This window comes from Psychrobacter sp. UBA3962 (assembly GCF_002385225.1).
GTDB lineage: Bacteria > Pseudomonadota > Gammaproteobacteria > Pseudomonadales > Moraxellaceae > Psychrobacter.
On the sequence record NZ_DGDC01000020.1, the window covers coordinates 96,179 to 153,849 of the forward strand.

A 57,671-nucleotide genomic window follows, 5' to 3' on the forward strand; every position below is an offset into this window, starting at 1 on the left:
CAAGCTACGGCTTTTTTTATAAAACCTAGTTCATATAATCTAGTTAGTATAACCTAGTAGTAGCTAGCCTAACTTGTTAACTAAGTGTAAGGGCAAATGTTTCATCGCTTTACCCAGTACCAGCCAAGGTAGGGTAGGCACACAGGCTTCCTCAACGCCTGATTCAATGGCAGCAACCAAAGCATTACTACCGGTTGCTTCATCTACTTCAAAGGGCAGTTTTGGTGCTCCTTCGTTAATCTCTGTACGGATATAGCCAGGATAAATAGTAGTGATCTTAATGGGCAGATTGTCTGCAATCATCTCGGCGCGAATGCCTTCGGCTAGATGAGCCAAACCAGCTTTACTCGCAGCATATACAGTTAGATGCTTTGGCATACCCCGCATGGCTGACATGCTTGAGATAACTACCAAATGCCCAGCGTTTTGTTCTCGGAAGATTTCCATAGCCGCTTCACATTGGGCCAAGGCCGAAATGAAATTAATTTCAGCGGTACGTTGGTTGATATGAAAGCGACCGGTTCCTACACGGCGACCTTCACCGACGCCGGCATTGACGATAATTCGATCAATACAATCGAATTGCTGCTGGAATGCCTTAAACGTAGTGAATACGGCCTCATACTCACTGACATCAAGTTCAGCCAGCTCAACACGAATATCAGGGTTTTCAGCCAGTATTTCATCTTTTAAAGCTTGTAGTCGGTCAGTGCGCCGAGCACAAATGGCTAGGTTGTAGCCAAGCTTAGCAAAGGTGCGAGCCATACCGGCACCGATACCCGAGCTGGCTCCGGTTATTAGGATCGTCTTGCCTTTGCCTGTTTTGCCTTGTACTAGCTTGGTTAAGTCCTGATTTTGTAGTAACGATTTGGTCTCGGCAAGTTTGGTTTGCACCCCATCAAGCAGTTCTTTTTGTAGGTTGTGAAGTCGTGAGTTCTTCATAAGTATCCTTATTAGCTGAAACGACAATTTTAGTAATCCTTATAGTAGTTAATGCCATGACACTAAGCTTTGGCCTTGATGATACAGATGACTATGCTCATTTAATGATAGTAACCTGGGCGTATCGCCTTTTAACACTACCGAGGTCACTCCGGTATTAATCAAGCTGCGATTTATCTGGTAGGCGGTCATACTTGGATTATCATTGCTTTGATTTAGCAAGCCGGCAGTAATGGCGGCTATGACGCCCCCGGAAGTAAAAACTAGGACGTTCTTAGCTTGCTGTTGCTCAGCATGAGCCATTAATTTCTGTAAAGCTTGCTGTGCCCGCAGATTAAACTGTGGCCAACTTTCTAAATAATCCTCATCATGCTGTCCTGAATGCCAGCGAATCATGGCGTCATTAAATAGTTCAGCCAGACGAGCCTTAGGGACAGGGGCCTGAGCCACAGCCTGCATTATGCCAGCTTCTGAGGCAAAGCTAGGATCCAGCTTTATAAACACGTCTTTGTGATTGAACTCATTTAACTCTTCAATAACCGTAGGGTCTGCGGAGATTAAGGTTGAAGACTCTTGAGGGGTGTAAGCGCTCATAAAATGAGTGGCAGAGTCCTGTTGGCGAACCAAGCTGCCGGTGACAATGGCGTCAATCTTACGCTGGGTGTTGGCATAATGCTGCCCTAATAAAGTGGCTTGCTGAGCCCCAAGCGAAGACAATTTGTCATAGTTTTTTTGACCAAAAGAGGCTTGTCCATGCCTAGCAAATAGCAAAGTAGTCATAATGTCCTTTTATAGTGAATGAAGGCAGATTGCAGTAATTATTATTATCGGCCGTTTATCGATTTCGAATTAAAGAAAAATCAATTAGTGTTTTACCAAGCGCTTGGCAATAGAGTGTACTGGCTTGGGCAGTTTACCACTATCAACAGCACGTCCTGCTTCTTGCTGAGCAATGAGCTTGAGAGCCCGAGCATGTAGCGCATGGGTGATAATCCAAAAGTTCTTAAACGCAGGATTATCGGTTTGCTTATTGTAATAACGGTAGTAGATTTGCTGGGCGATACCGGCCAAACGGAACAAACCGAATACTTCGTAAAATGCCCAGTTGTCTGTGGTCATCCCCATTTTAGTGAGATAATAGTCCACGACTTGCTCACGGGTCATCATCCCGTCTAAATGAGTGGGTTGACGGCGGGATTGACGCATGATGAAGTTGTCATCTTTTTGGACCCAGTAAGCAAGGGCACTGCCTAAGTCCATCAAAGGATCGCCTAAGGTGGCCATTTCCCAATCCAGTACTCCAATAACTGAAGTCGGGTTCTCTGGGTCTAACACCACGTTATCAAAGCGCCAGTCATTGTGTATGACACAGGTACGGCTGTCTTTAGGCAAATTGCGTTTTAGCCATTGACGCACCAGATAAAAGCTAGGAACATTTGGTGTCTTGGCTTTTTTATAACGCTTCTCCCAGCCCATGACTTGACGTTGGCAGTAGCCTTCGCCTTTGCCAATAGCGCTTAAGGCTGGGTTTTGTTGATAGTCGACTTGATGCAGCTCAATCAGAGCATCTAACACATTGGTACATAAGTTACGAACTTGCGAGCTATCAAGGGTTAACTGCTTGGGTAAGTTGGCCCGAGGAATAATACCAACCAAACGCTCCATAACATAGAAGTCACAGCCGATTACGGAGTCATCCGTACACAACGCTATCATATTAGGCACGTAAGGGTAGTCGTCTTTTAACGCTTGTTGAATGTTAAATTCGCGAACCATATCATGGGCTGATTTGGCCTTAGTGCCGGCAGGAGGACGACGTAGGATTAAGTCGGTATTATCATAGTGTAAGCAGTAGGTCCAGTTTGAGGCCCCTCCAGAAAACTGAGTGACCTCTGGAGTGCCTTGAACGTCAATGTTTTGCGACTGCAACCACTGGGTGACTGCTTGTGCATCCAAAGCTTCACTCTCTCTGACCTGATTGGGCTGGTCTATCACCGCACTGTTTTCGATAGTGCTAGCCGAGCGGTCTATGGAAGATTGATTAGATTGCTGAGGCGTGCTCATAAAAATCCCTTTTATATAGCCAATATAAGTTGTGATAAAAAAACGATTGGGTAACGGTTATTTTTTTGATTTAGGACGGGTATAACCGTTTCTTTTTAGTTCAAGCTTAGCAATCATGCCTTTATGCACTTCATCCGGTCCATCCGCTAAGCGTAAGCTACGCGCCTGAGCATAAAATGCCGGTAGCACAGTATCTTGACTGACGCCCATGCCTCCATGTATTTGCATGGCCATATCGACCACTTCTTGCAGCACATTTGGGGCAACCACTTTAATCGCTGAGATCTCAGTTAGGGCTTCCATAACACCTTGACTGTCCATTTTGTGAGCGGCATTTAAGGTAAGCAAGCGGGCCTGATCAATTTTAATACGAGCTTCAGCTATACGTTCCAAGTTGCCGCCCAGCATTAATAGCGATTTACCAAAAGCTCTACGGCTCATACCCCGATGAATGGCTAATTCCAGTGCTTTTTCAGCGGCACCAATACAACGCATACAATGGTGAATTCGGCCTGGACCTAGGCGGCCTTGGGCGATCATAAAGCCCATCCCAGGACCTCCGATAATATTACCCACAGGCACACGAACATTGTCAAATACCACTTCACCATGACCGTGAGGAGCATCGTAATCGCCAAATACCTGTAACATACGTTCGATTTTTATGCCTGGGGTATCAATAGGCACCAGAACCATCGAGTGCTGTTGATGACGGCCCAAGTTTTCGTTTGGGGTATGAGCCATGAAGATAATGAAATCAACGTCAGGGTCGCCTAAGCCAGAAGACCACCATTTGCGGCCATTAAGCACAATCTCATCGCCTTCCACAATGGCAGTCGCTTCCATATTGGTGGCATCACTTGAGGCGACACTCGGCTCAGTCATACAAAATACCGAGCGGGTTTTACCGTCTAGTAGGGGCTGTAAAAAACGCTCTTTTTGTTCGGCATTACCAAAGCGCCATAACAGCTCCATATTACCGCTGTCAGGGGCGTTACAGTTGAAAATATTGGGGGCAATAAGGCTACGACCCGTCAGCTCAGCAATAGGGGCGTAATCAGTAACTGATAAGCCTGCCCCCAAAGTATCGTCAGGCAGGAACATATTCCATAGGCCTGCGTCTTTTGCTTTTTGACGTAAGGCATAGTATTGCTCAGGCCACTGCCATTGGGTCCAGTCACCATGATTGTTTGCTTGATGGCTTTGCTGGATAAGTTCAGCTTCGATAGGTTCGATTTCGGTTTCGATGAAGTCTTTGGTGCGCTGGTAAAATTCTTGGCCGCGTTCACTGATGTTGAACATAATAAAATCCTTTTTATTGAAGGGGTTAAATGAAATCCTTGAAATTAACTTTACCACTATTTTAGGGCTGGCTTGTTATTTGCTTCTGACTCAGCAGTATGTATTAGACTATCATTTTCTGCGTTGAATACCAGCTAAATTGAGTTTACTTAGGCATCGGTATCTGAAAATTGTTATCATAATAACCCAAAAAAATTAAACCAATAAGTGTCTTAAGTAAGACGCTTCCAATGATAAAAAATCACTTTCAATAAAAATTAGGCTACTCAAATGAATGCCAATAAAAAACTTAATATAGAGCAACAAGAAATTGTCGCTAAGATGCGTGCTTTAATTACCGAAGTACGCAAACATAACAATGCTTATTATGTTATGGATGCGCCTACCATAAGCGATAATGAGTATGACCAATTACGCTTGAGCCTTATTGAGCTTGAGGAGCGCTATCCGGATTTAACTCAATCAGACAGTCCTACCGCAAGCGTGGGCGATGATCCTTTACCGTCTTTTTCCCAAGTGAAGCACGATATACCTATGCTATCACTAGGCAACGTCTTTAATAAAGACGACTTGACAGAATTTATGCGCCGGGTGAATGACAGACTTAGTGATAAGGATAAAAACCCCAGTTACGAGGTGGAGTTGAAGCTAGATGGTCTAGCGGTTTCCCTGAAATATCACAACGGACATTTTGTGAGGGGCGTCACTCGAGGTGATGGTCAGACCGGAGAGGACATTACCCAAAACGTGAGAACCATCAATAATATTCCGCTGGTATTAGAAGCGGCTTTTGATATTGATGTGCTTGAGGTTCGCGGTGAAGTGCTGATGCCTAAAGCCGGATTTGAGCGTTTGAACCGAGAAGCAAAGCAATCTGAGGGTAAAGTTTTTGCTAACCCGCGTAATGCTGCTGCCGGCAGTTTACGTCAGCTTGATCCTGCGGTGGCGGCCAACCGCCCCTTAGCTTTTTATGCTTACTCAGTAAACCAAGGATTGCCGGAACACATTACTCAGCAATCTGCAGCTTTGGCCTGGCTAAAAGAGATTGGGTTTACCGTTAGTGAAGTAAAAGTAGTTAACAGTGTGGATCAAGTTCAATCTTACTATGAGTCAGTGATTGAAACCCGCAGTAGTTTGCCGTTTGAAATCGATGGCATGGTCATCAAGGTGGATGATTTACAGCTACAAAGTCAGCTAGGTCATCTGTCTCGCGAGCCTCGTTGGGCAACAGCGTATAAGTTTCCCGCAGAAACAGCCATTACCAAACTCAATGCCATTGAGTGGCAAGTGGGTCGTACTGGGCAGATTACCCCCGTTGGTAAGCTGGAACCGGTGCAAGTGGGCGGGGTAACCGTCAGTAATGTCACCTTGCATAATATCGGTGAGATTCAGCGTCTAGATGTGCGGGTTGGAGACACGGTCAGTGTGCACCGAGCTGGTGATGTGATTCCCAAAGTTACTCGGGTCTGGCATGAGCTGCGCCCTGAAGATACTGAGTCAGTTACTTTGCCTGCCAATTGTCCGGTTTGCGACTCTCCGGTGGTATTACCTGAAGGAGAGGCTTTAGCACGTTGTACAGGAGAGCTGTTCTGTCCGGCTCAGCAGCAAGAGGCCCTTATTCACTTTGTGTCGCGCAAAGCAATGGATATTGAGGGGCTAGGCGAGCGCTGGTTGATCAGCTTCTTTGAACATGGCATTGTCAAAACTGTGGCTGATATTTACCATTTGCAGGAGCATAAAGCAGAGCTGGTTAACTTCGAGAAGTTGGGCGAGAAATCAGTTAATAATATGTTGACTGCCATTGAAGAGAGTAAGAACACTACTTTGTCGCGCTTTATATACGCGATAGGCATTAAAGGGGTGGGAGAGACCACAGCGCAGAACTTGGCCCAGCATTTTGGCGATCTGCCTCCTTTGATGGAAGCCAGCATTGAAGACTTAGAGGCTGTGCCAGACATCGGCACCATAACCGCGGAGCTGATTTATAACTTTTTCCGTGCGGAGCACAACGTGGAAGTTATCGAAGCCTTGCAGCAGGCCGGCGTGCATTGGGATAAGGTTGAGCAAGTCGTCTCTGATAATTTGCCTTTAGAGGGTCAAACTTGGGTGATTACCGGTACTCTAGTGGAAAGCGGCATGTCACGCGATGATGCCAAAGCTCGGTTACAGGCTTTGGGGGCTAAAGTCTCAGGAAGCGTATCCGCTAAAACCTCTGCTCTATTGGCGGGTGAAAAAGCCGGATCAAAGCTGACTAAGGCCGAAAGCTTAGGGGTACGTGTGGTATTAGAAGAAGAGTTCTTAGCGCTTATTGAGGCTTAGTTTTTAGCCCCTGTTCTTAGAGGCAGACTTACTACTTTTCTTGAATAAGCTAGCTTGTGTTATTTAGCGAAAAGCCATCATTGACTAGTGATGGCTTTTTTTATGGGAATCGATGACATGACTCGCTAGCTACTTAATATATAATAAAACGTAAAGCTAAAAATGATTTAAAAACTCAATCAAATTAGTGCCACGTTGCCCTAATAAAAGCGGTATCATAATACAGTGCACGACTCATCAATCAAATCTCATGGGGCGTGCTTTTTTATTGAATAATTTAACTTATTAGTCTCGCATTTTATTTCGTGGGTCTAACTTTAAGGAACTTTTATGCAATACGACGTTATTGTGATTGGCTCGGGTATGGTAGGCACCTCAATTGCATGGCACCTACAAAAAAACAACTCCAAAGTTTTAGTAATTGATAAAAAAGCTCCAGGTGAAGAAACCTCGTATGGTAACGCAGGTTTAATTCAAAGAGAGGCGGTATATCCAAAAGCTTTCCCACGTGAAATGGGCGAGATTTTTAGAGTACTGCCGAACACCAGCACTGACATCCGTTATCGTTGGTCTGCTTTGTTTAACTATCAAAGCGCGTTGTATCAGTATTGGACCAACTCAGTGCCCAAGAAATTAACCAAAATTGAAGATGAGTGGGCCACTTTAATTGAGCATTGCACCAGTGAACATGACGTCATGATTCAAGCGTCAGGCGCTGATGATTTAGTGCGTAAAGGTGGCTGGTTTGAGATTTACCGCACCCAGAAAAAATACGATGAAGCCATTAAATTGGCTGAAAGAGCTGCTACTAAAGGGGTTCAGTACAAGCTACTAACCCCTGAAGAGTTAAAAGAATTTGAGCCAAATGTTAATTTTGACCAATTCATCGGTGGTATCCACTGGCAGAACTCTTGGCAGGTAAAAAACCCAAGTCGTTTGGTAAAAACCTATGCCAAAAGCTTCGAGGCTATGCAGGGTGAAATCAAGCAAGGCGCTGTCAAAAACATTGAGCAGATGGAAGACAAAAGCTGGCAAGTAACCGTTGAAACTAGCGAGGGTGAGTTGGCCACTTATAACAGTAGCCATGTGGTGATTGCCGCCGGTCCTTGGTCAACAGAACTGACCGCTCCTTTAGGCTATAACTTCCCACTGTTCCCAATGCGTGGTTACCATCAACATTTCAAAGTTAGTGAAGGCAACCGTATCGGTCATAGCTTGTTTGATGCCGAAAAAGGCTATCTAATGGGCCCGATGGAGCAAGGCATTCGCATTACCACGGGTGCTGAAATGACCACTTTGAATGCTCCAAAGAATTTTGGTCAGCTTGAAGCGGTATTAAAAATTGCCAAAGATGTATTGCCACTAGAAGAAGCGGTTGAATCAGAAGCTTGGTGTGGTTCAAGACCTTGTATGGCCGATATGAAGCCGGTTATTGGTCCTGCACCAAGACATGAAAAGCTGTGGTTTGCTTTTGGTCATGCGCATCAAGGCTTTACCTTAGGCCCAGCCACAGGCCGCTTAGTAGAAGAGATGATCAATAATAAGCCATTATATATTGATGCTACCCCATTTAGTGCTGAGCGTTTTGGTCGTTAATTGTTTTTAACTGTGAACCAAAGCCAGTGAAGTTGATAAAACTTCACTGGTTTCAAAATTCGTAAAAAAGAGACGGAATATGCAAAAATTACATAGCGATCAGCGTATGAGTCAGATTGTCATTCACAATGAGACCATCTATCTAAGTGGTCAAGTAGGCAATGCGGATGAGGATATTTCGGCACAAACCTTAACTACTCTAGAAAAAGTTAAAGCTTTACTAGAAGAAGTAGGGAGTGACAAGTCAAAAATATTGTCCGCCACAGTTTGGCTTAAAGATATGTCTGACTTCGACGCCATGAATGCGGTATGGGAGAAGTGGTTTAGCGACGTTGTTCCTCCCGCTCGTGCTTGTGGAGAGTCTGCCTTAGCCAGTCCTGACTTACTGGTTGAAATAACAATTATTGCAGCAGTTTAAAACTGAGTTTTGGCTCTTATTTGAAGTTACCGCTCACAGTTTAACTAAAAAGAAAATAGAAAAGACAGCATTAATATGCTGTCTTTTTTTATTAAAAAAGATAGAGAGTAGGCAAGTGACTTAATGGGTTAATCACCCAAGATAAATTCATGAGACTCACCTATTTAGTAGCGGGCTGGGTCGATTTTACATCCTCAGCTTTAGGCTGCGGGATAATCTCGATAGGCAGGGTTAAGCCACGCGCAAACTCATGAGCAATGACATAGTCATGCTGGCTGGGTTTGACGTTTGGGGTGGTGTAAACGATTAGCTTTGCCTCACTTTCAGAGAATTTATGGGACAAATAACTGTCACCCAATTGATCCAGTAGTTTCTCTAGGGGCTCATTACTGGCCATACCCACTGTTAAGGTATGCTGGGCTTGCTCTGGAGTAATGTCTGAGAATTTGGCTTGTGACTTTACTGACTCACCGTCTAGCTCAAAAGGATAGTTGAACTCTTCGGGAGCAATGGGTTTTTGACCTGAATCGATACGGCTCCAGTCAATGGACAAGGGCTGGTCGCGAGTAGAGACCATCTCGCCAGTATCTACATTTTCAGTATCAGTAGACACACTGGTCTCTACATCAGATACGGTACTCTGCTCTGAGGTTTCAACGACCTCTGACTGAGTATTGGCGTCACTATCCGCCTGCTCATTACAGCCAGTGAGTAATATTGTAGAAGCGACTGCCATAGGTAAGGCGAAGGCCGGTAATAGATTTTTTAAGGGTTGTTGATAGGACATTTTTTGGGTTTGCACTTTTTGGGTTTGCATAGCAGGTCTCAAAAGTAGAGCTGACGCTGTGAATCAGGTCAGCTCATCATTTTTATAAAAAGGTATAAAAGATTATAAAAGTTTAGCTATTGTAAGTCATTGGCCAATTCGACCAGTTTTATAAACTCAGCTCGGCTATTGGTTTTATCTAAGGCGCTGTTTAGTCCAGGTTTGGCCAATTGTGCCACTTGGTCATAGGTTAGATCATTGACATACTTACTATTAGTCAGCAGTTGCCCATAGCCTGCGACAGCCATTGCAAACTTAGTGTCTGCTGAAGCGTTACTGACTTTATTAGCAATAGGAAAAGTCAGTAACTTTGAAGTCTCTGACTGAGGTGCTTTATAGCGAATTTTTAAAAAGCCAAGCTCGCTGTTATTTTTATTAGTCAACGCTGTTTTTTGATAGCGACTGGCATCGAGCAGTCCTTTTTGGCCTACTGGGGTCACTTCAAATAGTGCCACGACAGACTTACCAGCACCAAGCTCTCCAGCATCCACCTTATCGTTATTAAAGTCTTCTTTGGCCAGTAGTCTATTTTCATAACCAATCAAGCGCCATTCAGAGACCGCAGCTGGGTTAAATTCAAGTTGAATTTTAACGTCTTTGGCCACGGTATTAAAGGTAGAAGACATCTCATCAATCAATACTTTTTTAGCTTCTGATAGCGAGTCAATATAACTGTAGTTGCCATTGCCGTTATCTGCAACTTGCTCCATCATGTGATCATTGTAATTGCCTTGACCAAAACCTAAAGTAGATAAAGAGATGCCTTTATCGCGATTGCTGCGGATAATATCTAGCATATCTTTGACATTAGATACCCCCACATTAAAGTCACCATCAGTAAGCATTAAGATACGGTTAATGCCGTTTTTCTTGAAGTTTTCTTGCGCTTGTTGATAAGCCAGTTTAATAGCCGCTTCGCCATTGGTTGAGCCACTAGCGGATAAGTTATCAATGGCATTGAGAATTTTTTGAGTTTGATTGCCTGGGGTTGCTGGCAGCACAACCCCAGTGTTCCCCGCATAAGTTACTAGAGTAATGGTATCTTGCGCGCGCAGCTCTTTAGCCAGTATTTTAAGGCTAGATTTCGCCAGCTGCAGCTTATCACTGCTATTCATTGAGCCTGAAACATCCACTAAAAACACTAAGTTGGCAGCAGGCTGATTTTGGTTATTGGTCACAACATCATCTGCTTTGATGCCGACTTTGACAATACGATTGCTCGGATGCCAGGGTGAGTTAACCACCTCAGTGCTGACTAAAAATGGGGAGCCACTTTGTTTGGCAGCGTTTTTAAAGTCATAATTAAAATAATTGATTAACTCTTCTACCCTGACGGCGTCGGTCGGGGGTAGACTGCCATTATTTAAAAAGCGGCGGACGTTGGCATAGCTGCCAGTATCGGTATCAATACTTAAGGTGGCAAAAGCTTGCTCATGAGTGGCATGGACAGCATTGCGTTCTATCTCAGCATAGTTTTCAGAGCTAGAAACAGGGGGTCTAATTGAGGGCATTGGAGACGGAGCTTGAATACTGGCTGGCGCTGCCATTTTGCTATAAGCGCTATTGGATTCAACCAAGATTACCGGTGTGACCTCAAGCATCTGAGAGTTTTGAATAACGTCGCTACTGGGCTCATTGGCGTTGGAAATATCTTGCTGTGTGCTACATCCGTTGAGTGCGGACAAAGTTAAGGCAGTCAATGAGGTGAGCAGTAAAGGGCGTTTAAATAATGAAAGTGATGTCATAGTCAATCCTTGTCTATTTTAAGGCAGTAGGGGTCTTCTTTATCAATCTAGAGATTATATTAAGTTTAAGAGGGGGCTCTATAAGGCTTAAAGCTAACAGCTTTAAACTCCCCTCACCCCTAGTAAAAGTAGAGGCAGTTGCAATAAACCCATAAAAAACTCGCTCTGCTTACAATCGTAATATGATTTTAGTTAAATTACGAGATAAACTAACGGCATTAATTAAATAAATACTAAATTTTATATCGCAATTGGTTTACTGTGACGGCTGCTTTAACTGTAGTTTTAACTATGGTTTTATTAGCGGCTATTATTCACATTTTGTGAGACAGTAAGCTAAGTGGCGAATAGCTAAGGAGATTTTATGGCAGGTGGTAGTCTATTACTGTTACTCGATGATATTAGTCTGATTATGGACGATGTAGCAACTATGACCAAAGTCGCCGCCAAAAAGACGGTTGGGGTATTGGGTGATGATCTGGCGCTAAATGCTGAGCAGGTAAGTGGGGTTAAGCCCAGTCGTGAGCTGCCTGTAGTCTGGGCAGTGGCAAAAGGCTCTTTTGTAAATAAACTAATCCTTGTACCCGCCGCACTGTTAATTAGTTTTTTTGCGCCTTGGCTTATTACGCCGTTACTTATGGTCGGAGGCTTGTTTTTATCTTATGAAGGCGCTGAAAAAGTGGTTCATAAGTTTTGGCCGAGACTTTTACCCGATGATGAAGAGCATCAAGCACGAGTAGCGGCAAATGCTGATGAAAGTGTGGACCTAGTAGCCATGGAGAAACAAAAGGTAAAAGGAGCCATCCGTACCGATTTTATCTTATCCGCTGAAATTGTGGTGATTAGTTTAGGGACTATGACTGCCGCAAGTTTGGTAGATAAGAGTTTAGCACTTTCAGTTATCGCAATTGCAGTTACTATTGGTATTTACGGCCTAGTTGGTTTTATTGTTAAAATTGATGACATAGGCCTGCATATGATGCAAAAGCCAGGGGCCAGTAATACTACTCAAAAAATAGGCCGGTTTTTATTATCTGCAGCGCCTAAGTTGATGAAAGTATTAACTATCGTAGGTACGCTAGCGATGTTCTTAGTGGGTGGCGGTATTATCGTTCATGGTGTGAATAGCTTAGAACATGCAGTAGAAGACCTTGCCGACTTAACGGGAGTATTTGAAGGCTTGTCTGCTAACCTTTTAAATGGGGTTATCGGTTTTGCTATTGGTTTGGTGGTATTACTTATTGTGACTCTAATCAAAAAAGCACGTTCTGGTTCGACTGCCCATTAAGCTGACTTTATGACCATTGATTAAATACAAACTTTATTCATAAAACCAAGACGTAAAAAAGGCCACTTATGACAAGTGGCCTTTTTTTATATCTTAAAGTTTACTTATTGGACGCGCTATTGGCTGTCATTGTTATTGCTAGACTTATTGTCTGATTGAGTCTGCTTTTTGGGCTCTTCTTTGGTCTTACGACTACGAGCTTTAGGCACCTTAGGAGAGGTCAGATTTAATAGACCAGTCTGGGGTAGCAGCTGCTCAGAGATGTTTTCAATCATGCTCTTATAAGTCTCGATACTGGTCTTATTCGAAGCACCCGTTGCGTTCTCTTGAGTTTCAGACTTAGTTTCCTGCAACACCTCAGAGCTCTCTTCACTCACCTCATTGGCTTGGGGTTCATTGACCAAAGCTGCAGCAGGTTGCTCTAAGCCCTGAGCGACTTGCTGCTCAGGGGTGCCAGAAGTTAATCTTCGAGCCGCCGATAACAGCTGATCTGAAGGTTGACTCATGGCTTTTAAAAAAGCCGCCTCTGTGTGACCAGACTGAATAATATCTAAGCCTTCTTGTCCTAGCACTTGGTTAATAAAGCCACCCACATTTAGGGTCAGTAGGCTTGCCATTGATGCCTTAGAGGTCGAGCTGTCAGTCTGCTTTACTGCTTCTGCTGCAGTTTTCGCTTCTGTAGTCGACTCGTGGTCTGCTTCGGTAGTAGCAGGCTTAGCCTCAGCTATTGAAGCTTCTTCTGCCTCTACATCAGGAGCGGTATCAGCCTTCGGTGCAGTATAGTCAGGGTGTTGACCGCGGGGGTCATTCGACGCTCTGGCCCCAATAGGGCTTGGCTCAACCTCTGTCTTGCCTTGCTCAACATTATGAGCAGCCACAGCAGAGGTCATCTGAGCAAAGCGCTCTAAATAGCTAGGAGACAATGACTGATAGCCATAGTTTACAAAGCTAAAGGCTTGTGCCGCATTAGCATTGTTTTTCTTAGCTGACTTACGCTTAGCAGCAGGCTTGGAGTGACTCCCTGAGGTTTCTTTGTGTGCATTTAAAGCAGCTAAGAAACAGGTAATAACCCCATCTTTGGCCAAACGCATGCTGGGCTGAGCCAGATGAGTATGAATAAACTGACCAACGGTACCAGTAATGACTGCTGCTGGTGTCGCTTGAGGCTGCTCAGTGTCAGCCACTTCTTCACTTTGCTTCATTAAAGAAGCTTTGATTAAGCGAGGGTCATTGCTGGCTTGACCAAACTTCTGCGCGGCCACATAACGATCCGCAAACAACTCACTTGTGTCGAAGCTTAAGCTACCATTGTCGCTTTCAGGCTCATTTTCTTGAGCGGGTTTCGTTGCGACTGGTTTGGTTTTTGGCTTAGCCGTTTCAACTTTCTCTTTTGCCGGTTCTTCGGCCAATTTTTCAGCTTTAGCAGCCGCGGTATCATCGGCCTGTTTCGCTTCAGCTGCTTTTTCAGTGCCTTCTGACTTAGCAGGCTTTTGCTCTTCAGCTTGGGTCGGCTGCGCTTCAGTCTGCTCAGATTTTTGGTGCTCTGATTCAGCTTTAAGCGCTTTCTCTACATTTTTTTCTGCAGTAGTCGTTTTTGGTTGTGCTTTAGCAGCAGGTTTGTCGTCCGATTTAGCAGAAGCTGTGGCATCTGGTTTATCAGACTTTTCAAACTTGGCTTCATTAGTTTGCTCGGCTTTTGTATCATCCAATGAGATATGAACCACTTCTGGCTTCTTCAGCGTTACTTCCGCTTCGGTCACTCTTAAGTTCACTTCATTAGGATCTACTTGACGCTCACTTTGAGTACGGGCACCGTTCTTATCAGCGCCTTTGTTTTTATCTTCATGCTTAGCGCGCTGATCTTGGCTGCTGCTAGAAGATTTGCTGTGTGGCTGTTTGGTCTCACCACGCTCAATTGGACCTCGTGACTCACGTCTGCTATTAGGCTCACGTTTTGGCAACTCTTTAGCACTTGTGTCATTGGACTGACTTGGGGCAGATGTCTGGGCACCCGATTTTTCTGTCTGCTGAGTCGACTTTTGCTCCTCTTTTTCAGGATGGCGACGACGGCTCTCTGACTTAGCGCGCTTGTCATATTTGTTACGATTTCTATTGTTGCGTGAACGACGACGATCTTTGTCATTATCACTTTCGCTGTCGTTGTCTTCTTGACTTTCTGTCCCAGTCTGCGGCGCAGGTTCTGTTACCACAGCGGCAGATTGTGGAGCCGCCGTAACAGGGGCTGTGCTTACTTGACCAAAAGCGCCACGGCTTTGAGCACCGGTATTGACGATAGCTTCAATGGCTTGAGCGGCATCAGCACTGCTCACAGTGGCTGACATTTGCGCTTGTGGTGTTGGTGCAAACAGGTTAGATAACCAAGCCACAGCAGCAGGTTTGGCCTGTTCTACTTGGGCTTGTTGTTGGCTGGCTGGCGCTTGTGCGGGACTAGCTACTGGCTCAGTTGCAGTAGGCTTGCCGGCTACTTTTTTCGTCTGATCCGCACTAGGTTGGCGGGGCTGGCGAGTAGGCTGCTGCTCTGGACGTTCTGCTTCAGCCGTCTGCCAATCTACTTCATAACCAAGACCACTGGTCTCTTGCTGCTGAGTATCGGTCACACGCTCATAGCTTGCTGGAGCAAAGCCGTGATGGTTAAAGTGTAGATTAAAGTTAGGTGACTCAAGGTGGGCATGAGGCAAAATAGTGATACGGGTACCACTGTCTTGCTCTAAGTATACTAAGCTTTCGCGTTTTTCGTTTAATAAAAATGCAGCAATATCGGTAGGTACTTCGGCTTGTACCTCACCATGACGCTCTTTTAGTGCAGTCTGTTCGATTTGACGCATAATTGACAGAGACAAAGAGCGCAGGTCACGAATCATGCCATTGCCATGACAACGTGGGCAGATATAACCGGTCGATTCTTCTAGAGAAGGACGCAGACGTTGACGGCTCATTTCCATTAAGCCAAAGCGTGAAATTTCGCCAAATTGGACACGGGCACGGTCGTATTTAGTGGCTTCAACCAAGCGTTTTTCCACATCCTTTTGATGTTTGCTATCGTTCATATCAATAAAGTCGATAACAATCAGGCCGCCCATATCACGTAGGCGTAATTGACGCGCAATCTCATCGGCTGCTTCTAAGTTAGTGTGATAAGCAGTTTCTGCAACGTCGGCACCTTTGGTAGATTTGGCCGAGTTAATATCGATAGAGACCAAAGCTTCTGTTTGGTCAATAACAATTGATCCGCCAGAAGGTAGGCGCACTTCACGCTGATAAGCAGTCTCAATTTGGCGCTCAACATTGAAGCTTGAAAACATAGGTTCAAAGTCGGTGTATTTGCGTAGCTTATCAATTTGAGTTGGCATCACTGCTTTTATAAAGGTCTCAGCCTCAATGAAAGCTTCTTCATTATCAATCCAAATCTCAGCGATATCATCGCGTAGGTAGTCGCGCACAGCACGAGTTACCACACCAGCTTCTTGATGCACTAGGCGAGGGGAGGCGTATTTTTTGTTTTGATCTTGGATGGCATTCCAGATGTTAAGCAGATGGTTTAAATCGTGCTGTAAATCTTCCTGAGTCTTGCCGATACCGGCAGTACGTACGATAACGCTCATGCCTTTTGGTAGGTCTAAATTACCCAGCATACGCTTCATGTCTTCGCGTAACTTGCCTGAGATTTGACGTGAGATACCGCCGCCTTTAGGGTTGTTTGGCATCAATACTAAGTAGCGACCGGCCAAAGATACATAAGTCGATAGGGCGGCGCCTTTATTACCGCGCTCTTCTTTTTCGACTTGAACGATAAGCTCATCGCCTTCTTTGATTAGCTTACGGATATTCTCTTCGCGAGGGTTACCTGATAGGTATTCGCTAGCGATTTCACGTACAGGTAAGAAGCCTTGGCGTTTTGAGCCATACTCAACAAAGACTGCTTCTAAAGAAGGTTCTACGCGGGTAACGTGACCTTTATAGATGTTGGCTTTCTTCTGTTCGCGGGTGCGGTTTTCAAGATCGAAGTCATAAAGATGGTTGCCTTTACATAGAGCAACACGAACTTCTTCGTTGTGGGTGGCGTTAATAAGTATGCGTTTCATTGCTGTGTCCTAGTTAGGTCATGACACACAATGGCTGATACTTAGAAGATAAGCTTGAGCATGAAGAGAGCTAAAATATAAGCCTTCTATTTCAATAACGCATTTTTCTGATAAGACAGTAAAACTAACGGTATTTTATGAGTAAGCAGACCAAGGATAAGAGCTTGTAAGCAAACTTTTTTAGAGGTTATTTATATAAACATTAGGCAGGTAGCAGTCAGTTTGAGCCTCTGGCTGTCATTAAGTTGGCAGCTTGTGATGAGCTTTCAAGATATATTAAAGCTAAAGGGCTCTTGAAAGGCACAATCATTACTGGATGTCTGTATTCAGTATTTGCTGCTTTTTCAGCTTCAGTTAACTAGAAACTGTCTTACCACGTTAATGCTTAAGGTTGAAAATAGTCATAATTAAGGCGTTCCGAGCTGAACTATTTAATGCTGATAAGGAGAGGTGTAAGGTCATCCTTATGTCATACTGGTGTGACTTACTAACTTATATTGTCATTAGCAACGGGTCAGTGACCAGAAAGATCGTCTGTCTTAATTATATAAACTTAATCAATTAAATTTAAAAATCCTAAAGTTTTATCTCATTATCAATTTATAGCTCAATTTGACGGGGCGTACTTGGCAAATAACGGCTTTTTCATCATGACAAAAAGCAAAATCTATTAAGTGTTTCATTACAGTTATTTGACCGTCAATTGGCAGAATTTGGTCTTAAATATTCATGCTTATTACCAGCGGGTCTAAGGGGTAGCTTAGAATTGTTCCGAGTAAGTTGTAAGTTTACACGGCCTGACTAGCGGCTACGTTAGAGCACTGGGCTTTTATTAACTAGCAGTGGCTTTTGGCCAAAGCTGTTATATTTCTAAGGTATTAGAGCATTGTGTACATGTTAAATTTACATGGGGTGTGGTGCCAAGTCGGCAAAAGGAAGTTGTAAGCTTCTAAACCACTTACCCAAAATCATTGTTTATAAAAATAACGTTGTGGGCTGACTTTATACTCTTTACAGAATACATGACAAGATGCTCATTGCTATACAGGTAAGCTGTTGCAACTACAGATCAAATAATGGTGTCATCGAGTGAAATTATAAAAGAGCCCTAAAAATAGGCCTTTATTGATAACAATACACGAGACACAAAGTCAACGTGTTAGACTATACCAAATCTTTTGCCAAACACCTAACAAAATATGTCAAAATCAAATCGAAATTACGAGAAAACTGCAGAAAAAATGAACCATAAAAATCCAAAAATAGAGCAAGACCTAGAGGGCCTAATGGCCAGTGTGGGCGTTGAAGCCTCTCAGGTAAAACGTCATTCAACTAAGTCGCGCCCCCAAAGTGCTGATGAAGATATTAAAGACTTTGGTCAAGTTAATCACCTAGAAGTGACCCGTAATCAGCATGGCCAAAGGGTAGATAATTTCCTATTAGCGCGCCTAAAAGGCATGCCACGTGCTCATATTTATAAAATGATTCGCTCCGATGAAGTGCGTATCAATAATAAGCGCTGTAAGCCTTATGACAACCTTGAGCGCGGTGATGTGGTACGCATTGCTCCTGTGAGATTGGCTACCCGTGAAAAACCAGTGATTAGTGAAGGCTTTGCCAAAAGCTTACTTGAGCGTGTGGTCTTTGAAGATGAAGGACTTATTGTGCTTAATAAGCCTTCAGGTATGGCAGTACATGGTGGTAGTGGCATAGACTTTGGGGTTATTGAAGCCATGCGAGATGCTACCAATAAAAAGTACTTAGAGTTGGTGCACCGTATTGATAAAGACACTTCAGGTTTACTGATGATTGCCAAGAAGCGCTCGACCCTAAAAGCTCTGCAAGAGCGTCTGCGTGAAAAGACTATCCAGAAGCATTATCTATGTATCGTCAAAGGGCAACCGGCCTTAAACGATATCAGTATTGATGCGCCTTTATTACGTTACACCCTTGCCAGTGGTGAGCGTCGAGTGAAAGTAGACAAAGGCAACCCAGAGGCTAAGTCTAGTCAAACAAGCTGTAAAGTATTGGCCCGTTTTGAAATCAATGGTGAGCCTATTAGCTTAATAGAAGCCATGCCACATACGGGTCGTACCCATCAAATTCGCGTTCACTTGGCTTACTTAGGTCACCCTATTTTAGGAGACGATAAGTATCATATTAACGATAAATCTGATGTGCGCCGCCTGTGTTTGCATGCCTGGAAACTAGATGTGCCTGACTATGAAGAGATCAAAGCGCCACTTCCTGAAGATATGCAGTCGCTATTGCCTGCAGATTTTAAGTTAGATTAAGCCTAGTTGTTGAAGAATGAGAATACTATGAGTGAAATTGCCGCTAATGTTGGGCATAACTTAAAGCAAAAGTCGCTGATCATCTTCGATTGGGATGGCACTTTAATGGACTCGATAGGCTTAATTGTGGAGTCTATGCACATTGCTGGCGAGGCCAATGGTTTTTACACCAATGATGAAGAGGTAAAGTCTATCATTGGCTTGAGCCTTCTTCGCGGGATACAGACTTTGTATCCCCAGGCCACTGCAGAGCAGCACTTAGCGATACAGCAAAGCTATGCCGACTATTATATTCATGCCAGCACTTTGCCCAATCAGCCACACTCTCAGTTTTTTGAGGGCATTGAGGCGATGTTGCAGCAGCTCAGAGCACAGCAGAAACTGCTGGCAGTAGCGACCGGTAAAAAGCGAGCAGGGCTTGATCGGGTCATGGATTATTCACAAAGCCGTCATTATTTTGTCAGTAGCCGCTGTGCAGATGAGTCTGGCTCTAAACCAAATCCACAGATGCTACGAGATATCCTACAAGAGACAGGGTATCAGGTGGCCGATGCAGTCTTTGTGGGCGACAGTATCCATGACATACGAATGGCAAACCAGTTAAACATGACCTCTATTGCTGTGAATTATGGGGCTGCTAATGCCGAAGTACTTAGCACAGAGTCCCCAACCTATCAGGTGGATACACCTTCACAGCTGGTCGAACTTTTAACCGCAGACTGAACTTTATTAAAAGCACTGTTTTTTAGGGAGCTTAACTTTGCTATCGCTCCCGATTTATTGTTTTTTTGACCAACCCTTTTAATGAACCTTTTTAACAAACCGGATCGCTTCGGTGTAACTGATAGCTTTGCTGACTTGCTATGACTCACTCCAATTTTAAAAATAAACTTCAAGCCTATATTCACTTGACCCGCTTCGATAAGCCTGTGGGCATTGAGCTATTGTTATGGCCCACGCTTTGGGCGGTGTTCTTAGCTGCTTTTGGCGATGCTTTAATTAAGGCTCCTACTCAGGTAACGGCATTGCCAAGGGTGTTGCCTTCTTGGTCGGTACTGCTAATTTTTGCGTTAGGGGCGATACTGATGCGGGCAGCGGGCTGTGCCATCAATGATTTTGCAGATAGAAAGGTAGATGGATCAGTTAGTCGCACTAAAGGGCGTCCTTTAGCTGAGGGCAGGCTGTCAGCAAAAGAGGCGATGGGTGCCTTTTTAGTCTTATCTCTGATTAGTGCCAGCTTATTGTTTTGGCTACCGATAGAGGTCTTTTACTGGTCCATAGGGGCGGTAATATTGGCCTTTATTTATCCGTTTATGAAGCGTTATACCCATTTACCGCAGGTGTTTTTGGCTGCCGCCTTTGGCTGGGCCATTCCTATGGCGTATGTTGCGGTGCAAGGCTATCCAGATATCTGGTGCTGGTTGTTGTTTATCGCTTATATGTGTTGGACAGTGGCTTATGACACTCAGTACGCCATGGCTGACCGTGAGGATGATCTAAAAATTGGGGTTAAATCCACAGCGATATTATTTGGTCGTTATGATGTGTTGATTATCTCTTTACTACAAACGGCGTTTTTATTACTGATGGGGGTAGTCTTTTATCACTATTTCTCAGACACCAGCCTAGGTTTAATTCCTGTTTATGCTTTGGGGCTAGTTGCTATTTTATTTGCTCAGCAAAATAGGGCCTGTGCTACTCGGGTGCCTATGGCTTGTTTCAAAGCTTTTTTGGCCAATGTCTGGGTAGGACGCTATGTGTTTTTAGTGGTGGCTTTAAGCTGTTTTTGGATAGAGTTTAACGGCCTAACTTAATTTTTCTATTTATGAGATACGCTCATGGCGAAACCTTTCAAAACTGCTTTAACCAGAAACAGCCACACTTCGCTAGAAGCCAAACAGAAGTTTGAACAAAACCTCATAAAAGAGGGGCTCACTCGACAACAAGTAATCGAAATGGAACGCAGTTTGGCCAAATTCGCCAATGCTATGGATTCTCTGGTGCGTATTCCCTTTACCAAGCAAGGGGTGGGAGCAGATGCTGCTTTATCTACGATACCTGTTGCCGGTGATGTGGCAGGGTTATTACTAACCAGCTATGCCTTTATGTTAGGGAGAAAGTTAGGAGTACCTGCCAAAAAACTAACGCCTGCGGTTAGACTGGCCTTAATTGACCTAGTCGTAGGCGTGGTGCCGGTTGCAGGCCCGGTTATGGATATCTTTTTGCGGCCCAGTCGTAAGACCTTGGAGATTGTGCGGGAGCATATGCAAGTAGAGTATGGGATACAAGAGGCGGCCCATATTGACCGTCCTTTTATGCACGAATCTCTACAAAAAAAGCAGCAGCAGTCAAAATTTTGGCAAAACCCAATAGTATCTTGGTTTTACTTACATGTGCCGGATATTTTAGGCCTTATTGTATTGGTGTTATTGGCGGTAGCCGTCTGGACCTTAGGGGTTTGGTTTATAGGACTATTTGCGAGCAATACCTAGCTTGAAGCCTCAGTTTTAACCCCTAATTTCTTAACCAACCAATAGGCTTTGACTGCTGTACTTAAGCTTTAAGCTACTGCGGCTTAAGGATTTCAGACTCTGTGTTAACCGCATCAAATTTAGCCCTTTGATTCTCATAAAATAAATCAATGCTAGAGCCGCCGCCATGAGTGACCAATTCAATAGAGCCATCTGTGGAACGGTAAGTAGGATTATTGCCTTGTCCAGTGGGGGCTGTCAGTAACACACGCTTACCAGAGGGCAGTCTTAAATCTGCTTGTAAGGTAGCCGTAGCAGAGGTTTGGAAAGTCACATGGATACTTCGTCCCTTGCTGTCTTGGTATTCAACATCTGTCACCTGAATTTCTGAAGCAGGGGGCACACCTTTTGAGGGGCTTGCCTCCACAGTATTTGTTGAGGACTCTGTCTGTGTGGCTTCTTCAAGCTCAGATGGCTGCACAGAGTCGGTCTCATTAAGCTCAGCTTCTGTTTCTGGGGTTTGCTGATCTATTATTTCTACCGATTGAGTGTTATTAGGGTCGTTACTTAAGCCAGCAGACTGGGAAGTTTCAGCAGAGTTTGAGGCTTCAGTGGCCTGATTATTGGCCTCATCCTGAGCATCGCTCGAGGGTTGGCAGGCCGTTAAACCCATTAGTCCTCCAAGCAGAAGGCCAGATAACAGCAGCTTTGGGTGAGTGTTACTAGACAATGAGCGAGCCATACTTTACCTCTTTATAAAACTAGAAAATTTATAAAACAAAATAAGCTTTGATACCAAAAATTTTATTCATATTTCTTCGTATTGATAGTTCTTTGCTTATTAGGGATAACTTTATAAGTGCTCCTAAAGTTAACCACAGCCTAGAGCTGTACACAATTAACCCAGTTTAAGATGTGTATGAGTTATTTAGTTATTTCTATCTGAGTGGTAGGCTGTAAGCTTGTTTGGCTATATTTTTAGTTAATTAAAAGTTGACGGTTATTACCAAACGGCGACCGCTCGCGTGATTGCGGTGCTCACATAAATAGACGCCTTGCCAAGTGCCCAATCCGAGCTGACCATTGATCAAAGGGATATTAAGGCTAACACCGAGCATCATACTTTTAAAATGTGCCGGCAGATCATCCGATCCCTCCAAAGTATGACGATATTGGGGCTGATCCGCAGGGGCAATTTGATTTAACCAGTCTTCTGTATCTAGGCGAACATCAGGGTCCGCATTCTCATTTAGGGTTAAGCTGGCGGAAGTGTGTTGTAAAAATAAATTTACCATGCCCGCTTTAGCGCCTTGAGGCAAAAGCTCATTAAGCGCTTTCTGAATATGAGGGGTGATTATATGAACGCCACGAGCATAAGCAGGAAGGGTGAGGGTGGTTTGATAAAAAGCCATAAGTAGCCCCTGTAATAAACAATACGTAATCTAAAAACATGTGGCCTAAAACTATGTGGTTTAAAAGTGTGTCGCTTAAAAAATAGCCACTTACTAAGACCTTATAATTTGAAAAAAACCACTGTCTAACAAGTACTGCGCTTGAGACAATTTACTCTTTACGGTGCTATTGACAGACTGAAGGGTATCTGCCGAGATGGTTCCGCTTTGATACTGTTGACTTGCAGCTTTCTCTAATCGATTTAAACAGTCGTCTATTAATTGCTGAACTCGAGCAATTTTTTGTTGTAACAAGGCTTGCTGGTGTGAAGAGATAACAGTCGTGGGGTCATTTTTATCATTAGTATTGCTCTGTAAAGTACTGCGCAATAGGCCAGGTAAGGCTTTAGTTAATATCTGATCAAAGGCAGATAGATTTATCTCACTGGCTAACAAAGCTTCAGTATAGGCTATGGTGTTTTCTGCAGAGAAGGTCAGCTGCCCCAATTGCATCAGTAGCTCTGTACCAAAGTAATCCGCATTGTCTGCCAAAGATGATTCACTAGGGGCGATTAAGTCACAATCTGCTAGGTAGCTGCGACCGCGCTCCATTAATAAATCTGAGGTGGGCAGCTGCTGAAGCTCACTAAGCTCTATATCAGGGGCTTTTAGATTATGTAAGCTATTACTATTCTGTGCTTCAGGGTGAAACTCACCATACACCGATTGCAAATAGCTACGGTTGGCTAGGATATTGCTAGCTACCTGCTGTTGCCCATCACTTTGAACCCGCTGCATAAACTCAAGCATCGAGGTGAGTTGGCCATAGGTAATGTCTTGGCTAGTTAAATTGTTTTGGCTGTCTATAATGGTGTTTTCAGCATAGTCTGAGTCTAAAGCTAGGTAGTCTTCAAGGATTTCGCCAAGTCGAGAGCCGGCGAGCTTATCCACAGTAAAGCGCTGATCTGGGGCCAATTTTACCGATACTAGGACCAGATACTGACTATGAATCTTGCCCAGCAATTGACGAAAACTAATGGGTAGAGCAGGGTGGTTTCGATATTTGTCGATATTATTAGCGATTTGTAGCTGCTCTGCGGAAGCCTGGGCTGCCTGCTGATTTTTGGCCGTGCTACTATTGCCCAGATATTTGGGGCTAGGCTGACTATTACCCAACAGCTTTTGTTTTGAGCGCCCATTGATGATAAACACCGTAGGCACAATGACAATTAGGCTTAGAATTAGGAGCAGTAGCGGATACGACATAGTAAAGGTAACTTCTAAAAGTGGGTGAGGTATTAGGCGGATATTCAATGGCTAAAAAAATAGCCAGACTCGCCAGCTTTATTCTACCGCTACTGAATGTATAATAGTGATTCAGAGTAAGGCAAATAAAACTTTTGAGACTGGCTAGCAGCATAAAACCCCTTAAAAGGGATTAGTGGGCTACAATTACTGGCTTACGCGAGTTTGGTAGTCACCAGTACGTGTATCAACACGTACGATTTCGTTTTGCTGAACGAATAAAGGTACACGAACCACAGCCCCAGTTTCTAGACGAGCAGGTTTACCACCACCGCCTGAAGTATCACCACGTACGCCTGGATCTGTTTCGACAATCTCAAGTTCTACAAAGTTTGGTGCAGTTACTGATAAGGGCACACCGTTGAATAAAGTGATGGTACATAAATCGTTACCATTTTCTTTTAACCATTGCTTAGCATCGACCATTGCATTAGCATCAGCTTGTAATTGCTCAAAGGTCTCAGGGTGCATGAAATGCCAGAACTCACCGTCGTTATATAGGTAGTTCATTTCAGTATCAACAACATCCGCCGCTTCCAAGCTTTCGCCCGATTTGAAGGTTTGCTCTAATACTTTACCAGTACGCAAATTACGTAGTTTGACACGGTTAAAAGCCTGGCCCTTGCCTGGCTTAACAAATTCGTTATCAATAATGGCACAGGGATGGCCATCGAACATAACTTTTAGACCGGCTTTAAATTCGTTAGTTGAAAAACTTGCCACAATATTGCTCCTGATACATTTCAAATTAATGACAAAAAATCAAATATGTTGAGTCCCATGATAAACCATTTACCCAAACAAAAAAACAGGCAAATCCCTATTACACCAATAGTTACTGGCTCATCTGAGATTAACTCGGAGGAGGGTTCTAAAGGTAGGGACAGTAATGAGGTTATAACTTGGCAAACACAAGTAGCAGATGTTATTACAGATATCGATCAGTTGCTAGCTATTTTGGAATTAACGCACCTAAAGTCTGAGCTGTATGTTCCTGAAGGTTTTGGTTTAAGGGTGCCTAGAGGTTTTGTTGCCAAGATGAAAAAGGGCGATGCTCACGACCCTTTATTACTTCAAGTTTTACCCAATAAGCTTGAACAAGTCAAGGTTAGTGGCTATGTGACTGACCCTTTAGCAGAAAATGAGCAAAATCCTACTCAAGGTTTACTGCATAAATATCATTCTCGTGCCCTAGTGACCGTTACTGGTGCTTGTGCTATTCATTGTCGTTATTGCTTTAGACAACACTTTGATTATCAAGCTAATTTGCCTAAGTCAGAACAACTGGAGGCTATTCAAGCGTATATTAGTCAGCATCCTGAAATTCGTGAGGTGCTACTTAGTGGTGGAGACCCCTTGAGTGTCTCAAATCGACGTCTATTTTTATGGTTAGAAGCCTTAGAGGCTTTGCCTCAAATTAGCACCATTCGTATTCATACTCGTTTGCCTATTGTCATTCCAGAAAGATTAGATTCAGAGCTTTTATCGCGTTTAGAGGCCAGTCGCTGCCGCATTGTCATGGTGGTCCATACCAATCATGCCAATGAGATAGATGAAAATACCGCTCAGTACTTACTGCAAGCGAAACAAAAAGGCATTACTTTACTGAATCAAACCGTATTGCTGGCAGGCATAAATGATACTGTGGCTGTCCAAGTTGCGCTTAATGAACGGCTTTTTGAAGCAGGAGTGTTGCCTTATTATTTACACCTATTGGATAAAGTAGAAGGCGCAGCCCATTTCGATATGGCCAAGCAGCAGGCGGTTGAGCTGTACTGGAAAATGCTAGAGCAGCTTCCAGGCTATTTAGTGCCAAAACTGGTGCAAGAGTTACCTAATAGACCTTTTAAAACCCCAGTGGACTTGTATCAGCATTAACTGGATATTCCAGTTAATCAGTCATTTTAATAGCTGATACTACTATCTAGTGCCTAATATTTATTATTTATAATAATAATTTACTTAGAGTCATAATCCCTACCTATAAAAGTGAGTTGAGAATGTTGAATTTTAAGGGTGCAAAGATGAATGCTCCAAGCTTAGTGGCTACCTCTTTTGGCAAAAGATTAAGTGGGCTACTGTTGATATCGTTTATGGCAGTGTTGAGTAGTGGTTGTACACCCACTCCGCCTGATCACCGAGCGCAGGTTACGGCTCCGGTATATGAATCGGGTGATGCCAGAAATGGAGAGAAGTTATATGAAGAGCTGTGTAGTCAATGCCACACTTTAAGACCTGGCAGTAATAAAAAAGGACCGCAATTGGTTGGGGTATATATGGCTCCCTCTGCACAGCTGAAGGATTATAAATATAGTGAAGCCATGGAGCAGGCAAACTGGGTATGGGATGCCGATACCTTAGACTCTTATATTGAGGATCCAGAAGCAGTGCTGGCAGACACCAGAATGCTGTCTGATCCCGTACCCAGTGCTGAAGATAGACAGGATATTATTGCTTATTTATCTACTTTAGGGCGTGAAGCACCGCCTGTGGCTGAAGATGAAAATAAATAACAGTCGACTTTAGCGGATTATTTTGCCAGTAACGGGAAGGGGTTAACGGCGCCGGACGGAGTGTAAACTCCATAGTGTACGTGAGGTGGGGTGCCTTTGGCATTTCCGCTGTCACCCACATAACCAATGATATCGCCAGTCTCGACCCAGTCTCCGGGCTGAATATTCGCAAAGTCTTGCAGATGAGCATAATAGTGACTAAATCCGCCTGGTCCCAGTATCATAACCACATTGCCTCCCAACTGATTGTTACCTACTTTGCGGACTATACCTGGGGTGGTGCTATAAATGGGCGTATGGCGTGCAGCAAAAATATCTATCCCTTCGTGACTGCGGCCGCCGCTTCTAGCCGCTCCCCAAGTATCGGTTAGGTGAGCCTCTTTAATGGGGCTAGGCAAACTATTGGGCTCAGGCGGCGCTTGCTGCATAAGCTTACTATATCTCATAGAGTTGGAGACATATCGCGTCAATTCTTGACGAATATCGGCAGAATAAATATAGGCCAGATAGCCTACCACCAATACCAAAGTGATTTTTAGTAATCGTTTAAAAAGACTGACAAAACTATTGGGCTGAGACGGTTTTTTTGGATTAAAAGAAGGGGTTGGCATAGGTAGCAATTACTCTAATTTTTAATATCATGACGTCTAATATGAAAGTTAAATTGGGCCAGAGTGGCTCGCAATAATGAAACTAATGATTAATAAAAAAGACCGTGCCATAAGGGACGGTCTTTTTTTGTAGTCTTAACTCATCTGCCAGTTATTTATTGTGGCGATGCTTATCAGCATGATTTTGAGCCATACGTTGTTCTAAGGTTAGCTCAGCATCACGAACACGAGGGTCGTCCTTATGAGCTTCATCGAAATCCGCTTGGTCAACCTGCTCATCTACAGTTTGCTGCTCAGAGGCGGTCTTCACATCCCCCTCTGGTTGATAACCATGGGCGCTATTACTATCCCCAGTATCTTCTGCTAAATCGGATTGCTCTTTGGTTGAAGCAGTAGAAGGGTTCTCAATCGCCTCAATTACATAAGGAGTTAAGTTACCGACTGCATTTTCTAGAGTATGTGGATTCTCGCGAGGTAGAGCATGAATCAAATGTTCATCAAACACATCGGTTAGTAGCGAATCAAAGCGGACCGCATTGTACTCAATAAGCTGTTCTGACTCAGCCTCAGTAATTACCCCATCTTTTAGAGCGGTCAACACGTGATCTTCAAAGGTTAATCCTACAAACTTGCCTTTATGCTCAGCTTTTTTGAACTTCTGCCATAAAGGTTCAACTTGTAGTAGCATTTGATAAGCGTTTTCCATACGGCCAGTATTGTCTTCAGGATCAGTCGTGTAGTACACCATTGACTTCAACTGTTCACGGAAGGGGTTGTCCTTACCGTCAGCCATGATTAAATCACCCACTTGACGTTTTAGCTCATCACTAGGCTTCTCAGTAAAGTCACCGCCTGGGAAACAGACCAGTTTCACTAGACCTGCTGCCATACGGTTAGGGAAGTTATCATAGATTTCAAAGAAGGCTTCTTGAATCAAATACAAAGATTTCTCTAATGCCAAACGAGCATGTAAACGCTCAGATTCAGATTGGCTGCCTTGGGCATAAAATCTTAAAATTGCGGTCATAATAAACAAGTGAGCGTGGATGTCAGCCAAGCGCCCTGACAGCATTTCTCGACGTTTCAAATCCCCAGCCAAGATACCTAATGCCATATCTGCGGTTAACGCAAAGTTGGCACTTAAGCGGTTAATCTTTTTGTAGTAAGGACGGGTAAAACTATCAGCGAAACTTGGTGCTTTGCCACTGCCTCCAAAATACCCAGCCACAAACGATCTAGCCCCTCTGTTAAAGGTATAGCCCAGATGTTTGAAGAACATTTCATCAAAATTATTCTTGGCTTCTTTTTTATCTTCGCTTTGTAGCAGTTGTAATTCTTCAAATAAATAAGGGTGACAGCGCATCGCTCCTTGACCAAATATCATAAGAGAGCGGGTCAGAATATTGGCCCCTTCTACCGTAATAGAGACAGGAATGGCTTGATAAGGAAGGGCTAAGAAGTTACGGGGACCCATCTGAATAGCCCGACCCCCCACAATATCCATGCCATCATTCACTATGTCGCGCATGGTTTCTGTGGCATAGTACTTGGCCATTGCGGTCATCACAGAAGGGGTGCCGCCTTCACCTAGACCACAAGTCACTAGGTGACGGAAAGCTTCTAACATATAGGTGCTGCTAGCAATATTACTGCTGGACTCTTGTACCCCTTCAAACTTACCAACCGGTATCTTGAACTGTTCACGTACTTTGGCAAAAGCACCCACAGTCAGATAAGTCATTTCACCAGCTGAAGTAGATAGAGCAGGTAAGGAGATACCACGACCTACAGCCAGACACTCCATTAGCATACGCCAACCTTTACCAGCCTTTTCGATACCACCAATGATAAAGTCTAGAGGGATAAAGACGTTTTTACCCACTACCGTTCCGTTCATAAAAGGTGAACCAGGGTTGTGGCGCTCACCGGTATGAACCCCTTCATAGTTGGCAGGGATTAGGGCACAAGTGATGCCATAGTCGGTCTTATTTTTATCGCCCAATAACCCTTCTGGGTCATGAAGTTTAAACGCTAGGCCAACGACGGTAGCAATGGGTGCCAAAGTAATCCAGCGCTTAGAGAAGTTCATGTTTAAGCCTAGTACTTTACGGCCTTCATACATGCCATAGCAGACCACCCCTGTATCAGGAATAGCGCCAGCATCTGAACCTGCTTCTGGACCGGTTAAACCAAAGCAAGGAATTTCGGTACCATTAGCCAGGCCCGGTAACCAGCGCTGCTTTTGTTCCTCAGTACCATAGTGCATTAATAACTCACCTGGACCTAGGGAGTTTGGTACCATACAGCTGACAGCAGCGGTTAAACTTCTTGACGCAATCTTACTCATGATACGGCTTTGAGCATAGGGGCTAAACTCACGACCCCCATAGCTTTCAGGAATAATTAATCCCAAAAATCCGTTGTCTTTGATGTATTGCCAAGCTTCGGGTGATAAGTCTTTATCATGATGATGAATTTGCCATTCATCTAACATCGCACAAAGCGTCTCCACTTCATTATCAATAAATGATTGCTCTTTTTCTGATAAAGTCGGATGAGAGTAGCTAGAGAATTTATCCCAGTCTGGGGCTCCCATAAACAAATCTTTTTCCCACCAGCTGGTACCGGCGTCTAGTGCTTCACGCTCAGTATCACTCATGCTAGGCATTGCGCCTGCTAACATTTTATAGGCAGGATCACTAATCATAGACTTGCGTAGAGGGGTAATTAATACCACTAGACTGCCTATAATTAAGGGGACGCCGAGCAAAAGTGACCAGGGTGCGATGAATCCAGCGACAACCGCAATAATGATTAGTAGTGCAGCACCGACAGTACGGCTTAAGCCATATAAAAAAACCAACAATAAAGCAAACAGCTGCAATAGTATGGCGAGAATAAAAAAGCCAACTAAGGTTAAGGTAGTCATAGTTTGCACCCTAAAAAATTAAAATAAATGAAAAGTTAAAATCAGAAGCTTATATTTTATTATTTGCACTTCTTTATAAATACAATTGCTTTAGTTTAGGGCTAGAGCTCTTTGATTAGCAATAAATAAAAAGCTTACTAAACTTAACCTATAATCCACAGGACAAAAGCCACTAAAATAAAGGACACTAAATAAGGCAGTTATATCTATAGTAGGTTACAGAGTAAGCAGGTGAAAGCAGATAATCAAGACTATAATCTTTACAATTGGTTAATTACGTAGGTATTTATTTTAAAGGCTTTAATGAATAAAGCTCTTTGGCATTAAATAGGGGCGGGGAAGTCAGTCAATATAACTGACACTAATTAAAAGGGAGCAGTGCCAGATTCTGCAAAAGAAAGGGTGTCATTGCGTCCGACTATTATATGGTCAATCAAACTTAAGTCGATGGCTTGGCAGGCTTGCTTTAAGGTTTCGGTTAAATGAATATCTGCGGCGGAAGGGGTGGCGTTTTGATTGGGATGGTTGTGCGCCACTATGAGCTGGCTGGCCCCTTGCTGCAGACCATGGCGTAGCACTTGCTTAATACAGACTGAGCAAGAAGTAAAACCGCCCACAAAAAGCACTTTGAAGTCTAACAAATTTAAGCCATTGTCTAGGCAAAGTACTGCAAACACTTCTTTGGTCTCACGGCGTAGCTGGGTGGTGATATAGTCTTTCACCACCTGTGATCGATTGAGGTTATTACCCGTTTTTAGTTCACTGCTCAAATAACGTTTGCCCATCTCTAAGCTAGCCAAGAGTTGGGCATATTTTGATGGGCCGATACCGTGGCAGGCCAATACGGACTGTTTTGGTGCTGCTAATAATTCAGCGATGCTACCAAAGTGAGTAATCAGACTGCGGGCAAGCTCAAGTGCTGACTGGTCTTTGGTTCCGGTCCGTAGAAATATGGCCAATATTTCAGCATCCGTTAAATGTTCAGGACCATGATTAAGCAGCTTTTCTCTTGGTCGATTATCTTCGTGCCAGTCTTTTATTGCCATTATTTAAGCCTGTAGTCGAGTAGAGCAAGATAGAAATAATACGGGTGTTGTTGGGTGGCTATCATAAGTCAGTATTTATCTAATCAATGCGTTAAAATTGGTAAAGATATATGTGGCATTATACTTTTTTTAGATAGAAATAATTTAGTTTATCTTATCTATTATTTAATAATAACTATTATTTGTATTGAAGCATAGGCTATAAATTTAGGCAGTTACTGGATGCTATTACTGGATGGCTATCGCTTCTTATACTCACTTAATAACTTGGATTTATTCTATATGAAAACTAATGAAGTAACTGTTAAGCCTCTCACTGAAGCGGATTATGGTGATTGGTGTAAGTACTGGCAAGCTTATTTACGCTTTTATAAGACGTCATTGACGGAAGAAGTGACTCAGGCTACTTGGTCAAGAATATTAGACAGTAATGTCCCCATTTATGGGTTTGGGGCATTTGATGGAGCTAAGCTCGTTGGTATTGCCCATGTGGTGTTGCACCCCAACACTTGGAATGCCACAGATTGCTGCTACCTTGAAGACCTGTATGTGGATAGTGCTGCTAGAGGTTTGGGCATAGGGCGGGCGCTGATAGAACAGGTATATCAGTTTGCTGAAGTGCATAATTGTAATCGTGTGTATTGGGTTACCGATATGGATAATGAAAACGCACGTTACTTGTATGATAAATTAGCCCGTCAAACGGACGTGGTCCAGTATCGTAAAGACTTGCCCTTATAGTTGTTATACCGGGCACATGTTTTATAAATGGGTGTATTAAATCTATCCACAACACATTGAAACTTGTTACCATAAGCACATTTTTTATTCAGCGTTTTTAATGCAGGCTTCAAAACTACGCATCACTTTATAGCCTATAGCCTTCATTTTTTTGCATATTATCCATTAAGGTAGTTCTCAGATATGAGTCAAATATTTACTCCAGTTGTACCTGTTGCCCCCAATATCACCAAAGTTATTCTTGCCATAACTGGTGGCATTGCTGCTTACAAATCTGCTTTATTAGCCCGCTTATTGGTTAAAGAAGGCTTTGAAGTCCGAGTAATTATGACTCAAGGCGCACAGCAATTTATTACGCCGTTAACGCTTCAAGCCTTGACCGGCAATGAGGTGCATACTGAGCTGCTCGATACCGAAGCGGAAGCGGGTATGGGCCATATTGAATTGGCTAAATGGGCTGATTTAGTATTAATAACGCCTGCCTCTGCTAATACCTTAGCCCGATTGGCAATGGGCATGGCAGATGATTTGTTGGCCACCGTCTGTTTGGCAACCAGCGCTCCAGTCATGATCGCTCCGGCGATGAACCAACAAATGTGGGCGCATCCTGCAGTGCAGTTAAATGTACAGACCCTAAGCGATATGGGTTATGAGATGATTGAGCCGGATAGTGGGGTCCAAGCTTGTGGTGATGTAGGCGCAGGACGCTTGCCAGAGCCAGAAATTTTGTTAAGACGAGTGCTTAACTTCAAAGCAAAGTTAATGGTTCCGCAGAGTTTGACTGGTAAAAAAGTAACCATTACTGCAGGGCCGACAGTAGAAGCCATAGACCCTGTAAGATTCTTATCCAATCACTCAACTGGTAAAATGGGCTTTGCTTTGGCCCGCGCTTGTCGTGATGCAGGGGCGGAAGTTACGTTGATTGCGGGAGGCAAGGTCGATTTAACCACACCGCTTGACGTACAGCGCGTTAATGTATTATCTGCCAATGATATGTTGCAAGCGGCCAGTCAGTCAGCGGAAGCAGGCTGTGATATCTTTATTGCTACCGCAGCCGTCGCCGACTACCGTACCCGAGATGCCGCCCCACAAAAGATTAAAAAGACCCAAGATGAGATGACTTTGGATTTGGTGAAAAACCCCGATATTTTGGCCACCATTTCACACACTTATCCAGATATGTTCGTTGTGGGCTTTGCAGCTGAAACCCAAGATGTTGAAAAATATGCTCGAGGGAAGTTAGCTTCGAAAGACTTAGACATGATCGCTTGTAATGACGTGTCACGCAAAGACATTGGTTTTGCCAGTGATGAAAACGCGATGACTGTATTTTTCGCCGACAAGTATCAGCAGGAGCCTGAGGCACTAGACAAGGCCAGTAAGGATGAAATTGCCCGTAAATTGGTGGCCCTTATTGGCCAGACTATTTAGCTAAAAGCTATTTAAATGAAAGCTATTTAACGGATGTAAAACGAGTAAACTAAAGGGTCGTATATGACTAAATTAACCAAAGAGACTCAAGCTGAAATCAGTCAGGTCACCAATGCTACCATTAAGACCATGCTAGAGCACCGCTCCGTCCGAGATTACACCGATGAGCCTATTAGTGTAGAAATGCTTGAAGCTGTTTTGGAAGCAGGACGTGCAGTGTCAACTTCTAATTACATGCAGTCAGTGAGTGTGGTGCGTATTACTGATCGCCAGCAGCGAATTAAGTTCCATCAAATCTCAAATGGCATGAGTGAAGAGCAGTACAATGAAGCGATTGCAGAGGGCAAAAAACTGGCTCATCCTTATGTTTTAGAAGCCCCTGAGTATTTGGTGTTCTGTATGGACACTCATCGGCACAGTCAAATAGAGCCAGCAGCTCAGCTTGATTGGATTGAGGTATTAATCATTGCTGCAGTGGATGTGGCTTTATATGCTCAAAACGTATTGGCTGCCGCAGAATCATTGGGCTTAGGTGGCGTCTATATCGGTAGTATGCGTAATGATATTGAGCGGGCAGGTGAGGTTATCAAGGCACCAAAACATGTGGTGCCGCTATTTGGGATGTGCTTAGGACACCCTAGTGATTCGCCCAAAAATGACACTACCAAACCGCGTTTACCACTGTCTGTTTTAGTGTCTGAAAATCAGTATCAGCCAGCGACTGAAGCACAGATTGAAGATTTTAACCAAGCTGTTGTCGACTACTATGTAGAGCAGCGTGGGGAAGGGACGCATCCGGATTGGAAGGATCAAGTTAAAAAGGTGTTCGGAGCCCCAGTACGTCCGCATGTGATGGACTACCTAAACAAGCAAGGGTTCGCCAAACGTTAACCTCTAATCAGATGAGTTGACCTTTAGTTTATAGCCAGTGGATATCAAATGTTCAACTCCGAAAACCTATTATTAACCTTCATTTTTACCGTTGCCTCTTTGCTACATGGAATCAGTGGTATTGGAGTGACGCTGGTTTCTACCACAGCTTTGGCGAGCATGTATTCTTTGCAGCACGCCATTATCCTAATTATCTTTCCTTCGTTAGTGCTCAACCTGATGACTTGGCTTATCGGGGGCGGGCGTAGTATTGCTGAGAATTTTTGCTATTATCTGAAGCATTATTGGCTGCTGGCATTAATGAGTCTACTGGGCAGCTTACTTGGCGTTAAATTGCTATTATGGGTGGACAGCAGTTATATCTTAGTGTTACTTGCGGCAGTGATTGCCTTTTATGTCATTAGTAATGCTTTGGGTAAAAGGATAATTCTACCTGCCACGACCCCAGTATTGATTGTTACCGGCCTTATTGCAGGCATAATAGGCGGGTCTACCAATGCCATGTCAACCATATTGCTGATGTATTTGCTAGGCAGTAGTGATGATAAAAATACCATCGCTAAAGTAGGTAATATGTGTTACTTATTGGGGAAGGTCGCTCAAATTATCGTATTACGTGACTCATTGATGGCCTTACCTAAAGCAGACTGGTTACTTATTGGTTTATTGACCACGGTTTCGCTAGCCAGCTTAATGATTGGTATCCGCTTGCGTCAATACCTATCTCAGGCCAGATTTCGACAGTTGGTGCTTGTTATTTTGACCGTTCTAGGGTTAAGGGTGGGTTGGCAAGGTATGGTTGGATTGATAGGGTAAGTGGATAGGGTAAACAGCTACAGGGCTATTTATCTTGAGTTAAGGGATGAAAGGAGAGCATTATGAATACCGTTTATAGCATTAATAAAAGTCTGGCTAGAGCGGCTGTATTGACAAGTGTTATGGCGTTATCTGTCTCTGCTTTGGCTACAGTGGGTGGGGGTCAGCGAATTGAAATATTGGGCTACGATAAAGCGGAGCAAAAAGTGTTTGTCTTACGTCACTATGACGATGGACGTGGCCGCTTACCTCAGCTTTATTATTATGATTTGTCTAGCAAAAACCCTGAAAAGTTGGTTGAAGTCCGCTCACTGTATATAAATCCTAAGACCAAAAAGTACGATGAGTTTGAGGACAGTAATGGTCGTTTTAGCAAGGAGCTAAAGCAGATTAAAAATAGAGTGGTTACGCTCAAGCCTACCTATACTCAAGTTACGGTCCAAGTAGAGTCGTTACGTCAACAAAAAAAGAGCAATCTACAGTCTTGGCTAGGCGAGATAGGTCAGGGAACCGAGTATCAGTTTAACTATAAATTAAATGCTGATGAGGCTAAGTACTCTAGTCCAGTTCATAGTGCCACCGCTTATTCAGTGTGTCTTACTGCCGATAATGTGGTCTATAAAGTGCCCAATAAGCCTTATGCTTTAAGCACAGTCAAATATAAAGGCACTTTAATGGAAGGCGGCTATGACTACCAGGATGTGGTCTTCTTAAAACAGACCAAATAATTCAGCCTAGTTCAATATTAAATATTAAATATATTCTTTAATGGGTCAAATAACACAGCAGTGACAGTATGAAAAATCAGCCGATTCGGACACTTGAGACTCCCACTCAATTACAGTCTGATATTCAAGCGCTAATAACAGTAGAGCCCCGATTTGAAAAGGTCTATCAGCAAGTGGGTGTACCAGACTTAAGGCGTAATCCTGGAGGATTTGAGCAACTGATGCGTGCCATGGTGGGTCAACAGCTGTCAGTTGCGGCGGCCACTAGTATTTGGAATAGGCTTGAGACAGCAGGATTAATAAGCCCCGATGTCATCATGCATGTGGAGGATGAGGCACTGCGTGAGCAAGGATTATCGCGCCAAAAGATTCGTTATCTGCGCTCCTTAGTTGAGCACAATATTGATTTTGAGGCGTTACAACATTTGCCGGATAGGGAAGTCATTAAAAGCTTAACCGCGGTGACGGGTATTGGTAACTGGACCGCAGAGATGTATTTGCTGTTTAGCTTAGGTAGAGCCGATGTGTTGGCTGTGGATGATTTGGCCATTAAGGTAGGCGCTATGGATTTGTTGCAGTTGGAAGCAAGGCCAACGCCAAAACAGCTTAAACTATTAACTGAGCCTTGGTCGCCCTACCGTAGCGCGGCAAGTTTATTATTATGGTCACATTATGGTTGGCTTAAAGACCGTGATGCGGTGCCGGTGTGACACCGCAGATCACTTATGCTCTGTTTAGCTTAGCATTGAGAAATGGTTCTCTTAGGGTTGGTTTTACGGCTGGTTTTGCTGTAATTCAAGCAATCTTTGATATAAGGCATTCTTTTTAACCCCAGTAATATCAGAGGCCAAAGCGGCTGCTTTTTTTACCGACAAGTCCTCAAGTAAGCGCAGCAGTAAAGAATCATGCACATTTAAGTCCTCATTAACGTCAGTAACATTACCCCCCACAACCAACACGATCTCACCTTTTTGCTGATTACTGTCTGATTCAACAAAGTCGACCAGCTCACCGAGCGTTGACTTCCTAACCGTCTCAAAGGTCTTAGTAAGTTCGCGGCACAGCGTAGCTGGGCGGCTCTTCCCAAAAACTTCGGCCATATCTTTTAAGCTGGCGACGATACGATGCGGGGCTTCATAAAAAATCAAGGTTTCACTACGCTCAGCATAATCTTGTAATTGCTTAACTCGGCCATGGGTTTTGGCAGGCAAGAAACCCACAAAGCTGAACTTATCAGAGGGCAATCCGGCCACACTCAAGGCGCCAATAGCGGCACTGGCGCCAACGATGGGGACGACAGCGACATTGGCAGCATGGGCGGCTTGAACCAACTGATAGCCTGGATCACTAATTAAAGGAGTGCCTGCGTCACTAATTAACGCCACGGAATGACCGCGCTGAATCATTTCAATGATTTTCGGAGTTTGAACCTCACTATTATGTTCATGGTAAGCCCAAGTTTGGGTGTCAATGCCAAAGTTGGACAGCAATTTGCCAGAAGTTCGAGTGTCTTCACAGGCAATGATATCCACCTTTTTTAGAGTATCAATGGCACGAGCAGTGATATCGCCCATATTTCCAATAGGGGTGGCCACAATATATAGATAAGCTTTGGCTACCGAAGCACCAGTTTGAGGTTGATATTGAGGCTGAGACTGCGAGGGTTGCTGAGCGTCATGTTGCACTGACATAAAACACCTTAATTAAAATTTTAAAAAGACACCTAGGTTGCGTGTTACCAGTTTACCATGATGTGCTAATATATCTTGGTTCGCTTATCTTTATCTTCAACAATATTGTCTTTAATACGCTTTAATATGCTGAGCGGATAGAGGGGGCTGAGATAGAGAAGTGTAACGGACTTCCTAAATTCGATACCTTACTTAAACCGGTTTAAACTTAAACAGGCCAACTCTATGCCACCTAACCCCTTATTACTCAGTTCGCCAAAACAGCGACAAGGGGGGCGTTATGAAAAAATAGCCGCCGATTTCTTGCAGCAGCAAGGGCTGTCTATCATAGCCACAAACTGGCAACAGCCCAAGGTTGGTGAAATAGACTTAATATTGTTACAGCCGGGCCGAGCGTGGGACACCTTAGTCTTCGCTGAGGTGCGTAAGCGTAAAGTGTCGCATTATGGAGATGCGGTAATGAGTATAACCTATGCCAAACAGCGTAAGCTCATTAAAACGGCTCGATTCTTTTTGCGACAAAATCCTAGTTATGCTGATCTTGATTGCCGGTTCGATGTCATCGCCTTTAATCAGATGGGTCAAGCTAAGACTGCTCAAGACTTTTTACAGCCTGAATGGGTGCAAGGTGCTTTTATCGCCAATGCTTGGTAAAAGCTATTCTTAAATAGTGTATTGCATATTGCATATTGTGTTAGGGTTTTGTTACCAAATAGGTAAGGTAGAACGGGCTGATATAGGTAAACTAGGCAACATATTTTTTGAGATTACTTTTGAAGTTTTTTAAAAACACCCCTATCGTTATAGGCCATCCTAAGCTTTTTAGATAAATAATATACCTTTTGTAAAGCTAAAATGTGTTAGTAAGGCTATAAATAAGGACATTATAAAATGGCAAGTTCTTGGTTACCGGGCAATAAATCTATGAAACGTATCACCTTAGGCGTGGCATTAAGCGTTGGCTTATTGAGTGGCTGTGTTTCGCTACAAGCCATCAAGTCTCCAGAAGAGTCTTTTGGGGTAGCGGCAACAGATCGAACCTTAGCCCAACGTATCTTGGATAAAAGTATTGAAAATACTGCAAAGGTCAATATTAGCCGCATCAGCCCTACCTTCTCTGAAACTAGTCGTGTTAGCATTCACAGCTTTTATAGCACAGTGTTACTTACCGGTGAGGTGCCAGATGAAGAGGCCAAACAGCAAGTAGAAACTATTGTGTCTTCTATGCCAGATATCAAGCAACTGTATAATAAATTGACAGTGGCTAACATCAAGGGCGCCAGTTATACCGTTCACGATACTTACATTAGCTCAAAGGTTAATGCCAAGATCTTAGCCAATAACGCCATCAAAAATAGCCAAGTAAAAGTGGTGACTGATGACGGAATTGTTTATGTCATGGGTAAATTGACGCCAGCCCAACGCGAGCATTTAATCAATATTATTAATAGCACCGTGGGTATCAAAGAGTTGGTACTGTTAACAGAGCTTATCGATAATAATGGGGCAGTAATTAATGAGGATGACATCATTCAAGAAACCAATCTTGAGCCTCCAGCGCCGCGTTATATTGAAGAGCCAGTCCAAGGTGTGGCTGTAGTAGATCAGTCGTATGTTGATCAACAGGGGACTGTGAATGACTATCAGCCTGCTGCAGTAGCCACTGATGACACAAGCAATAACTTAAATAATCAGAGTGCCCCTGTGACACCGGTGCAGAGCGCAGATAACATTTACCCTAGTCCTTATGGTGACTAGCCCATATATTGAATAAACTATGCAAAAATATAAAAGATGGACAGCTTCATTAGCAGTTACTGGTGTGGCTTTATGGTCACTACAAACGGTATCTGCTAACGCCTCACCAGGTTTACTGTTATTAAATGTGGTTAGCCCCAAGGGTGAAATTAGCGTCACTAAAGACTTAAGTTATGGCAGTGAAGTGGATCAAAACCTAGATGTTTATTATCCCAAAGCACTAGCCAAAGCCATCCGTAATAACCAAAGTCCCAAAGCAGATTATCCGTTGGTTATCTTTGTCCATGGTGGCTCGTGGGAAAATGGCAATAAAGAGCAGTATGCTTTTGTCGGTCAAAGCTTGGCCAAAGCAGGCTATGTGACCGCTGTGATTAATTATCGTAAAGCCCCAAAGTTTATTTATCCTGCCTTTGTGAAGGATACAGCTCAAGCGATTGCTTGGTCGTATCATAACGCTGATAAGTTTTATGCTGATGCCAATAAGGTGGCAGTGATTGGTCACTCAGCAGGCGCGTTTAATGCGGTTGCTGCTGTCTCTAATGCCGACTTTTTACAGCCTTATGGTTTACAGCCCAGTGATATCAAAGCAGTAGTGGGCATTGCTGGCCCTTACAGCTATGACTTTAGAAAGTTTTCTACAAGAGGTGTGTTTCCTGAAACAGCAAGTCCAGAGCAGGTGATGCCTGATGGCTTACTTAAGGCGGGAAGTAGTGGCAAGCAGCCTGATTATTTATTAATGACAGCAGAAAACGATAAGGTGGTCCACCTTAGTAATACCACAAAAATGGCGCAAGCCTTGACTAAAGGTGGTGCGACTGTGGTTACTGAAGAAATCGAAAAAGCCAACCATGCCACCAGCATTGCTGCCATGTCGACCTCATTGACTTGGGTGAATTCAGTCCGGCCTCAGCTCATTAACTATCTGCAACAAAAACTACAGTAGATTATGAACTTTGCATGAACTAAAGGATATTAATAAACATCTATTAGGCAAATATCCACCACACTTGCTATAATCAAAAGCTTAACACGGGCTGTGTGAGCTTAATGTCCAAATACATTGGCATAGATAATAACTATAGCTTAGAGATTAATAGCTTAGTTAACTTAAAGTAGTTGGAAGTAGCTGCTGGCTTAAAACTATCCCTAATAGCGCTGTTACTTTTTGCCAGTCCGTCCCCTTATTTATTTTTACTCATTTCAATACTAATTATAGGTAGTTTCCATGAGCATGAACGCTGATGATTTAATCGCATTTTTACAGCCACATTTCCCAGACGCCTTTATTCAAGCGGCCAATCAAGGTAATAAGTTTGATGTGCGCGTGGTGGATGCCAGTTTTGAAGGCAAACGCTTGGTTCAGCGCCAGCAAGCTGTCTATGGTTTGGTAGGAGATATCATTGCCAGTGGTGAGATTCATGCCCTTAATATTCAGGCTTTGACTCCGCAAGAATGGGAACAGATGCAAGCCAACCAATAATTTTGACTGAGTTAGTCAACTAAGGTTAGGCAACTAAGGTCAGTCAGCTAAGACCCATCATTTAAGACTAGCCACAATAGAGTTGTATTTAGCAGTGAAGTCTTAGCCCTCATAAAATTTTAATCGTATTTCAGTTTAGGACAGTATTCAATGGACCAATTTCTAATTACCGGCCGTAGTCGCATTGCAGGCGAAGTCACTATTTCAGGGGCAAAAAACGCCGCCCTTCCACTTCTAGCTGCTATGATTTTGGCAGAGACCCCCACCACATTGAATAACGTTCCCTCTTTGCAAGATGTGCGTACGCTGGTTAAGCTTATCGCGGGCCTAGGCATCACTATCGAGAAGAATGGCAATGTCGTTACTTGTGATACCAGCACCATCGAAAACTATTTTGCGCCTTACGAGTTAGTAAAAACCATGCGCGCCTCTATTTTAGTTTTAGGTCCATTACTGGCACGTTTTGGCGAAGCTGAAGTATCGCTACCTGGCGGTTGTGCGATTGGTTCACGTCCTGTAGATCAGCACTTAAAAGCCTTTGAAGCTATGGGAGCTGATATCAAAGTAGAAAATGGTTATGTTATTGCTAAAGCGCCAGAAGGTGGCCGCCTAATTGGTTGTGAATTTAGCTTTGATATGGTGACTGTGGGTGGCACTGAAAACGTCCTTATCGCTGCTACTTTAGCCAAAGGTACTACAGTATTAGAAAACTGTGCTCGTGAGCCAGAGGTTGTCGACTTGGCCAATATGCTAGTGGCTATGGGCGCTAAAATTGAAGGTATTGGCACTTCAACGTTGACTATCGAAGGCGTAGAAAGCCTAAAAGGTTGTGAATATTCTGTGGTTGCTGACCGTATTGAGACCGGGTCTTACTTAGCGGGTGCCTTGATGACTGAAGGCGATGTGACCACCAAAAATACCGATCCTTCACTACTAATCCCTGTGCTACAGAAGTTTGAAGAGATGGGTGCAGTGGTTACCACAGGGGATGATTGGATTCGAGTTCAAATGACGGGTCGCCCTAAGCCGGTAGATATTCGCACTCAGCCTCACCCAGGCTTCCCAACAGACATGCAAGCGCAGTTAATGGCGGTTTGCTGCCTGGCAGATGGGACTAGTACCATTAGTGAAAACATCTTTGAAAACCGTTATATGCATGTGCCGGAGTTAAAGCGCATGGGGGCAGACATCCAAGTAGATGGTCACACCGCTATCATCCGCGGAGTAGAAGCGTTTAATGCCGCTCCCGTAATGGCCACTGACCTGCGTGCTTCTATGTCACTGGTTATGGCAGCTGCTGCAGCTGAAGGGGAGACCTTGATTGATCGCATTTATCATATTGACCGTGGTTATGAAAATGTAGAAGAAAAACTGCGTGGTCTTGGGGTAAAAATTGAGCGAGTAAACCCTACTACAGATAATGCTGAGTCAGAAGCTAACGACGATTAATTGATGCTGTAATAATCGGTACCAAACACACTTTCATCAAATTAAGACACTCTTTACTATGACAGACACCAATGAATTATTGAATCAAGCTGATAGTGATTATAGCGGGTTAACTTTAGCACTATCTAAAGGGCGCATTTTAAAAGAAACTTTGCCTTTGTTAAAAGCGGCTGGTATCGAGCTTTTAGAAGATCCAGATAAATCACGCAAACTGATTTTTCCCACCTCTCATGAACAAGTTCGCGTATTGATTTTACGCGCCAGTGATGTGCCGACTTATGTTGAACATGGGGCAGCGGATTTCGGTGTAGCCGGTAAAGATGTATTATTAGAATATGGGGCGAAGCACGTATATGAGCTTCTTGATCTGAAGATTGCCCAATGTAAACTGATGACAGCAGGGATCAAAGGGGCAGAGCTACCCAACCGTCGTCTACGTATTGCTACTAAGTACGTTAACGTTGCCCGTGCTTATTTTGCCAGCCAAGGCCAGCAAGTAGATATTATTAAGCTTTATGGCTCAATGGAATTGGCGCCACTGGTAGGTTTGGGCGATTTAATTGTTGATGTGGTAGACACCGGTAACACCTTACGTGCTAACGGCTTAGAGCCAAGAGAGCATATCTGTGACGTTTCATCACGATTAATTGTGAATCAGGTCAGTTATAAACGTAAATACAGTTTACTGCAGCCCATTTTAGACAGCTTTAAACAAAGTGTGGGCGAGTAATTGCTTTATAAAAGAACACCACGGTATGTGGTGTTTTTTTATGCGAGTTAATATAAAAAATGAAGATAAAAATAACTTATATTTAATCTGTCAATTGATAAAATCGATTGGTTTGCATGTTAAACTGATAATATACCCATTAACCTTTAATGCTATATAACCTTCAAGTTTTATCCGAGCTGTGCAATCAATTCTTTAATTTATATTAGACATAACATTCAATATTATATTTTATTACCGTTATTCTCTCGAGGACATCCATGCGTATTTTGACCAGTGCCGATGCTAATTTTGACCAACAACTAACTGAGTTGCTTGCTTTTGAAACTGTGAATGATAAAGATTTGCTAGAGGCTGTGGACGCTATTATCCATCAGGTACGTCAAACTGGAGATGAAGCAGTACTAAAGCTGACGCAAAAGTTTGATTCGCACCCTGCAGCTTCTATGCAAGACTTGGTGCTGACTCAAAATGAGCTTAAAGCCGCCTACGATGCGCTAGAGGAGTCTATTAAATCTGCCTTAGACACAGCTGCAGACCGTGTTAAAAGCTTCCACCAACGTCAGGTGCAAGAAACTTGGGAATATACCGATGATCTAGGCAACCGTTTGGGTCAGAAAGTAACGCCTTTAGATCGCGTTGGTATTTATGTACCTGGAGGGTTAGCTTCTTATCCATCCTCAGTGTTAATGAATGCCATTCCAGCAAAAGTCGCTGGAGTCACTGAAGTCATTATGGTGGTGCCAGCGCCAAAAGGGGAGCTTAACCCATTGGTATTGGCTGCAGCTTACCTGTCAGGGGTGGATAAAGTATTCACTATTGGCGGTGCTCAAGCAGTGGCTGCTTTGGCTTATGGTACCGATACCATTCCGCAAGTAGATAAGATTACGGGACCGGGTAACAAATATGTGGCTGCGGCGAAAAGAGCGGTATTTGGTCAAGTCGGTATTGATATGATTGCTGGGCCTTCTGAAGTTTTGGTGTATGCTGAAGGGGAAAAAGAGGATAATGCCGATTGGCTGGCAATGGACTTATTGTCCCAAGCTGAGCATGACACGGTCGCACAGTCTATTTTTGTCACCACCAGCGAAGAGCAACTACAAGCGGTCGAGCAGGCCATTGAAAAAGCATTAGCACAGTTGCCAAAAGCAGATATTGCTCGTCAGTCGTTGCAAAATCGAGGGGCTTTAATTTTAGTGAAAGATCGTGCGGAAGGGTTACAAGTTATCAATCGCGTCGCTCCTGAGCATTTGGAGCTGTCTTTGGACAATCCAGATGAGCTTATTGCCGATATTCGTCACGCCGGTGCTATCTTTATGGGCCGTCATACCCCTGAGGCCATTGGTGACTACTGTGCTGGGCCCAACCATGTGTTACCCACATCAGGGACAGCGAGATTTTCTTCACCATTGGGGGTCTATGATTTCCAGAAGAAGTCTTCTTTAATTTATTGTACAAAAGAAGGCTCTAAGCCCTTAGCCCGAGTAGCAGATACGCTAGCTATGCAAGAAGACTTAGAAGCACACGCGCGCTCAGCCCGTTATCGCAGTGAGCCCTAAAATTAGTAGGCTCCTTGCTAGGTACTGCTATTTAATGTAAGCGACACTAGCTGACGTATGAACACGATAACTTCGCTATTTTTCAATGAATGTTATCGTTTACCAGCCAGCAGCGTGATAAGATAAGTTATTGTATTACTCTACATATACTAATAATAAGTTATAAAGACTATTAATAAGTGATAAAGACTATGGAATTTAAATTAGATACTCGATTGTGGTCTACCAAAGCCCGTAACTTGAACCCTTATGTGCCGGGTGAGCAGCCCAAGCATGATAATCTATGCAAACTAAATACCAATGAAAACCCTTTTCCGCCTTCACCTAAAGTGGCAGAAGCTATTTCAGAGGCTTTGAGCAATCAAGCGGATCAATTGCGTTTGTACCCAGCTCCTGAATCTGATGACTTAAAGCAGGCCTTAGCCGAAGCTTATAAGTTACAGGTAAATCAAGTGTTTGTAGGCAATGGCTCTGATGAAGTATTGGCTTTGGTGTTCGCTAGCTTTTTCCTAAAAGAGCGTCCTTTGCTATCGCCTGATATCAGCTATAGCTTTTATCCTGTCTATGCAGATACCTTTGGCGTTGAGTTGGTGAGTATACCTCTGAGGGAAGACTTTAGTATCGAAACTAACGATTACCGTCAGCCTTGCTCAGGCATTATTATTGCCAACCCCAATGCTCCTACAGGCATCTTATTGTCATTAGAAGCTATTGATAAATTGGCTACTGAGCACCCAAATGCTGTGGTGGTCATTGATGAGGCTTATATTGACTTTGCTGATCAGGCAGAGGTGTCAGCCATTAGTTTGATCGATAAGCATGATAACTTATTGGTCACTCAGACTTTCTCAAAGTCTCGCTCATTAGCCGGTCTGCGCGTGGGTATGGCATTTGGTAATCCATCTTTGATTGAAGCCCTAACCCGCATGAAAAACAGCTTTAACAGCTATCCTCTAGATCGTCTGGCGCAAGCTGGAGCATTGGCTAGTGTGAAAGATGTGGCCTATTTTGATGAGACTTGCCAAAAGGTTATTGAGCTACGTCAGCAACTAATCAGTGATTTGTCTGAGTTAGGTTTTAGTGTACTACCCTCGCAAGCGAACTTTGTGTTTGCCCGTCCAGAGCAGGGAGATGCTGGTGAGATTGCCCAAGCTTTGCGTGAGCAAGGGGTGATTGTTCGTTATTTTAATCAGCCAAGAATCAGTGACTACTTACGTATCACCGTAGGGACGGCAGAACAAAATAAACGCCTGATTGATGCGCTAAAACAAAGAGTATCTGCTTAAGTTTTTTTGCTAAAAGGGTTAAATAAAAAGGTCAGAATTAATTCTGACCTTTTTTTATTCAACGATTTATTAAGCTTTGGTTCATTAAGCTTTAGGATCTAAGATAGCCAAGAGGTTACCGACTTTATCATGGCACTCTTGATACTCAGAGTCACAGTTTGAGCCTACAGTAATTCCGCCGCCTGCCCATAGCGAGACTTGACCTTCTGAGTCTGCTTGTAGCGAGCGAATAAGGACGTTCCACTGACCTGTGCCATCAAAGTTTAAGAAACCCAAAGTACCGCAATAGGCCCCTCGGGGAGCAACCTCTAACTCACTAATGATTTCAACCGCTCTTTTCTTTGGGGTGCCGGTGATGGACCCTGCAGGCAAGCTATTAAATAAGACGGTCAACGGATGATGCTCTTCTTTGATAATGGCAGTAACGGTGCTGACCATATGATGCACATTGCTAAAGCTTTCAATAGCAAATAGTTTGGGCACTTTAACGCTACCTACTTCTGCATATTTTCCCAAATCATTACGTAATAAATCGACAATCATCACATTTTCAGCTTTGTCTTTTTCACTTTGAGCCAGCTGCTGTTTCAGCTGTTCATCTTGTTCTTTAGTAGCACCTCGCGGTAGAGTGCCTTTAATCGGCTTAGTAATAATTTGCGATTGGCTAGGCTGTGTTGGGTCATGGACTTCGGTTTTATTAAACAACACAAATAACTCTGGTGAGCAGCTTAGAAGCTCAAATTCGAGATGAAATGAAGGGTCGGAGTTGGCTGTGATTTTAGATAGCGAATTATGAGCTGGGTCGTGAGTCAGGGCTAAATACCCAGCAAAGGGGGATCTGGTGTTTTGATGCAAATCAGGCAAATAATCTACCAAAGAGGGGTTTTGGTCAAAGTTATATGCTGATAGAGCGCAATCAGCTGAAGTCGCCAATGTGCCTTGCCATTTTTGAGTCAGGTTAATTTGATAACTATCACCTTGATATAAGTACTGCTGCGTTTGCTTGAAAGCTTGTGCGTATTGTTCTGCACTCCATAAGGCGGTTAATGGCAGAGCGGGGGGTGACATAGAGTGTTGTAACAAATCTAATAGTTGTTCGTCAAACTGTTGTAGGTGGCAGACAATAGCGTCTTTAACAGCCTGAGGCGTAGAACTTTCAGTATGTACCTCCCATCCCTGTGTATCGCAAGGTTTTAGATACACATCGTAGTGTCCTAAAAAAGCACAAGGCTGGTTTGCCATTCCAATTTCTGGATTAGCCGCTAAGGCTCTGGCACCAATATCATAGCCGATAAACCCCATTAAGCCACTGTGATAAGCAGTATTCGAAGCATAAGGAGTGGGCGATAATTCAGAATTTTGTTGCTGCATCAGGCTTTGATTGCAGTAGTGCGTCAGCTCCTCAATCCAGCTTTGATAGTCAAGGGTATAGCGATTGTATTGAGCGTTAATAGTGTCAGACTCTTGACGAGAAGTCTTTAATATCTCAATATTTAAGTTAGACGCTTTTAAGGTAGGAGGAACTGGATCTAAGGTGTTATAAACAGTCCAAGAGGTTTTGGGCAATAGACCGATAACCTGTTGCCCTTCGTTATTAAGCCAGCAAGGATGCCAAGGCAAGTGCGACAGGCAACCTTGTTCAATGAAGTCTATCAGATGGGGCAGGAGCTGGTGAGCTGGCAAGTTATGAAAAGCAAAAGTGTGGTAAATCATAAACGCTCGATATCTTTAGCGAAAAACGCAAAATTTATTTATTATAAAGACAATAAGATAAGTTGAAGGGGCGGATAATAAGTTAGCAGTAGGCTATTTTACATTGTGCTAAAGCGCGATAACACTGTTTAAACTGATATCTTGCTCTTAATTACATAAAATGAAAGACAGTATTAATGTAATAGTTAATTTATCTTCAGGGTTTTTTATAATATTTAGTATTTAAAAGATATTAATAAACTAACAAAGAAAAGAGTATTTAAACCCATTAATTTATTCAATTTTTAGGAAAATTTTTTTATGGCTAACAAATCTAATAAGTCTAACACCAGTAAAAAAATCATTGATGGCGTTGATGCTGTAGGCCATGTAGCTCGCAGTGGTCTAGAGCGTTTTGGCGCACTGCTAGATAGTCTTAATGCTAAATCTGGTAAAGCCAGTCAATTCAAAGCGGTCGATTTGTCAGAGTATAAAGACAAAAATGTTAACAACCTGTTGAGTCAACAGACTCTAAAAACCTCACAGCAGTTGCTAGGTACTCGTTTTAGCACTTACAGCAAGTATGCCAAAAAAGTGGTACCAGACAGCATTTTCCAAAAAGCTTCTGATGGTGTATTTTCGCAAGTGGCTAAATTAGCAGCTACCTGGAGTGAAATTGACCTACCTCGCGAGCAGCGTTTCAAGGGGGTTCAAGGGTTAACAGATCAAGAGCGTAATGCCTTAGCGCGCGATATCGCCAACCAAAACCGAGCTTTAGCGACAATGGGCGGGGTAACGGGCTTAGCCGGTCTACCAGGTATGTTGGCCGATACTTTATGGTTATTGTTAGTGTCATTGCGTACAGTTTATCAGTTGGCTACGGTATATGATAAGCCATTAACGGGTAAGCAGGGCGTTAAGATGGCCTATGCGGTATTAGGCAGTGCGGATCTTAGTAAAATGCAAGAAAAGCAGACAATTTTAGCCGGCCTTGGTGTGGCTAAAGGTCTAGTGGCCAGTGCAGATAATAATGGTCTACGCAGCGAACTAACCAAAGGTCTAGGTATTGTTAATCCAAACGTACAGTTCTATGCTCAACAAGTGGACAAGCTAGCAGAGCAGTTTAACTTTGATATGGATAATATCAACCTAAGCTGGATAGGTAAGTTTTTACCCCTAGTATCAGTGGCCACTACGGTGCACTATAACAGTCATTTGATTGATCAGGTTATTGGCGTGGCAAAAGCTACATTTGGTCCGGAACCTATCGTGGCCAAACAAGCTTTGACTAATGGTGCTAAAGCTACTGAAACTGAAAAAGACGATAAATCAGATAGAAATGATAAGTCTGATGAAAAATCGGATAAAAATGCCGAAAAGACTGAGAGTAATGACGCTAAAGATACGGAAGTAAGCGACGAAGTTGCGGATCAATTCGGTGAAGAGCCTAAGGATCCAACCAAAGGCGCTGAAACTCAAGAGAGCTATGACTTTCATACAGAAAGTGATGACTCTTCAGAAGAAAATGTTGAATCAAAGTCTGAAGCTGATTCTAGTAAAAATCAGGCCAATAAAGACAGCTAAGCCAGTTTTAACTTAATAGGCTAGAATGTTTTTCAGCTAATTATAGGGCGTGGTGCTAATGATTGATAAGGTAATTAACCTTTATTATCACCTTGCATCATGCTCTATAACTCTGTAAAATTACCGCCTTAACTTCCCGCTGAGGAAGGCTAGAATAGCAGGGGGTTGGTGTTATGTGCTGGAATGAGCCAGTGATATGATGGCTAACCACTAATGCGTTTAGTGCCTCAGTTACGTACAGCCCAGCTGTATATCGGACACAGAGAGAATTTATTATGCGTAAAGATATCCATCCAGAGTACAAAGAAGTATTATTCCACGACACTAACGCTGACGTGTTCTTCTTAACTCGTTCAACAGCTAAAACTAAAGCTACTCGTGAGTATGAAGGTAAAGAATATCCTTACTACCCACTAGATATTTCTAGCGCTTCACATCCTTTCTACACTGGCGAACAACGTAAAACTTCTAACGAAGGTCGTGTTGCAAGCTTCAACAAACGCTTTGGCGCGTTTGGTGGCCGTAGCAAGGCTAAGAAAACTGACGCTGAATAATTTTTTTGATTATTTTGCTTTAAGTATTCTGCTTTAAGTTTAAGCAAAAGAACCACCGCACTCTTTATACGAGTTGCGGTGGTTTTTTTATGTCTAGGTATTCCTATCGCTTTTATACACTTAATATTATTAGAATCAGCCTGAGATAAAGACATAGCTGTTGACCTACCTTTGAAGTTTGAATGTATACTAAGCCAATACCAACTTTTATAAGAAATATTTAATAAATTATAGGTTAGATTTTTATAATCGACTTTATAAAGTTCGGTGGTTTATGAGGTTATAGTTTTCTTAGAAATAAGTTTATAGGAATAAAAAGTAGAAGTACTTTGAAGGTAGTCTGATATGAATAATAAAGATTTAGTAATTAAAATCATAGCCGTTTTAGGAATACTAGCTATTGCAATATATGCGCCTCAATTATTAGTTTTGATAGTAGGATATTTAGCGTACCAACTATCTAAAAAGGTCAAAGAATTATCTGAATTAAATCAAAAATATCAGGCAGTTGTTGCTGATTATTCAGAACTTTCAGAGCAACATTCTGAAGTTATAAATAGATATTCTAGAGTGATAGATATTGACTTAGCAGCAGATGAAGCTAAAGAAAAGCTTACTAAAACCACTAAAGATATTGAAGAGTTGCAACTTAGCTATAAACAAAAAAGATCAGTATATGACGATTTATTAAGTCGTATCGCTATTTATGATGAAACTCTAAAGTATGCAGAAATGGGCATGTATGAACCTCATTTTGATTTTGATACATCAGAGGCATTTAGAGACAAAATTAAAGAGGTCCGAGCAAAGCAAAAAGAGATGATCAAAGAGAAGACGGCCATTACTTGTAATATTGAATGGGAGGTAAGTGGTAGCCGAGCTGAAGGTCAGAAAATGACAAATCGGGGAATTCGTTTAACAGCAAGGGCTTTCAATAATGAGTGTGATGCTGCAATTGCTAACGTATCTTGGAATAATATTGAGCGAATGGAAAAGCGAATTGTTAAAGCGTACGAAGCTATTAACAAAATGAATGAGACCAATAAGATTTTTATATCTCCCTATTATTTGCAGCTAAAACTTGATGAACTACGCTTGGCGTTTGAGTATAAAGAAAAACGTCAAATAGAAAAAGAAGAGCAGGCTGAACTGCGTAGATTAGAGCGTGAGGAGGAGCAACTTAGAAAAGAAGCTGAAAGAGCATTAGCAGAAGAGAAAAAGCTTGAGGTTCTGTTAGATAAGGTGCAAGAAAAAGCACTACATTCTGAGGGTCCTGAGCTTGAAAGACTACAAGCAGAAATTGCTAAACTGGGTGATGAGCTCAAGGAAATGCAAAGAAAGCATGATAGAGTTAAAGCCATGGCAGAACAGACCAAACTTGGTTATGTGTATGTCATTTCCAATATTGGTTCTTTTGGTGAAAATGTCTATAAAATTGGAATGACCAGAAGGCTTGAACCAATGGATAGGGTTAAAGAGCTGGGCGATGCAAGTGTGCCATTCTATTTTGATGTACATGCCATGATTTTTAGTGAAGATGCACCAAGCTTAGAAGCTCAAATCCAGCGAGAGTTTGCTGACAGAAGGTTAAATTTAGTCAACTATCGAAAAGAGTACTTCAATGTTACATTGGAGGAAATTAAGCAGAAAGTTTGGGAGTTAAACCCTGATGTTGAGTTTTTTGATGAAGTAGAAGCAAGAGAGTTTAAAGAATCTGAAGAGATAAGAGCTATACGAAATGCCACTGCTATAGAAGATGAAATGCCTGAGGAAATCTAGGAACATAATAGTAATAAAAAACACCAGCTAAATAAGCTGGTGTTTTTTTATTGTGGTAATAGTAGGACTTTAATTATCCGTGTTTTAGCTGACGAGGACGGAAGCCTGATGCCAATAACACTACGGCGTATACGATTGCGCCCACGGCACAGATTAGCAGTAAAGCAAAGACACGATGCCACTGCGTATCATGAGTCGGGAAGTAAGGAAGCATCATATATAATGCCACCACCATTACTGCGCTGGAAATACCAAACTGAGCGAACAGTTTTTTCCACTGCGGACCGAAGCGAAATAAGTCACGCTTGTGCAGTAAATAGTACAATAAGCCAGCATTAACGAAGGAAGCAGCAGTGGTGGCTAAAGCCAATCCACCATGTAGTGGCAACTTAAAGTAGTAGAAAATACCGACAAAGATTAAGCTAAATATCATGTTGGCTATGACGGTAATTATACCTATTTTAACCGGAGTTTTGGTATCTTGACGGGCAAAGAAAGCAGGAGCAAAAATCTTAATCAACATAAAGCCCAAGATGCCTCCAGCCATGCTACGTAGTGCAAAGCCACTCATGTTTGCGTCTCGAAGTGCGAACTCTCCACGCATAAATAAAGTCTGCATTAGTACATCAGATAGCACAAATAGCGCACAAGCCGCAGGCATACCCACAACAATAATTAATCTTGCTGCCCAGTCTAAAGTCTTACGGAAGCTAACATCATCTTTTTTGGCTTCACTGGTGGATAAGCTAGGTAAGATGACAGTACCGATTGCTACCCCAATTAGACCCAAAGGCAGCTCAGTTAAACGCTCTGCTGCATATAACCAAGATACTGAACCGGTTATCATTAACGAGGCCAGAACGGTATTTAACAGTAGGTTGATTTGGGTAACGGATACTCCAAAAATGGCAGGCAACATCAGCTTTAGGATACGACGTACCCCTTCGTGCTGAAAATCGATTTTGGGTTTAACCAACAGTTTTTGCATATAAAGCTGGGGTAGCTGAATAAAGAACTGTAATAGACCTGCTATAGCAACGGCGTAACCCAGTGCCATAATAGGTTTATCAAACATAGGTGCAAAAATTAAGGCCCCAGCAATCATACTTAGGTTAAGTAGAACGGGAGCCACTGCAGGAGCAGCAAAACGACCATAGCTTTGCAAGATACTGCCGGCAAAAGCGGTCATCGAGATGAATAATAAGTAGGGGAAAGTTAACCGTAGCAGCTCAGTTGCCGTGTTAAACTTCTCAGGATCATCTGAAAAGCCTGGGGCAAATAAGGTGATTACCCAAGGGGAGGCTAACATTACCACGACCGTTAGCATCGATAAAATCATTAGCAAGGCACCTGAAGTGCGGCTAATTAAAATCTGTACTTCTTGCAGGGTGAAGCGCTCTTTGTACTCAGACAAGACAGGAACGAATGCTTGGCTAAAGGCCCCTTCAGCAAAAAGGCGACGTAGGAAGTTGGGTATCTTGAAAGCGACTAGGAAAGCATCCATCAGACCGCCGGCTCCGAACACACCCATTAACACCATATCACGTACAAGGCCTAATATACGTGAGAGCATGGTCATTGAGCTGACAATCATAGTCGAGCGAAACAGTTTACTTTTTGCCATGTAATCTCAATACCTGTGTATATTAAAATATTTTTAATGTGGTTTTTAAGGTTTCAAAAAAACTGGCAAATTATAGCATTATCTAGATAAGATAACGGGACTGGCTAGTGAAATTGTGATGGAAAGTAGCGCTTAGATGAATTTATAACTGTAATAAATAATCTGTGGTTTAAGCTGAGAGCTACTACTTAAATAGCAAAGGAATGGATAATGACTAACACAACTCCCTCAATGCTGATGGATGAACAAGATAAAAACTCTCTTAAAAAGTCGAGTGGATTTTGGGGGATGCCCCGCAGTTGGCTTTTTGTTCCAGCGACTAGGCCAGAGCGTTTTGATAAAGCGGTTAATAGTGGGGCTGATGCCGTCATTATCGATTTAGAAGATGCGGTAGAGTCAGCAGATAAGCCTCAAGCTCGAGATCATATTGCACAGTATGTGACACAATCTAATAACGATAAAATTAAGCCTACTGCTAAAGATGAAAACGTAAGGGCTAGTGGTTTATGGTTGCGACTTAATAATAATGTGCATCTAGCGGAGGATTTAGTGCTATGTGAGTCATTGGCTAGTTATGATGTTATTGAGGGGATTGTATTACCCAAAGTAACTAAGGCTGCACAAATTGAGTCCGTGTTTCAGTCATTAAAGTTGCCGATAGTGGCTCAGATAGAATCAGCTGTAGGAATCAGTCAGCTAGACGCCATTGCTCAAAGTGAGGGGTTAGTTGCCCTAAGTTATGGCCGGTTGGACATCAGTAATGAGCTTGATTTAACAGCGGGCTCAAAAGCAGAGCAAGATTTTTTTATACAACTACGGATTCAGATGCGTCTGATAAGTAAGCTTTATAATCTTTCAGCGCCGATAGAAAGTATTTATGCTGACTTTAAGGATATAGCGGCGATGGAGGCAACCGCAGGCTACGCGTCTGATTTAGGGTTTTCAGGGATGCTATGCATTCATCCGCTTCAGGTAGACATTGCTAACCGTGCTTTTAAAGCCAGTGAGAGTCAGCTGGCTTTTGCCAAAAAAGTGATCGAGCATTATCAACAAACCGGTGACAGTATTTTTGCCATTGAGGGGGTGATGGTTGATTTGCCAGTTATTTTGCAGTGTCAGAGACTATTACAGCAAATAAATTTGTCTAATTAATCTACCAGAAGCGGGGCATGGCCTTAGGTTTAAGCAGTAATTTGGCTAACTAGGTCGCGTAACTTATCCCATTCAAAGAAATCACCGGGATCAGTTTTTCGTCCTGGAGCAATATCACTATGTCCTGTTAGATGGCGATGTGTCTTGGGGTACGCTTGATATATAGCAGCGATCACATTGGCCAAAGCCGTGTATTGTTGCTCAGTAAAATGTTGGTGGTCGGAGCCCTCTAGCTCAATTCCAATACTATAGTCATTGCATTCAGGATTGCCAAGATAACTTGAGCGGCCGGCATGCCAAGCTCTGTCTTCAAAGTTTACCAGCTGAGTGACTTCGCCACTACGCTCAATAAATAGGTGAGCGGACACCTCCATACCTTCAATGGTTTTGAAGTAGGGGTGCGCTTCCCAGTCCAGAGTGTTGGTAAAAAAGGCTTTGACATAATGCAGCCCACTGGCATCTGTCTTTTCAAACTCATCAGGAGGCAAACTGATATTGTGAATTACGATAGCACTAATATCAGTCTCTTCTGGACGAGCATTAAAGTTGGGAGAGGCCAGCCAAGTCGCTTGGGTTAAGCGCCCTGATTGGATAGCTAATGGTTCAGGATTGGGAGCTGTTTCAGATTTGAAAAGTGTTTTTTTCATAAGTCATTATTTTATAAAAAGAAAGAAATGGGGCAGCTATATTTGCTGTCATAAGCGGTATTAAGCAGTCTAATATAGGTCGTAGTCAATGGCTTTAAGTGGGGGGCGTGTTATTATAAAGTCATTAGGCGACATTAGCTTGAGCCTGTTCATTATACGCAATTAATAATAGGGTAAACCATGTTATCTGACAAATCTGCTGTAATCCCAAAAACAGCCTGGTATGGCGTGAAAAAAACCGCCAATTATTTGGCCACGGCTAGCGTAATGGCCAGCTTGAGCTTAGGGGTATCTGCTTATGCTCAAGAGCCCAAGGCTGCCCAAAGCACAGACACTGACAGTAGCACTCTTCAATCAAATATCAGTGCTAATACGGCAGTGGCGGCTAATTCTGATCAGGCTCAATTAAAACAGCAACTAATCGCCTTGGCGAAACAAAAAAAACTGGCCACTCATCCCAGTTGGCTACGACTGCATTATTATCAAGAAACGGCTCATAAGAAACAGGGGCAAAGCCTGTCATCAGCCTATAAAAGTAAAATTAGCAATGCAGATTTCTTTATTAGTAAGGAAGGGAAGAGCGATCCTCAAGCAGAGCTAGAGGCTTTTATTACAGCCACAATTGAGCAGGGTAAAGATGGTAATGACAGTGTGGCCTGCCGTTTTCCAGCGCGCACTTATTGGTTGAAACAACAGCTAGGGTTAGAGCAGGTAAAATTTGATTGTCCTGATTTTGACACTTGGCTCCAAAAGCTTGATCCTAAAAAGTTGTCAGTAGTCTTCGCAGAGGAATATCCTGATCGCCCCGTCTCAGCCTTTGGTCATACCCTAATGTTGATTGATTCGGCAGCAAGCCTTGCTGACCCCAAAGCCATTGATAAGGCTCATGCCCTTAATGATACCGTGGCTGGCAACCCAGATGACTCTTTTATAATGTATGCTGTTAATTCTGCATTTGGCGGCTATCCCAACGATATTACTATTGAGCCTTATCCACAGAAGTTGGCAGATTATCTACAACAAGACAACCGAGATGTTTGGACTTATGAGCTGAAGCTAACGGATGCAGAAGTTGAGCAAATTATGCGTCACGTGTATGAGACCAAAGACTTAGAGCTGCCTTACTACTTTACGCTTGATAACTGTGCCTCGGAGATATTGCGTTATATTGATGTGGTCCGTCCTGAAGGTAATTTGCTTGACGAGTTTACTCTAGCTGTGGTTCCCTCAGATGTAATTCGTCTGCTGCAAAAAGAAGGCTTAATTAATCAACAAAGCTATTTTCCTGCTGATGCTACTTTAGCGCAGGCGAAGCTCAATAACCCGCAACTGACGAGTTTACCTAGCAGTAGTATTGATGCCAATCATCAGTTGGTTCCCACTCAATTAACCCCAGTTGATAATAACCCCCTAAATGCTCACTCATTGCAGCGTATTACCGTGGGTGCTGGCGCCCAAGATGACACCGGTTATTTAAGCTTGGCTTATCGCGGGGGATTTAATGGCCCACTAGATCGTCCCAGTGGCTATCCGCAGAACTTCCATCTAGAGGCAGGCATCGTCGAAATAAGAGCTTATGGTGATGATGAAAAAGACAAAGGCAACCATAATCGGCTTGAGCTTCAAGAGCTGACCATACTTCGAGGACGTTCCTTTAATCCTATAAATACCGCACGAAAAGGCGATTCATTATTATCGAGTTGGGGAGTTAACTTACAGGCCATTCAAGTCAAAGATGGCTCACATATGAACAATGATACTCGTAGTTCAGATCCAGACAGTAGCCACTTGGTTGGTAGCTTTGGCTATGAAAAAGGGATATCAGCCGCCTTTGGTAATCCTGAAGCAGGTTCAGGACAATTGCCGCCACATTTATGTTATGCCTTTGGTAACGGCTTGGCACAAGTAGGTAAGGGGCTAAGTAAGGGTTACCGAGTCGGTGCTGGCGTGAACCTAGGATGCCGCTATCAGTTGAACCATAACGCTCGATTAATAGGCGAGGTTCAGGTACCTTATTGGTATCACGGTAGCTCTGATAATGACCAAGTAAAAACCAGCTATTGGCAGCCCGTCTTGAGTCTAGGCGCGCAATATGACTTAGATAAAAACAAAGCCATTCGGATAAAGGGCAGTTATCAGCTCCAAGATAAAATTAATGGTCGTGAAGATGTGCAGCTGGCCTATGTGACCTATTTTTAAAGCGACGTCTCCATTTTAGGAGGCATGCTTTTGCTTACTTTTTTAAAGATAGGCATAGGCAGTGACACGTAGTAGTATAAAGTCTACCCATATGGAAGTGATTACTATGACCCAAACTATGCCCTCTAATAGCCAAGCTAAGAGTGATAATGAGCCATTACTAGCAGAGACTCTCTCTGTTTATGACTTTTTAGCGGGAATAAGTCAACTTAGCATACTTGGGGTGGTAGAGACCACCGCTCTTGTCGAGGCGATACACCGTGAAATCGTCCTGCGTCCTATTGGACTGCTAAACCATAAATATGGCGACTTTTGGCGTCACAGTATTAGCAGTCGAGTCTATGGCATGGTCAGAGGCATCACCTTGTTGGTGGGTCAAGGCTTGGCTTTTGCTATGCATAAATCCAACCATTTTCTGGGTCCTAAAACTAAGCAGCCCTTGCCAAATAGTTTACATCAATTGGTTGATGTTCTTAACGGGGTTATGGGCGATCATTTAGAGAATAAAAACAACCCGCTTGCCTTGCCAATGATGCTTTATAGAAGTGAAGGCCAACCTATAGCCAAATTAAATCAGGAGAGCCAAACCCAAGTTTTGTCAGGAAAAGTGGTTATTATTTTGCATGGTCTATGCATGGGTTATATCAATTGGCAACCGACTAATGAGCAGGGGCTAGGTCAGAGAATTGCAAAGGCGCAACCTGAGACTAGCGTGCT

48 protein-coding genes (1 of these 48 cut by a window edge) are annotated in these 57,671 nt (G+C 43.2%); 30 read left to right on the top strand and 18 right to left on the bottom strand.

All coding sequences use genetic code 11. The features are described from left to right. Positions 1 to 63: 63 nt before the first annotated feature. From B3S92_RS05230 to B3S92_RS05245, 4 genes are all read right to left on the bottom strand, one after another. Positions 64 to 942 (bottom strand): SDR family oxidoreductase, encoded by an 879-nt coding sequence (locus tag B3S92_RS05230; RefSeq protein WP_296203456.1) that lies wholly within the window; start codon positions 940 to 942, stop codon positions 64 to 66. Between the two features lie 48 nt (positions 943 to 990). Continuing rightward, the gene (locus B3S92_RS05235; RefSeq protein WP_296203458.1) at positions 991 to 1,722 is read right to left on the bottom strand and encodes a histidine phosphatase family protein; all 732 of its coding nucleotides are present in this window, start codon (positions 1,720 to 1,722) and stop codon (positions 991 to 993) included. Between the two features lie 84 nt (positions 1,723 to 1,806). Continuing rightward, the gene (locus B3S92_RS05240; RefSeq protein ID WP_296203461.1) at positions 1,807 to 3,006 is read right to left on the bottom strand and encodes a phosphotransferase family protein; all 1,200 of its coding nucleotides are present in this window, start codon (positions 3,004 to 3,006) and stop codon (positions 1,807 to 1,809) included. Positions 3,007 to 3,063: 57 nt separating this feature from the next. Next, a complete protein-coding gene (locus B3S92_RS05245) occupies positions 3,064 to 4,308 on the bottom strand; it encodes an acyl-CoA dehydrogenase family protein (RefSeq protein WP_296203462.1) in 1,245 nt (414 codons plus the stop codon). A gap of 270 nt (positions 4,309 to 4,578) precedes the next feature. Between B3S92_RS05245 and ligA the strand changes: the two genes are divergently transcribed. From ligA to B3S92_RS05260, 3 genes are all read left to right on the top strand, one after another. Then, the gene (ligA, locus tag B3S92_RS05250) at positions 4,579 to 6,627 is read left to right on the top strand and encodes an NAD-dependent DNA ligase LigA (RefSeq protein WP_296203466.1); all 2,049 of its coding nucleotides are present in this window, start codon (positions 4,579 to 4,581) and stop codon (positions 6,625 to 6,627) included. Positions 6,628 to 6,957: 330 nt separating this feature from the next. Continuing rightward, positions 6,958 to 8,223 carry an NAD(P)/FAD-dependent oxidoreductase gene (locus tag B3S92_RS05255; RefSeq protein ID WP_296203468.1) on the top strand — a complete coding sequence of 422 codons (1,266 nt, stop codon included), beginning with the start codon at positions 6,958 to 6,960 and terminating at the stop codon, positions 8,221 to 8,223. Between the two features lie 79 nt (positions 8,224 to 8,302). Continuing rightward, the gene (locus tag B3S92_RS05260; protein ID WP_296203471.1) at positions 8,303 to 8,641 is read left to right on the top strand and encodes a RidA family protein; all 339 of its coding nucleotides are present in this window, start codon (positions 8,303 to 8,305) and stop codon (positions 8,639 to 8,641) included. Positions 8,642 to 8,801: 160 nt separating this feature from the next. Here B3S92_RS05260 and B3S92_RS05265 read toward each other — a convergent pair whose 3' ends face one another. Both B3S92_RS05265 and B3S92_RS05270 read right to left on the bottom strand, forming a co-directional pair. Further along, on the bottom strand, positions 8,802 to 9,458 hold the full coding sequence (locus tag B3S92_RS05265) for a hypothetical protein (protein WP_296203473.1): 657 nt from the start codon (positions 9,456 to 9,458) through the stop codon (positions 8,802 to 8,804). 86 nt (positions 9,459 to 9,544) lie between these two features. Further along, on the bottom strand, positions 9,545 to 11,212 hold the full coding sequence (locus B3S92_RS05270; protein ID WP_296203478.1) for a vWA domain-containing protein: 1,668 nt from the start codon (positions 11,210 to 11,212) through the stop codon (positions 9,545 to 9,547). A gap of 364 nt (positions 11,213 to 11,576) precedes the next feature. Between B3S92_RS05270 and B3S92_RS05275 the strand changes: the two genes are divergently transcribed. Beyond that, positions 11,577 to 12,500 carry a DUF808 domain-containing protein gene (locus B3S92_RS05275; RefSeq protein ID WP_296203480.1) on the top strand — a complete coding sequence of 308 codons (924 nt, stop codon included), beginning with the start codon at positions 11,577 to 11,579 and terminating at the stop codon, positions 12,498 to 12,500. A gap of 116 nt (positions 12,501 to 12,616) precedes the next feature. On the opposite strand, the gene B3S92_RS05280 is transcribed toward B3S92_RS05275, so the two are convergent. Next, entirely contained in the window at positions 12,617 to 16,603 is a 3,987-nt protein-coding gene (locus B3S92_RS05280; protein ID WP_296203482.1) for an Rne/Rng family ribonuclease, read from the bottom strand. A 1,199-nt stretch (positions 16,604 to 17,802) separates the two neighbouring features. On the opposite strand from B3S92_RS05280, the gene B3S92_RS05285 reads away from it, so the two are divergent. The 4 genes from B3S92_RS05285 (at position 17,803) to B3S92_RS05300 (ending at position 21,389) form a co-directional block, all read left to right on the top strand. Then, entirely contained in the window at positions 17,803 to 18,897 is a 1,095-nt protein-coding gene (locus B3S92_RS05285) for an RluA family pseudouridine synthase (protein ID WP_296203484.1), read from the top strand. 27 nt (positions 18,898 to 18,924) lie between these two features. Next, positions 18,925 to 19,620 carry an HAD-IA family hydrolase gene (locus B3S92_RS05290; RefSeq protein WP_296203487.1) on the top strand — a complete coding sequence of 232 codons (696 nt, stop codon included), beginning with the start codon at positions 18,925 to 18,927 and terminating at the stop codon, positions 19,618 to 19,620. A gap of 140 nt (positions 19,621 to 19,760) precedes the next feature. After that, positions 19,761 to 20,711: a 4-hydroxybenzoate octaprenyltransferase gene (gene ubiA, locus B3S92_RS05295; protein WP_296203489.1), complete on the top strand. Its 951-nt coding sequence runs from the start codon at positions 19,761 to 19,763 to the stop codon at positions 20,709 to 20,711. 24 nt (positions 20,712 to 20,735) lie between these two features. Next, positions 20,736 to 21,389 carry a DUF4112 domain-containing protein gene (locus B3S92_RS05300; RefSeq protein ID WP_414706996.1) on the top strand — a complete coding sequence of 218 codons (654 nt, stop codon included), beginning with the start codon at positions 20,736 to 20,738 and terminating at the stop codon, positions 21,387 to 21,389. A 73-nt stretch (positions 21,390 to 21,462) separates the two neighbouring features. Here the strand turns inward: B3S92_RS05300 and B3S92_RS05305 are convergent, their stop codons facing one another. The 4 genes from B3S92_RS05305 to efp form a co-directional block, all read right to left on the bottom strand. Beyond that, positions 21,463 to 22,110, bottom strand: coding sequence for a hypothetical protein (locus B3S92_RS05305; RefSeq protein ID WP_296203493.1), 648 nt, complete (start codon positions 22,108 to 22,110; stop codon positions 21,463 to 21,465). A gap of 244 nt (positions 22,111 to 22,354) precedes the next feature. Next, positions 22,355 to 22,780 (bottom strand): secondary thiamine-phosphate synthase enzyme YjbQ, encoded by a 426-nt coding sequence (locus B3S92_RS05310; protein ID WP_296203496.1) that lies wholly within the window; start codon positions 22,778 to 22,780, stop codon positions 22,355 to 22,357. Between the two features lie 93 nt (positions 22,781 to 22,873). Then, positions 22,874 to 24,025: a hypothetical protein gene (locus tag B3S92_RS05315; protein ID WP_296203498.1), complete on the bottom strand. Its 1,152-nt coding sequence runs from the start codon at positions 24,023 to 24,025 to the stop codon at positions 22,874 to 22,876. A gap of 186 nt (positions 24,026 to 24,211) precedes the next feature. Next, on the bottom strand, positions 24,212 to 24,787 hold the full coding sequence (gene efp / locus B3S92_RS05320; protein ID WP_077447869.1) for an elongation factor P: 576 nt from the start codon (positions 24,785 to 24,787) through the stop codon (positions 24,212 to 24,214). A 57-nt stretch (positions 24,788 to 24,844) separates the two neighbouring features. On the opposite strand from efp, the gene epmB reads away from it, so the two are divergent. Beyond that, entirely contained in the window at positions 24,845 to 25,942 is a 1,098-nt protein-coding gene (gene epmB / locus B3S92_RS05325) for an EF-P beta-lysylation protein EpmB (protein ID WP_296203502.1), read from the top strand. Between the two features lie 122 nt (positions 25,943 to 26,064). Beyond that, positions 26,065 to 26,577, top strand: coding sequence for a c-type cytochrome (locus B3S92_RS05330; RefSeq protein ID WP_296203503.1), 513 nt, complete (start codon positions 26,065 to 26,067; stop codon positions 26,575 to 26,577). Positions 26,578 to 26,594: 17 nt separating this feature from the next. Here the strand turns inward: B3S92_RS05330 and B3S92_RS05335 are convergent, their stop codons facing one another. From B3S92_RS05335 to radC, 3 genes are all read right to left on the bottom strand, one after another. After that, positions 26,595 to 27,188, bottom strand: a complete 594-nt coding sequence (locus tag B3S92_RS05335) for a M23 family metallopeptidase (RefSeq protein ID WP_296203506.1) — start codon at positions 27,186 to 27,188, stop codon at positions 26,595 to 26,597. Between the two features lie 151 nt (positions 27,189 to 27,339). Beyond that, a complete protein-coding gene (locus B3S92_RS05340; RefSeq protein WP_296203507.1) occupies positions 27,340 to 30,117 on the bottom strand; it encodes an acyl-CoA dehydrogenase in 2,778 nt (925 codons plus the stop codon). Positions 30,118 to 30,482: 365 nt separating this feature from the next. After that, a complete protein-coding gene (gene radC, locus B3S92_RS05345; protein ID WP_296203510.1) occupies positions 30,483 to 31,163 on the bottom strand; it encodes a RadC family protein in 681 nt (226 codons plus the stop codon). Between the two features lie 282 nt (positions 31,164 to 31,445). On the opposite strand from radC, the gene B3S92_RS05350 reads away from it, so the two are divergent. The 6 genes from B3S92_RS05350 (at position 31,446) to B3S92_RS05375 (ending at position 36,480) form a co-directional block, all read left to right on the top strand. Beyond that, positions 31,446 to 31,904, top strand: coding sequence for a GNAT family N-acetyltransferase (locus B3S92_RS05350; protein WP_296203512.1), 459 nt, complete (start codon positions 31,446 to 31,448; stop codon positions 31,902 to 31,904). Positions 31,905 to 32,087: 183 nt separating this feature from the next. After that, complete coding sequence (gene coaBC, locus B3S92_RS05355; protein ID WP_296203515.1) at positions 32,088 to 33,335, top strand: bifunctional phosphopantothenoylcysteine decarboxylase/phosphopantothenate--cysteine ligase CoaBC; 1,248 nt, start codon at positions 32,088 to 32,090, stop codon at positions 33,333 to 33,335. Positions 33,336 to 33,398: 63 nt separating this feature from the next. Further along, complete coding sequence (nfsA, locus tag B3S92_RS05360) at positions 33,399 to 34,226, top strand: oxygen-insensitive NADPH nitroreductase (RefSeq protein WP_296203517.1); 828 nt, start codon at positions 33,399 to 33,401, stop codon at positions 34,224 to 34,226. A 48-nt stretch (positions 34,227 to 34,274) separates the two neighbouring features. Continuing rightward, positions 34,275 to 35,042, top strand: coding sequence for a sulfite exporter TauE/SafE family protein (locus tag B3S92_RS05365; protein WP_296203519.1), 768 nt, complete (start codon positions 34,275 to 34,277; stop codon positions 35,040 to 35,042). 62 nt (positions 35,043 to 35,104) lie between these two features. Further along, positions 35,105 to 35,770 carry an aminotransferase gene (locus B3S92_RS05370; RefSeq protein ID WP_296203522.1) on the top strand — a complete coding sequence of 222 codons (666 nt, stop codon included), beginning with the start codon at positions 35,105 to 35,107 and terminating at the stop codon, positions 35,768 to 35,770. 68 nt (positions 35,771 to 35,838) lie between these two features. Beyond that, the gene (locus tag B3S92_RS05375; protein ID WP_296203524.1) at positions 35,839 to 36,480 is read left to right on the top strand and encodes a DNA-3-methyladenine glycosylase family protein; all 642 of its coding nucleotides are present in this window, start codon (positions 35,839 to 35,841) and stop codon (positions 36,478 to 36,480) included. A 63-nt stretch (positions 36,481 to 36,543) separates the two neighbouring features. On the opposite strand, the gene rsmI is transcribed toward B3S92_RS05375, so the two are convergent. Beyond that, positions 36,544 to 37,461, bottom strand: coding sequence for a 16S rRNA (cytidine(1402)-2'-O)-methyltransferase (gene rsmI / locus B3S92_RS05380; protein WP_296203526.1), 918 nt, complete (start codon positions 37,459 to 37,461; stop codon positions 36,544 to 36,546). Positions 37,462 to 37,686: 225 nt separating this feature from the next. Here rsmI and B3S92_RS05385 point away from each other — a divergent pair, with 225 nt between their 5' ends. The 8 genes from B3S92_RS05385 (at position 37,687) to hisC (ending at position 45,723) form a co-directional block, all read left to right on the top strand. After that, complete coding sequence (locus tag B3S92_RS05385; protein ID WP_296203527.1) at positions 37,687 to 38,115, top strand: YraN family protein; 429 nt, start codon at positions 37,687 to 37,689, stop codon at positions 38,113 to 38,115. Positions 38,116 to 38,352: 237 nt separating this feature from the next. Continuing rightward, on the top strand, positions 38,353 to 39,219 hold the full coding sequence (locus B3S92_RS05390; protein WP_296203529.1) for a BON domain-containing protein: 867 nt from the start codon (positions 38,353 to 38,355) through the stop codon (positions 39,217 to 39,219). A gap of 19 nt (positions 39,220 to 39,238) precedes the next feature. Then, entirely contained in the window at positions 39,239 to 40,162 is a 924-nt protein-coding gene (locus B3S92_RS05395; protein ID WP_296203531.1) for an alpha/beta hydrolase, read from the top strand. A gap of 282 nt (positions 40,163 to 40,444) precedes the next feature. Further along, positions 40,445 to 40,699 (top strand): BolA family protein, encoded by a 255-nt coding sequence (locus B3S92_RS05400; protein WP_077450729.1) that lies wholly within the window; start codon positions 40,445 to 40,447, stop codon positions 40,697 to 40,699. Between the two features lie 150 nt (positions 40,700 to 40,849). Then, positions 40,850 to 42,148, top strand: a complete 1,299-nt coding sequence (murA, locus tag B3S92_RS05405; protein WP_296203536.1) for a UDP-N-acetylglucosamine 1-carboxyvinyltransferase — start codon at positions 40,850 to 40,852, stop codon at positions 42,146 to 42,148. Positions 42,149 to 42,206: 58 nt separating this feature from the next. Next, complete coding sequence (hisG, locus tag B3S92_RS05410) at positions 42,207 to 42,878, top strand: ATP phosphoribosyltransferase (RefSeq protein WP_296203538.1); 672 nt, start codon at positions 42,207 to 42,209, stop codon at positions 42,876 to 42,878. A gap of 260 nt (positions 42,879 to 43,138) precedes the next feature. Continuing rightward, positions 43,139 to 44,437: a histidinol dehydrogenase gene (hisD, locus tag B3S92_RS05415; protein ID WP_296203540.1), complete on the top strand. Its 1,299-nt coding sequence runs from the start codon at positions 43,139 to 43,141 to the stop codon at positions 44,435 to 44,437. Between the two features lie 191 nt (positions 44,438 to 44,628). Beyond that, the gene (hisC, locus tag B3S92_RS05420) at positions 44,629 to 45,723 is read left to right on the top strand and encodes a histidinol-phosphate transaminase (protein WP_296203544.1); all 1,095 of its coding nucleotides are present in this window, start codon (positions 44,629 to 44,631) and stop codon (positions 45,721 to 45,723) included. Positions 45,724 to 45,807: 84 nt separating this feature from the next. On the opposite strand, the gene B3S92_RS05425 is transcribed toward hisC, so the two are convergent. After that, on the bottom strand, positions 45,808 to 47,436 hold the full coding sequence (locus B3S92_RS05425) for an anthranilate synthase component I family protein (protein WP_296203546.1): 1,629 nt from the start codon (positions 47,434 to 47,436) through the stop codon (positions 45,808 to 45,810). 300 nt (positions 47,437 to 47,736) lie between these two features. On the opposite strand from B3S92_RS05425, the gene B3S92_RS05430 reads away from it, so the two are divergent. The 3 genes from B3S92_RS05430 to B3S92_RS05440 all read left to right on the top strand — a co-directional run bounded on the left by B3S92_RS05430 (position 47,737) and on the right by B3S92_RS05440 (position 51,332). After that, on the top strand, positions 47,737 to 48,999 hold the full coding sequence (locus B3S92_RS05430; protein ID WP_296203550.1) for an EcsC family protein: 1,263 nt from the start codon (positions 47,737 to 47,739) through the stop codon (positions 48,997 to 48,999). 275 nt (positions 49,000 to 49,274) lie between these two features. Next, entirely contained in the window at positions 49,275 to 49,553 is a 279-nt protein-coding gene (locus B3S92_RS05435) for a type B 50S ribosomal protein L31 (protein ID WP_028857892.1), read from the top strand. Positions 49,554 to 49,898: 345 nt separating this feature from the next. Beyond that, on the top strand, positions 49,899 to 51,332 hold the full coding sequence (locus B3S92_RS05440) for a DUF4041 domain-containing protein (RefSeq protein WP_296203555.1): 1,434 nt from the start codon (positions 49,899 to 49,901) through the stop codon (positions 51,330 to 51,332). Between the two features lie 73 nt (positions 51,333 to 51,405). Here the strand turns inward: B3S92_RS05440 and murJ are convergent, their stop codons facing one another. Further along, positions 51,406 to 52,956, bottom strand: coding sequence for a murein biosynthesis integral membrane protein MurJ (murJ, locus tag B3S92_RS05445; RefSeq protein WP_296203556.1), 1,551 nt, complete (start codon positions 52,954 to 52,956; stop codon positions 51,406 to 51,408). 210 nt (positions 52,957 to 53,166) lie between these two features. Here murJ and B3S92_RS05450 point away from each other — a divergent pair, with 210 nt between their 5' ends. Next, the gene (locus B3S92_RS05450) at positions 53,167 to 54,108 is read left to right on the top strand and encodes an HpcH/HpaI aldolase/citrate lyase family protein (protein WP_296203558.1); all 942 of its coding nucleotides are present in this window, start codon (positions 53,167 to 53,169) and stop codon (positions 54,106 to 54,108) included. Positions 54,109 to 54,137: 29 nt separating this feature from the next. Here B3S92_RS05450 and ampD read toward each other — a convergent pair whose 3' ends face one another. After that, on the bottom strand, positions 54,138 to 54,755 hold the full coding sequence (gene ampD, locus B3S92_RS05455; protein WP_296203560.1) for a 1,6-anhydro-N-acetylmuramyl-L-alanine amidase AmpD: 618 nt from the start codon (positions 54,753 to 54,755) through the stop codon (positions 54,138 to 54,140). A gap of 180 nt (positions 54,756 to 54,935) precedes the next feature. On the opposite strand from ampD, the gene B3S92_RS05460 reads away from it, so the two are divergent. Both B3S92_RS05460 and B3S92_RS05465 read left to right on the top strand, forming a co-directional pair. Then, complete coding sequence (locus tag B3S92_RS05460; protein WP_296203561.1) at positions 54,936 to 56,954, top strand: DUF4105 domain-containing protein; 2,019 nt, start codon at positions 54,936 to 54,938, stop codon at positions 56,952 to 56,954. 106 nt (positions 56,955 to 57,060) lie between these two features. Further along, a protein-coding gene (locus tag B3S92_RS05465) for an esterase/lipase family protein (protein WP_296203565.1) crosses the window boundary here: on the top strand, positions 57,061 to 57,671 show its 5' portion. Its footprint extends 676 nt past the window's final position; the window shows 611 of its 1,287 coding nt (coding positions 1-611); it begins with the start codon at positions 57,061 to 57,063; its stop codon lies beyond the right edge, outside the window.

What these genes read in the sequence shown, in the direction of transcription:
- B3S92_RS05230 (WP_296203456.1), bottom strand. Translation starts at nt 942, where the DNA reads ATGAAGAACTCACGACTTCACAACCTACAAAAAGAACTGCTTGATGGG.
- B3S92_RS05235 (WP_296203458.1), bottom strand. Translation starts at nt 1,722, where the DNA reads ATGACTACTTTGCTATTTGCTAGGCATGGACAAGCCTCTTTTGGTCAA.
- B3S92_RS05240 (WP_296203461.1), bottom strand. Translation starts at nt 3,006, where the DNA reads ATGAGCACGCCTCAGCAATCTAATCAATCTTCCATAGACCGCTCGGCT.
- B3S92_RS05245 (WP_296203462.1), bottom strand. Translation starts at nt 4,308, where the DNA reads ATGTTCAACATCAGTGAACGCGGCCAAGAATTTTACCAGCGCACCAAA.
- ligA (WP_296203466.1), top strand. Translation starts at nt 4,579, where the DNA reads ATGAATGCCAATAAAAAACTTAATATAGAGCAACAAGAAATTGTCGCT.
- B3S92_RS05255 (WP_296203468.1), top strand. Translation starts at nt 6,958, where the DNA reads ATGCAATACGACGTTATTGTGATTGGCTCGGGTATGGTAGGCACCTCA.
- B3S92_RS05260 (WP_296203471.1), top strand. Translation starts at nt 8,303, where the DNA reads ATGCAAAAATTACATAGCGATCAGCGTATGAGTCAGATTGTCATTCAC.
- B3S92_RS05265 (WP_296203473.1), bottom strand. Translation starts at nt 9,458, where the DNA reads ATGCAAACCCAAAAAGTGCAAACCCAAAAAATGTCCTATCAACAACCC.
- B3S92_RS05270 (WP_296203478.1), bottom strand. Translation starts at nt 11,212, where the DNA reads ATGACATCACTTTCATTATTTAAACGCCCTTTACTGCTCACCTCATTG.
- B3S92_RS05275 (WP_296203480.1), top strand. Translation starts at nt 11,577, where the DNA reads ATGGCAGGTGGTAGTCTATTACTGTTACTCGATGATATTAGTCTGATT.
- B3S92_RS05280 (WP_296203482.1), bottom strand. Translation starts at nt 16,603, where the DNA reads ATGAAACGCATACTTATTAACGCCACCCACAACGAAGAAGTTCGTGTT.
- B3S92_RS05285 (WP_296203484.1), top strand. Translation starts at nt 17,803, where the DNA reads ATGTCAAAATCAAATCGAAATTACGAGAAAACTGCAGAAAAAATGAAC.
- B3S92_RS05290 (WP_296203487.1), top strand. Translation starts at nt 18,925, where the DNA reads ATGAGTGAAATTGCCGCTAATGTTGGGCATAACTTAAAGCAAAAGTCG.
- ubiA (WP_296203489.1), top strand. Translation starts at nt 19,761, where the DNA reads ATGACTCACTCCAATTTTAAAAATAAACTTCAAGCCTATATTCACTTG.
- B3S92_RS05300 (WP_414706996.1), top strand. Translation starts at nt 20,736, where the DNA reads ATGGCGAAACCTTTCAAAACTGCTTTAACCAGAAACAGCCACACTTCG.
- B3S92_RS05305 (WP_296203493.1), bottom strand. Translation starts at nt 22,110, where the DNA reads ATGGCTCGCTCATTGTCTAGTAACACTCACCCAAAGCTGCTGTTATCT.
- B3S92_RS05310 (WP_296203496.1), bottom strand. Translation starts at nt 22,780, where the DNA reads ATGGCTTTTTATCAAACCACCCTCACCCTTCCTGCTTATGCTCGTGGC.
- B3S92_RS05315 (WP_296203498.1), bottom strand. Translation starts at nt 24,025, where the DNA reads ATGTCGTATCCGCTACTGCTCCTAATTCTAAGCCTAATTGTCATTGTG.
- epmB (WP_296203502.1), top strand. Translation starts at nt 24,845, where the DNA reads ATGATAAACCATTTACCCAAACAAAAAAACAGGCAAATCCCTATTACA.
- B3S92_RS05330 (WP_296203503.1), top strand. Translation starts at nt 26,065, where the DNA reads ATGTTGAATTTTAAGGGTGCAAAGATGAATGCTCCAAGCTTAGTGGCT.
- B3S92_RS05335 (WP_296203506.1), bottom strand. Translation starts at nt 27,188, where the DNA reads ATGCCAACCCCTTCTTTTAATCCAAAAAAACCGTCTCAGCCCAATAGT.
- B3S92_RS05340 (WP_296203507.1), bottom strand. Translation starts at nt 30,117, where the DNA reads ATGACTACCTTAACCTTAGTTGGCTTTTTTATTCTCGCCATACTATTG.
- radC (WP_296203510.1), bottom strand. Translation starts at nt 31,163, where the DNA reads ATGGCAATAAAAGACTGGCACGAAGATAATCGACCAAGAGAAAAGCTG.
- B3S92_RS05350 (WP_296203512.1), top strand. Translation starts at nt 31,446, where the DNA reads ATGAAAACTAATGAAGTAACTGTTAAGCCTCTCACTGAAGCGGATTAT.
- coaBC (WP_296203515.1), top strand. Translation starts at nt 32,088, where the DNA reads ATGAGTCAAATATTTACTCCAGTTGTACCTGTTGCCCCCAATATCACC.
- nfsA (WP_296203517.1), top strand. Translation starts at nt 33,399, where the DNA reads ATGACTAAATTAACCAAAGAGACTCAAGCTGAAATCAGTCAGGTCACC.
- B3S92_RS05365 (WP_296203519.1), top strand. Translation starts at nt 34,275, where the DNA reads ATGTTCAACTCCGAAAACCTATTATTAACCTTCATTTTTACCGTTGCC.
- B3S92_RS05370 (WP_296203522.1), top strand. Translation starts at nt 35,105, where the DNA reads ATGAATACCGTTTATAGCATTAATAAAAGTCTGGCTAGAGCGGCTGTA.
- B3S92_RS05375 (WP_296203524.1), top strand. Translation starts at nt 35,839, where the DNA reads ATGAAAAATCAGCCGATTCGGACACTTGAGACTCCCACTCAATTACAG.
- rsmI (WP_296203526.1), bottom strand. Translation starts at nt 37,461, where the DNA reads ATGTCAGTGCAACATGACGCTCAGCAACCCTCGCAGTCTCAGCCTCAA.
- B3S92_RS05385 (WP_296203527.1), top strand. Translation starts at nt 37,687, where the DNA reads ATGCCACCTAACCCCTTATTACTCAGTTCGCCAAAACAGCGACAAGGG.
- B3S92_RS05390 (WP_296203529.1), top strand. Translation starts at nt 38,353, where the DNA reads ATGGCAAGTTCTTGGTTACCGGGCAATAAATCTATGAAACGTATCACC.
- B3S92_RS05395 (WP_296203531.1), top strand. Translation starts at nt 39,239, where the DNA reads ATGCAAAAATATAAAAGATGGACAGCTTCATTAGCAGTTACTGGTGTG.
- B3S92_RS05400 (WP_077450729.1), top strand. Translation starts at nt 40,445, where the DNA reads ATGAGCATGAACGCTGATGATTTAATCGCATTTTTACAGCCACATTTC.
- murA (WP_296203536.1), top strand. Translation starts at nt 40,850, where the DNA reads ATGGACCAATTTCTAATTACCGGCCGTAGTCGCATTGCAGGCGAAGTC.
- hisG (WP_296203538.1), top strand. Translation starts at nt 42,207, where the DNA reads ATGACAGACACCAATGAATTATTGAATCAAGCTGATAGTGATTATAGC.
- hisD (WP_296203540.1), top strand. Translation starts at nt 43,139, where the DNA reads ATGCGTATTTTGACCAGTGCCGATGCTAATTTTGACCAACAACTAACT.
- hisC (WP_296203544.1), top strand. Translation starts at nt 44,629, where the DNA reads ATGGAATTTAAATTAGATACTCGATTGTGGTCTACCAAAGCCCGTAAC.
- B3S92_RS05425 (WP_296203546.1), bottom strand. Translation starts at nt 47,436, where the DNA reads ATGATTTACCACACTTTTGCTTTTCATAACTTGCCAGCTCACCAGCTC.
- B3S92_RS05430 (WP_296203550.1), top strand. Translation starts at nt 47,737, where the DNA reads ATGGCTAACAAATCTAATAAGTCTAACACCAGTAAAAAAATCATTGAT.
- B3S92_RS05435 (WP_028857892.1), top strand. Translation starts at nt 49,275, where the DNA reads ATGCGTAAAGATATCCATCCAGAGTACAAAGAAGTATTATTCCACGAC.
- B3S92_RS05440 (WP_296203555.1), top strand. Translation starts at nt 49,899, where the DNA reads ATGAATAATAAAGATTTAGTAATTAAAATCATAGCCGTTTTAGGAATA.
- murJ (WP_296203556.1), bottom strand. Translation starts at nt 52,956, where the DNA reads ATGGCAAAAAGTAAACTGTTTCGCTCGACTATGATTGTCAGCTCAATG.
- B3S92_RS05450 (WP_296203558.1), top strand. Translation starts at nt 53,167, where the DNA reads ATGACTAACACAACTCCCTCAATGCTGATGGATGAACAAGATAAAAAC.
- ampD (WP_296203560.1), bottom strand. Translation starts at nt 54,755, where the DNA reads ATGAAAAAAACACTTTTCAAATCTGAAACAGCTCCCAATCCTGAACCA.
- B3S92_RS05460 (WP_296203561.1), top strand. Translation starts at nt 54,936, where the DNA reads ATGTTATCTGACAAATCTGCTGTAATCCCAAAAACAGCCTGGTATGGC.